Raw genomic sequence first — 57,671 nt, 5'->3', positions numbered from 1 at the left:
TTTTATCTCCCCCTCCCTGGGCATTGAGCAGCGATGGCCCCAGGCGGTTGTGCCCTTTTGTTTTGCGTTGATGACCTTTCGGATTCTTCAGTTCTACTACCGCTGGCTTCGAACCGGTACCTGTGAGCTGACCTGCGACCTGCCCGGTGACGAGCCGGTGCGGTGATCGCGATTCGGGCGGTATGAAAAAAAGACCACGCGCAACCCCCCACGTGCATGATGTTTTAAGGAGTATGAATTATGAACGGACCTTTGTGGATGTCCATCGCCTTTGTGGGCTGCATGCTCATCGGCGTGCCCATTCCATGGGCGGCCGGTGTCGCCACCGTCATCGGCCTGCACATTATCGATATCCCCTTTACCCTGCTGAGCCAGACCGCTTACAACGCCTTTGAATCCTTTCCCCTGATGACCATTCCCCTTTTTGTTCTGGCCGGCAAATTGATGGAAAAAGGGGGGATGTCCGAGCACCTCATCCACATCGCCCGCAAGATGGTCGGTTCCCTTCGGGGCGGGACCTCCCTTGTGACCATCGTGAGCTGCGGGCTCTTTGCCTCCCTGACAGGGTCCGGGCCCGCCACCACGGCGGCCATCGGTTCCATCACCATTCCGGCCATGGTGGACGAGGGCTACCCAAAAAAATTCGCCTCCGGGATCTCCGCCTCTTCCGGGGCCCTGGGGAGCATTATTCCCCCCAGCAACCTCTTGATCATTTACGCCCTCATCGCCGAAGAGTCGGTTCCCAAGCTTTTTCTGGCCGGTCTGGTGCCGGGGTTTATGGTGATCCTTTTCCTGATTCTGACCTCCACCACGGTCTGCAGAGTGAGCGGGTTCGGCGGGAAGGTGGACGATGATTTTTCCTTTCGCCCACTTTTACGGGCCCTCTGGGAGGGGAAGTGGGCCATCGGCGCGCCGCTGATCATTTTAGGCGGGATCTACAGCGGGATCTTTACCCCCACCGAGGCCTCGGCCGTGGCGGTCTTTTACGGCCTCTTCGTGGGCATCGCGGTCTACAAAAAACTCACGGTGGGCAACGTCATCGAGAGCCTGAAGTTCACCACGACCATGGTGGGCACGGTGCTGGTGATCCTGGGCTCCACCAAGGCCTTTGGCCAGCTGGTGGCCTTCTACGATATTCCCCTTGCCGTGCAGGGCTTTTTTACAGGGTTTACGGACAACCCCTTCCTCGTGCTGATGATGATCAGCTTTCTTTACATCCTGGCCGGCATGTGGATGGAATCCATCCCCCAGGTGGTCATTTTCACCGCCGTGCTTCTGCCCGTGGTGAAAAGCATGGGGGTTGACCCCATCTTTTTCGGGGTGTTGACGGTGTTGACGTGTGAGGTGGGGTTTTTGACCCCGCCCATCGGGGTCAACCTCTTTGTCTCCTCGCGTATTGCCGGGATCTCCCTGGAGGAGTCGTCCGTGGGGGTGCTCCCCTTTGTTGTTCCTTATATCGCTACCATCACCATCCTGTGTGCCATGCCCTGGCTGACCACGGGTGTTGTCGAGATGTTTTTCAAGTAGCCGTCCCTCTCCCCCCGGAGGTCGTTTGAGGCCTGCGGGGATACCTGATGATCTAACGGAGTGTACCAAATGATAGACGTACTCATAAAAAACGGCGTGGTGGTTGACGGGGAGGGCGGGGCTTCCTTTAAAGCGGATGTGGCGATCAAGGGCGAGCGTATTTGCAGTGTCGGCCAGACAGGGGGCGAAGAGGCCGCCCTTGTCATAGACGCCGAAGGCCACATGGTCTGCCCGGGATTTATCGATCTGCATACCCACTCGGATTTTACCTTTCTGGTGGACGGCAGGGCCCAGAGCTCCCTTCATCAGGGGGTCACCACCGAGGTCGTGGGGCAGTGCGGCTACAGCTGCGCCCCGTGTACCAATGCGCAGGACTTAAAAGGGATCCTTGGCTATCAGCCCGGTGTGGAGGTGGACTGGCGCAGCGCCGGCGATTACCTGGACCGGCTGAAGCGGGGAGGGGTCGGCGTGAATGTGGCGGCCCTTGCCGGCCATGGCTCACTCAGGCGGTGCGTGATTCCCGAGGGCAGGGGCCAGGCGTCCGATGAGCAGCTCCAGGCCATGTGCGAGCTCCTGGATGCCTGCATGCAGCAGGGGTTTTGCGGCCTCTCCCTGGGGCTTGAGTACGAGCCGGGCATCCATGCCGATACCCGGGAGCTGGTGGCCCTGGCCAGGGTGATTGCCGCTCGCGGCGGGATCCTTTCGGCCCATGTCCGGAACAGGGACGTGCACTACGACATGGCCTTCAGTGAGGTCCTCTCCGTGGCGCGCATCACCGGTGTCCGCCTTCAGATCTCCCACATAAGCCCCAAATTCGGCGCACCGGATGATGCGGTGGCTAACAGCCTGGCCATGATCGACCGGTTGAATTCCACGGGCGGTGATGTGGCCTTTGACCTGATCCCCGACAACTGGGGTCCGACCCTAATGGCCTCGGTGCTTCCCATCTGGGCCCATGTGGGGGGCATTGACGCCACCTTGAAGTATCTGTCCGACCCAACGGCCCGGGCGAAGATGAAGGCCTCTCCCAACCCCATCTGGCAACTGGTCCTGCAGAAGCGCTGGGATCTCATCACCCTGTTTTTTTCACCCGAACACCCCGAGCTGGTGGGCAAGACCATGGCAGAGATCGGGGAGGCCATGGGGTGCGATCCCCATGACGCCGCCTTTGACCTTCTCCTTGCCGCAGGGGAAGAGATGGCCCAGGTGATCTGGGCCGGGTGGAATTTTGATGAGACCATGCAGCAGGAGCTTTTGGCCCACGGGCTGTGCGGGGTTATCTCCGATGCCCAGACCGTGGCCCCGGACGGGCCCCTGGCCGGGAATACCGGCGCGCCCACGGTCTACGGGTGGGTCGGGCAATTTTTCGATCGCTACGTGAAGCAGGTGGGCCTGCTCTCCTGGGAAGAGGCGGTAAGGCGGATCACGAGTCTTCCGGCCCATCGCATGAACATGGCGGATCGCGGGCGCATCCATCCCGGCTTGAAGGCCGACATCACTGTGATGTCCCCTGAAACCATCGCCTGCCGTGCCACCCTCCACGAACCCAACAGGTACCCGGACGGCATCGTCCATGTTCTTGTCAACGGAAAGGTGGTGATACATGACGGCAGGCGGTTGCCCGGGAACCACGGCCAGGTGATTCGCCGTCGCGAGTCGTAAACAGGCCACTGCGCGGTATGATATGGCCCCGGGCGAGCCTGCCGGGGCCATGTAAAACAGAACGCACCGGCAGGGCGTATGGACCGGGCAATCACCGACGGGAGATGGGAGACGCGGCGGCCCGGGAAAGGTAACGGGCGGCCGAAAAAGAGGGACGATTGCCTTGGGGAGGGCAGTCATTCGTTTGACCTCGGCCTGGGAATCGGCTATGACATAGCGATATATTGCAGGCGTTTTCCCATGCAACCTCCTGAAGGATATGGAGAATACCGCACGTGCTGCCGATTTACGGGCCAGCCGGAACCGACCACCCGCCCTGCGGGTGTCTTTGTTGGTGGCTGTCATCAGCGCCTTACCGGGCGCTGATTCTGTTTAACGGCAGAAATGAGGGGGGCAGAAGGCGCACGGGGGAAGACGCCGAAAACCAATGAGATCAGGAGATACTGCTTGAAGATCGTTATCGTAGGGGCCGGTGAGGTGGGGTTTCACATCGCCAGTCGCCTCTCCCTTGAAAACAAAGATGTCATGGTGGTGGACACCAGCGATGAGGCCCTGAAACGGGTCTCTGAAAATCTGGACGTGCAGGTGGTGAAGGGGTCGGGCAGCAGCCCCGAGGTCCTTATTGATGCCGGGGTGAAAAAGGCCGATATCCTTCTGGCCGTCACCGACAGCGATGAGACGAACCTGGTGGCCTGCCTCACCTGTGACATCCTCTCTCCGGCCACAAAAAAACTGGCCCGTATCCGCCTCGGCGATTACGACGCCTACCATGAGCATTTCAGGACCAGTGCTCCCCATATCGACACCATCATCAACCCCGAGATCGAGGTGGTGAAAACCATCTACCGCCTGATGCGGGTGCCCGGGGCCGTGGATGTGGGCGAGTTCGAAGGCGGCCGCGTCAAGATCGTGGGCATGCGCCTGGAGGAGGGGAGTCTTTTAGACGGTCTTCGCCTCTCCGAGTTCTCCTCTCGGCTGGGGGGCGTGCGTCCCCTCATTGCCGCCATCGTGCGTAAGGGACAGCTGATTGTCCCCCACGGCAACGACATTCTCCAGGCCGGGGACCTTGTCTATTTCATCAGCGAGGCCACCAAACTCAATGAAGTCCTGCGATTTTTCAACCGCCGCATGAAGCCCGTGAACCGGGTCCTCATCGTGGGGGGCGGGCTCATCGGGACCCGCCTTGCCGATCTCCTGGAGAGCAAGAACATCCACACCAAGATCGTGGAGAGGAACCCGGAACGCTGCCGGTACCTTGCCGAGCGGATGAACCGCGCCGTGGTCCTCTGCGGGGACGGCTCCGACCAGAGCCTGCTCATGGAGGAGAACATCAAGGACATGGACTTTGTGGTCTCCCTCACCGATGATGAGGAGACCAACATCCTGGTTTCCCTCCTTGCCCGGAGCGTCGGGGCCGACAACACCATTACCAAGATCAGCCGGTTCAGCTACATGCCCCTGATGGCCAGCATCGGTGTGGAGCAGGTGGTGAGCCCGCGGCTTTCGGCCATCAACTCCATTTTGCAGCACATCCGCAAGGGCAAGGTGCTTTCGGCCATGAGCGTCCACGGCGAGCAGGCCGAGGTCATCGAGGCCGTGGCCCTTCAGACCTCGGAGCTGGTGGACACTCCCATCAGCAAGGTCTCCTTTCCCCGGGGTGCCCTCCTTATCTGTATCATCCGCGACGACGAAGTGATCATCCCCTCCGGGGAGAGTGTCATCAAGCCCGATGACCGGGTGATTATTTTTGCCACGCGCGAAGCCGTTCCCCGCATTGAAAAGATGCTCACCGTCAAGCTGGAGTTCTTCTGATGCGTTGGCCTGTTGTGACGTATATTACGGGGTTCCTGCTGTTTGCTCTGGGACTCTCCATGCTGTTGCCCGTGGTCTGTTCGGCCATTTACGGGGGCGGGGACCTTGCCGCCTTGAGTATCTCTGCCGTGTTCACCACGATCTCGGGGGCCATCGCCGTCCTGATCTGCCGGGACACCAGCTTCGATAACATCAGCCAGCGCGAAGGCATGGCCATCGTGGCCGTGGGCTGGACCGTGGTGGGGCTGTACGGGGCTCTTCCCTTTTATATCAGCGGGGCGTTCCCCCATTTTGTGGACGCCTTCTTTGAGTCGGTCTCCGGGTTCACCACCACGGGCTCGTCGGTGCTGACCAATATCGAGGCGGTGCCCAAAGGGCTCCTCTTCTGGCGAAGCCTGATCCAGTGGCTGGGCGGCATGGGGATCATCGTCCTCTCCCTTGCCATTCTCCCGTTTCTGGGGGTAGGGGGCATGCAGCTCTACAAGGCCGAGGTGCCGAGTCCCGTGCCGGATAAATTGAAGCCCCGGCTTTCAGAGACCGCCTCCATCCTCTGGAAGGTGTACGCCCTGATCTCCGTGGTGGAGGTGGTGCTCCTTCTTTTCGGGGGCATGAACCTCTATGACGCCCTCTGCCATACCTTCACCACCATGCCCACAGGGGGTTTTTCCACGAGGAATGCCTCGGTGGCGGGCTTTGACAGCGCCTATCTCGATGGGGTGATCATCGTCTTTATGGTCCTTGCGGGGATCAACTTCTCCCTGCACTACCAGATGATGCGGGGCCGGACCCTGATCTTCTGGCGGGACTCCGAGTGCCGCTGGTTCCTTTTTATTGTGCTGGGTCTTTCGGCTGTGGTGACCTTTGATATTTACGGCACCGTGTACCAGAGCCTGCCCGAGGCCTTGCGCTACGGGTCGTTTCAGGTGGTTTCCATCATCACCACCACGGGCTATGCCACCGCCGATTATGAGCTCTGGCCGGGCCTGAGCCAGGTGCTGATTTTCCTGTGCATGTTCATCGGGGCGTCTGCGGGTTCCACCGGGGGCGGCATGAAGATCGTCAGGGTGATGCTCTGCCTGAAGTACTGCTACCGGGAGCTTTACATGCTGATCCACCCCCGTGCGGTGGCCACCATCAAGCTGGGGGGCAAGGCGGTCTCCGAGGATGTCATGCGTAGCATCATCGGCTTTATTGCCATCTACATCGGCCTGTTTGCCCTGTGTTCCGCGGTTCTGGCGGCTATGGGGGTCGATTTTGTCACCGCCTTCACCGCCGTGGGGTCCTGTATCGGCAACATCGGACCCGGATTCGGCCTGGTGGGGCCTGCGGAGAACTTTGCCCTGATTCCCCAGGGGGGAAAGTGGCTTCTTATCTGGTGCATGCTCCTCGGGCGCCTTGAAATCTACACGGTCATCATTTTTCTTGTGCCGGAGTTCTGGCGGAAATAAGGTGGGTGGCCTGCTTTTTGGTCTGAATGCGACGGTTTAGGGCGGCGCCGTTCACCGTCTTTGCATGAATCGTCATTTTTCTGTGACTTTCGGCTTGACACCGGCGTCACAAGTTGAGTATAAGCTTCGAGTCTTTGAGACGCAGCGGGTCGTTAACTCAGTTGGTAGAGTATCTGCCTTTTAAGCAGAGAGTCACTGGTTCGAGCCCAGTACGACCCACCATGCGTCCCCATCGTCTAGCCTGGTCCAGGACACCGGCCTTTCACGCCGGCGACAGGGGTTCAAATCCCCTTGGGGACGCCACACTGCATTTCAAAGCCTAATTTAAGGCGCAACATGGGTCGTTAACTCAGTTGGTAGAGTATCTGCCTTTTAAGCAGAGAGTCACTGGTTCGAGCCCAGTACGACCCACCCATGTGTCCCCATCGTCTAGCCTGGTCCAGGACACCGGCCTTTCACGCCGGCGACAGGGGTTCAAATCCCCTTGGGGACGCCATTTCGCCTTAAAGCCCGTTCCACACTATGTGGGTCGTTAACTCAGTTGGTAGAGTATCTGCCTTTTAAGCAGAGAGTCACTGGTTCGAGCCCAGTACGACCCACCACGATGTCCCCATCGTCTAGCCTGGTCCAGGACACCGGCCTTTCACGCCGGCGACAGGGGTTCAAATCCCCTTGGGGACGCCACTTGATTTCACGAGGGGCTGACTGAAAATCCAGTCAGCCCCTTTTTTGTGTGGGGAAAACGTAAGGCGAGGCAGTCCTTTTTTGGAAAAGGATGACATGTCCAATGCAACCCTGTATGTTCATGTCAGGCAATCACGCCGGTATCCCCCAGATTAATTCCATACGGACAAGACCCATGAAACCCATCGTCGCCATCATTGGACGCCCCAATGTGGGCAAATCCACCCTGTTCAACCGCATCACACGAAGCCGAACGGCCCTCGTGGATAACATGCCCGGTGTCACCCGGGACCGCCACTACGGCGAAGCCCTCTGGAACGACGCCCCCTTTCTGGTGGTGGACACGGGCGGATACCTTATTGACGACGAAGACGCCTTTGCAGGTGCCATTCGGGATCAGGTGACCCAGGCGGTGGCCGAGGCCGATGCCGTTGTGATGGTCCTGGACGGAAAAGGGGGGATCTCTCCCTACGACCGCGACCTGGTCACGATCCTGCGGGAGTCCCATCCCAAGGTGTTTTATGTGGTCAACAAGATCGACGGGGAGAGGCAGGAGGAGAACCTTTACGACTTCTACTCCCTGGGCATCGAGCATCCCTACCCGGTCTCCGGTGAGCACGGCTACGGAGTGCCTGATTTCCTCGACGACCTGGTGGCATCCTTCCCCGAAGCCGCGGCCTACCCCAAAGAGGATGATGAGATCATCAACGTGGCGGTGGTGGGACGTCCCAACGCGGGGAAGTCTTCCCTCATCAACCGCCTCACCGGGCAGCAGCGCCTGGTGGTGAGCGACGTGGCCGGAACCACCCGGGACGCCGTGGACACCATGATGAAGCGTGACGGCCAGCTTTACCGGTTCATCGACACCGCAGGCATCCGGAGAAAGGGCAAGGTCAAGGACAAGCTTGAAAAATTTTCCGTCCTCAAGGCCATCAAGAGCATGGACCGCTGCGACGTGGCCCTGATCCTCATCGACTCCTCGGAAGGGGTGACCGACCAGGACGTCACTGTGGCCGGCTATGCCCACGATAAAGGGTGCGGGGTGATCTTTGTCTTCAACAAGTGGGACCTGGTTCCCGCAGGTGAGAAGAGCCCCAAACTGTTCAAGGAACGCCTGGACATGGGGGCCAAGTTTCTCTCCTTTGCGCCCTTCACCACCATCTCCGCCCTGACCGGGCAGCGTGTGGAGAAGATCTTCAGTCAGATTCGGGGCGTGTACGACCAGTACAACACCCGCGTCTCCACCGGGGACGTGAACCGCATCATCGAATGGGCCACGGAGCGGACCCCGCCTCCCCTGCACAAGGGCAAGCGCCTGAAGTTTTTCTACAACACCCAGGTGGCCGTCAAGCCCCCTACCTTTGTCTCCTTTGTGAACTACCCGGACGCGGTGCACTTCTCCTATCGCCGGTTCCTCATGAACCAGGTGCGTGAGTTTACGGAGCTGGACCAGACCCCCATCAAGCACATCTTCCGGGAAAAGACCGGTCGCATGGAGTTCGGGCCCAAGCCGGAAGAGAACACCAACACCCGGAACAAGGGGCACAAAGACAAAGAGAGCCGCAACAAGGTCCAGAAGAAAAAAGAGCGGCAAAAGCAGAAAGTCAAAAAGTTGAAGCGTGACGGGCAGCAGTGATAAGCCCGTTGTCCCCTCGGCCCGGTTCGGCTGAGGCGAGGGGCCCGGCGGTGGTACCGCCGGTTTGAAATAAAAAAAGGCAACTGTTCAGTGTATGCTCCCGGCAGCCCTGCCGGAGGGTAACTATTCAAAAACGTTTGATGAACAGGCTTGAAAAAAACAGATTCAGGTTGATCTGAATCAAAGGCGGATGTGATTTTCCCTGAGGAACGAAGGGGAAAGCGCATCCGCAACCTGCTTTCAAGGTGGCACACCTTGCCGCCGGAGGCTGTTTTAAGTTGAATGGCTGCCTGACGTTTTTTAAGGCATTTCCGACAGCGGAAAAGTGATTGGGTGGGTATGGATCTGTTTGAATACAGAAATGCGGAACACGGCAACCTGAACGCGCCCCTGGCCGAGCGCATGCGTCCCCGGACCCTTGCGGAGGTCTTTGGGCAGGAACACCTCACCGGGGCAGGGGGCCTCATCGCAAGCGCCCTTGCCACGGATCACATCTTCCCCATGATCATGTGGGGCCCTCCGGGATGCGGAAAAACCACCCTGGCATCCATCATCGCCTCAGAAACGAAGTGCCGGTTTATCAAGATTTCCGCCGTACTTTCAGGCGTCAAGGACGTCCGGGCCGTCATCGAAGAGGCCAAAAAAGAGCGCAACCTCAAAGGCCGCAAAACCGTTCTCTTCGTGGACGAGATCCATCGCTTCAACAAGGCCCAGCAGGACGCCTTCCTCTACCATGTGGAGAGCGGCCTCATCACCCTTCTGGGCGCCACCACCGAAAACCCTTCCTTTGAAGTGATCCCCGCCCTTTTGTCCCGGGTTCGTGTGGTGACCTTGAAATCCCTCACCCCCGAGACCATTTTCAACGTGCTGAAACGGGCCATGGAGGACAAGGACCGCGGGTTGGCGCGCATGGAGGTGGCCGTGGACGACGAGGCCCTGGATCACCTGGTGCGCATGGCAGACGGTGATGTGCGGACCGCCCTGAACACCCTTGAGATCCTGGTGGAGCAAAAGCGCATGGAGGCCGGCAAAGGCTGTCGGGTCACCCTGGCCGAGGCCGAAGCCCTGTTGGAACGAAAAGCCGTCCGTTACGACAAGGGCGGTGACGAGCACTACAACCTGATCTCCGCCTTTCACAAAAGCCTGCGCGGCAGCGACCCCGATGCGGCCCTCTACTGGATGGTGCGCATGCTCAAAGCCGGGGAAGATCCCTTTTACATTGCCCGCCGCATGGTCGCCGTGGCCACCGAAGACGTGGGCATGGCCGATCCCGCCGCCCTCTCCATGGCCCTTCACGCCATGGAAGCCTACAAGTTTTTAGGGGCCGCCGAAGGGGAACGGGCCCTGGCCCAGGCCGCGGTCTATCTTGCCACCGCACCCAAAAGCAACAGCGTCTACACCGCCCTTGCCGCCGTGCGGGAAGAGGTGGACAAAGGCGGCTCCCTTCCCGTTCCCAAACACATCCGAAATGCACCCACCCAACTCATGAAGAACCTGGGTTACAAAGAGGGCTATCGCTACGCCCACGACTACCCCGGAGGCTTCGTCCCCCAGCAGTACCTCCCCGACGAGATCAGCGACAAGAGCTGGTACACCCCCACCGATCGTGGCTACGAGTCCGTTGTCGGTCCTCGCCTCGCATCCTGGAAAGAGATCATCTCAAGGACAAAGAAGAAGCGTTAAAGGGCATGCCTTCTATAGGCTAAAGTGCCTGGAAAAGCCTGCCTCCGGCGGCAAGGTGGGGGCACCTTGAAACCCTATGGCGAATGCGCGGAGGCCGTCTTTATGCAGGCGTTTTCGGGGCATTCGCGTCAAGGGTGGCGTCTGGCGACTGTTTTTGCAGGAGAGGCCCGTGTCTTTTTTTGTGAAAACACGATGCAGGGTTCTTCCGATTGCCTTGTATACCCCTGTTGATACGTACGTTCCCGCATACGAATAAAACGACACCGCATCCACATTCTTGCAGGGGATTGTGACAATACCCGTATCGTCGCCTGCTTTGGTTGCGGGCGCAGCCCACAGCGAACGCCCTTGCGCGTTGCCCTGAGGCACGAAGGGCAACGCGCAAGGGCAATCAGCTTTCGAGGTGGCTCACCTCGCCGCCGGAGGCATGCTTTTTCATCATACCGAGAACTGAAACCGTCGTTCGCCGTTGATATCGGCTGGCCCGGTGGGGCTGTAGGTGCGTTCGGTGGCGGTTAAGGTGCGGTCGGCGCTCAGGGTGACGAGGCAGCTGGAGCGGGTGCCATAGACCTCGCTGTGGATAAAAAGGGGCCCCAGGATGCGTTCCCACTCTAAGGTCATGCCGGTCTCGGGGAGGAGGGCATCTTCGGGTGTGGTCTGGTCGGCAAGGAGGGAAAAGAGAGACTCTTCGCTGGGGTGCGCCATGGCTTTCAGGGCATCTTTGCCGGTCTCCACTTTGGGCCAGGGGGTGTTGAGAAGGGCGTTGCTCACCCCGTGGACCCCGGGGGCCAGTTCCGTCAAGGTATCTGAGATGTTGCTGTAGTGGAACAGGTGGTCCACGGTACCGAAGAGGAGATTGAAGCCGTTGTAGCTGTTTTTTTTCCGGCTCAGGGCGTCGGCAAAGGTCGGGGCGTCATCGGTGCCTTCAAGGAACCGGGAGACAATCCATCCCCTTGAGGCGGCGTCCGGGTTGATGCGGGACGGGTCCCGGTGGTTGGTGAGGGCTGCGAAACGGCCGGTTTCGGTGACGCCCATCCAGGTGCCGCCCTCTTTTAGGTCGGTGCCGCAGAGAACGGACGGGGCATTTTCGTGCCAGGCCATGGGGGCGGTTTCGCGGGCGTAGAACTCATCGCGATTGGCGGCGATGACGAGGGGAAAGGACGGGTGGCTCTTTAGGGAAACAAGGATCAGGCACATGACGTATGTTGTCTTTTGCTATCGGTTCTGTTACATCTTGGTGCGATAAAACACGCGGTGGCGACGCCGGTTTTCGCACGGGATCATCGAGCCTTTCATCATAGCAGAAAAGTTCGCAGAGTCATGACAAAATATACAAACGGGAGGAATCCATGAAAAATGTTGTGATTGTCAGCGGTTCACGGACCGCCGTCGGTACCTTTGGTGCCGGACTCAAAAGTGTCAGCGTGGCCGACCTCGGGGCCGTGGTGATGAAAGAGACCCTGAAAAAAGCAGGGCTCCGTCCCGACGTGAGCGCCGCGATGCAGGCCGCCTGTCCCGACGCCCTGAAAGACCAGGGAATCACCGAACTGGAAGCCAAGGGGCGGGACTGGGACGATACCGCAACCCCCGTCACCGTGGATGAGGTGATCATGGGCAACGTTCTCCAGGCAGCCCAGGGCCAGAACCCCGCCCGCCAGGCCATGATCCGGGCAGGGTTTCCCAAGGAGACCCCCACCTTTTCCCTGAACAAGGTCTGCGGCTCCGGCCTCAAGGCCATTGCCCTGGGCGCCCAGTCCATCATGTGCGGAGACGCCGAGGTGGTTCTGGCCGGGGGCATGGAGTCCATGAGCAACGCCCCCATGGCCCTTCCCAAGGCGCGATGGGGCCACCGCATGGAGCTCACCGGTGTCGGCGAAGTCACCGACCTCATGGTCTTTGACGGCCTCTACGAGATCTTCTACGGCTACCACATGGGCATCACCGCTGAAAACATCGTGGAAAAATATGGCATCTCCCGCCAGGAGCAGGACGAACTGGCCCTGATGTCCCACAACCGGGCCCTTGGAGCCATCAAGACCGGCGTGTTCAAGCCTGAAATTGCCGATGTGGTGATCAAGAGCCGGAAAGGGGATACCCTCTTTAATGTGGACGAGCGGCCCATGGAGACCTCCATGGAGAAGCTTGCAAAGATGCGGCCTGCCTTTAAACGGGACGGCAGCGTCACGGCCGGCAACGCTTCGGGCATCAACGACGGCGCCGCGTCGGTTCTTATGATGACCGAGGAGAAGGCCAAAGAGCTCGGGCTCACCCCCATCGTCAAGATCAAAGGGTTTGCCTCCGGCGGCCTGGATCCCGCCTACATGGGCCTGGGGCCCATCCCGGCCGTGAGAAAGGTCATGGGGCGCCTGAACATGAGTGTTTCGGACATCGAGATGATCGAGCTCAACGAGGCCTTTGCCTCCCAGGCCATCGGCTGCATGCGGGAACTTAATATTCCCGTGGACAAGCCCAACCAGCTGGGCAGCGGCATCTCCCTGGGCCACCCCATCGGCGCCACGGGCGCCCGCCAGATGGTTACCGGCATGTACCATATGCAACGGGAGAATCTTGCCACCGGCCTCATCTCCATGTGCATCGGCGGCGGCATGGGCATGGCCATGGTGATTGAGCGTTAGGGCTGCAAGAAAAAAAGCACGAAAAGCAGCCTCCGGCGGCAAGGTGAGCCACCTTGAAAGCAGGTTACCGCCGGGCTTTGCCCCTTGTTCCTCGGGTCAAAGCCCGGCGGTATGCTGGCGAATCATTGTGGGATTAACACGTAAGCCGGGTTCTCTCGAATGGTGCCGGTCCTTAGTTTTTATTGGTACCACCCGTGTGCTTTGGCCATGGCTTCCCAGGCAAAAAGCGCACGGGCAGGACACGCAATGAGGTCGGTGCATCCTCATTATCTGATCCGCTTGAAACGCGAAAAGGACCCCTTTCGGTAAGACGTACCCCCACCCATCCCGTTGTCATCTCTTTCGGATCCCCTGTGCGGGGCTTTTTTGCTTTACTTGGGAGGGCGTTGTTGTTACATGTAAATCACTCGATTTAAGGGAAAATCGATTGATTTTGCGTTACGCTGCTTAAACCAAGGAGGCTTTTGATACGATGGACAAGGCACAGAAGGCTGGTATCATGATCTTTTCCGGTGTTCCCGCCATTATGGGCGGTGGCATCGTCTTTGCCCTTTTCGGTCACGCTGTACTACCCGTTGTGATTTATGAAACCCTGCTGTTTGCGGGTGTGTTCTCGATCCTTCGGAAGTAGCCCATTTCAGCCGGGGGGCGGCAAGGCCGGATATGTCGGTCCCGCCCCTTTTCGGCTCATGACGCCCCGATCAGCCCTTTTCCCGGGCCATCCCCGGGGTTGTGGATCTTTGCTCTATGCTGGACAAGACACCCCGCGATCTGATTCTCTGGTTTTTTCTGATCCTTTTTCTTATCTCATTGTTTCTCCTGGGAAAGCTGCTCTGGCCCTTTGTCTCCGTGCTCGTCATGGGGGCCGTGGTGAGCGGTGTCTTTTTTCCCGTGTACAACCTGTTCAAACGCCGGGTGCCCCCGAGGTACGCCTCGTTTTTTACCTGTCTCCTTATTTTCCTGGTGCTGTTTGTCCCCATAGTGTTGTTTGTGGGGGTCCTGGCCAATGAGGTCCACAACTTTTACGTGCGGGCCGTAAGCCCGGAGGTTGTGGATGCGGTGAAGCAGTTCTTCGTCTCCCGGAACATCCTGGGGCGGATCAACAGCATCCTGGCCAACTTCGATTTGAGCCTTACCTTTGACGAGTTGATTCAGCCCATCACGGACATGGGAAAATCCGTGGGGATGACACTGCTCAACCAGGCCAACGCCGTTGCCTCCAACCTCCTGAAGTTTGTGATCCATTTCTTTTTGATGCTCATCATCATTTATTACCTGCTTCTGGACGGCCAGCGCCTGCTTCAGTACATCATCGACCTGTCGCCCCTTCCCGACGATCAGGACGCCAAGCTCTTCACCAAGTTCAGGGACATGGCAGGGGCCGTGCTGGTGGTCAACGGTATCAGCGGCATGATCCAGGGGGTGGCAGGGGGCATTGTTTTTGCATTTCTCGGTTTTCGATCCCCGGTCCTCTGGGGGGTGCTCATGGCCTTTTTTGCCTTTTTGCCCATCGTGGGCATCGGGATTATTTTCCTGCCCGTTGCGGTCTGGCTCATGGTCATAGGGCGCATGGGGGCGGGCATTGCCGTCCTGGTCATTTACGGTGTCCTGTCAGGGGGCGTGGAGTACCTGTTTAAACCGGCGGTGGTGGGCAAGCGCATCAAGATGCATACCCTGCTGGTCTTTCTGGGGATTATCGGCGGGCTCCAGCTTTTCGGGATCCTCGGGATCATCTATGGCCCTCTTGTGGTCACCTTTTTTTTGACCTTATCGGATATATATAATAAGAGTTACAAAAGCCTTGTGGAGCCCGACGGACGAACGCGGATCCACCTTGATGAGGTCTCGGAAGAAAACCTTGACGAGTAGCCATCCCCTTTCGGATGGCTTCTTCCTGTAAAGCCCGTGAAACCGGGCTCTTTGGGCCCCGAGGCGATTAAATTTTAAATGCAAGGGACGTTCGGGAAAAGAACGGATCGGCCAGTCGTGACGCGTGCCGATTCAGCGGGCCGGTGTGCAACCACGGGTCCGGCGATCAACGATCAGCGGGTTCGTCAGAACGGCCGGTGATCCTGCATTGGTCGTTTTTTCCCGTGAAGTCCCCAACGTTTGCGAGGCCGTCACGAATCTCCGATGTTCGGTTTTTTCGGAAACAGGTGCCATTGCGACTTTGGACATGCACGTTAGCAGATGAAGGTAGTGAACCCTATGACTCAACTGGAAAGCTCTCCACATATCAGCCTCGAGACCGAGATGAAAAAATCGTACCTCGAGTATGCCATGAGCGTCATCATCGGCCGGGCCCTGCCCGATGTCCGGGATGGACTCAAACCGGTACACCGCAGGTCTCTTTTTGCCATGCGGGAGTTGAAGAACGACTGGAACAAGCCGTACAAGAAGTCCGCGCGTATTGTCGGTGATGTCATCGGTAAGTATCACCCCCACGGCGATACGGCCGTGTATGACACCATCGTTCGTATGGCGCAGGACTTTTCCCTTCGATACACCCTGGTGGACGGCCAGGGCAACTTCGGCAGCATCGACGGGGACTCCGCTGCCGCCATGCGTTACACGGAAGTGCGCATGCGTCCCATCGCCCATGAGATGCTTGCGGATCTCGACAAAGAGACCGTGGACTGGGCGCCCAACTACGACGAATCTCTCCTTGAGCCGTCGGTACTCCCCGCCAAGTTTCCCAACCTGCTGGTCAACGGCTCCTCCGGCATCGCCGTGGGCATGACCACCAACATCCCGCCCCATAACCTGGGGGAGGTGATCGACGGTGTGTGTGCCCTCATCGAGAACCCGGAGCTCACCAGCGAAGAGCTCATGGAGTACATCCCCGGGCCGGACTTTCCCACCCGCGGTATTATCTACGGTCGCAAGGGGATCCGCGAAGCCTATACAGGCGGCAAGGGGATCATCAAGATCCGCGCCAAGGTGGAGATTGAAAAGGCCAAGAAGGATGACAGCGAGACCATCGTCGTCCATGAGCTTCCCTACCAGGTGAACAAGGCGCGCCTCATCGAGAAGATCGCCGAGCTGGTGAAGGCCAAGGTCATCGAGGGGATCCGCTATGTCCGGGACGAGTCCGACCGGAAGGGCATGCGCATCGCCATGGGCGTGAAGCGGGACCACATGGGCGAGGTGGTGATCAACCAGCTCTTCAAGCACACCCAGATGCAGAGCAGTTTCGGGGTGATCATGCTGGCGGTGGTAAACAACCGGCCCGAGCTTCTCACCCTTCGCGAAATGCTGGATCATTTCCTGCTGCACAGAAAAGAGGTGGTGGTTCGAAGGACGGTGTACGACCTCCGGAAAGCCGAAGCCCGCGCCCATATCCTGGAAGGGCTCAAGATCGCCCTGGACAACCTCGACGAGGTGGTGGCCCTGATTCGCAAGTCCAAGAACCCGGTGGAAGCCAAAGAGGGGCTGAAAAGTCGCTTCGGTCTCTCCGACCTTCAGGCCCAGGCCATCCTGGACATGCGTCTGCAGCGTCTTACCGGCCTGGAGCGCGAAAAGATCCTGGAAGAGTACGAAGGGGTCTTAAAGGACATCGCTTGGTTCAAGGAGATTCTGGGCAGCGAGCGCATCGTGCTCAACATCATCAAAGACGAGCTGACCACCATCCGGGACGAGTTTGCCGACGACCGCCGCACCAAGATCGTGGAGGCCACCGGCGAGATCTCCCTTGAAGACCTCATCGAAGAAGAGGACATGGTGGTGACTGTCTCCACCCGCGGGTACATCAAGCGGACGCCCATCAGCGTCTACGAGAGCCAGCGCCGTGGCGGCAAGGGCCGTGTGGGCATGGCCACCCGGGACGATGATTTTGTTGAGAAGCTCTTTGTGGCTTCCACCCACCACATGTTCCTCTTTTTCACCAACCTCGGCAGGGTTTACTGGAGCAAAGTTTACGAACTGCCCCAGGCAAGCCGGACCAGCAAGGGGCGAGCCATCGTCAACTTCCTCAACTTTGTGGAAGGGGAGAAGCTCACCACGGTGCTGGCCGTTCCCGAGTTCAAGGAAGACCAGTTTGTGGTGGTGGCAACCCGCAACGGCACGGTGAAGAAGACCGATCTCATGGCATACAGTCGCCCCCGTCAGGGTGGCATCATTGCCGTGGGCCTTGCCGACGGCGACGAGCTGGTTTCAGCCCGTCTCTCCGACGGAGCAATGGACGTGCTTATGGCCACCCGTGAGGGCAAGGCCGTTCGTTTCAAGGAAACCGATGTGCGCGCCTCCGGCCGTAGCGCCAAGGGGGTCCGCGGGGTACGGCTCGTGGATGACGACTACTTGGTGAGCATGGAGGTTCTCCACCCCGGGGAGAAGGTGCTGATGGTGACCGAAAACGGCTTCGGAAAGCGGACGCCCGTTGAGGAGTACCCGTTGCGAGGCCGGGGCGGCAAGGGGGTCATCTCCATCAAGACCTCCGCCCGAAACGGCAACGTGGCCTCTTTGCTCCTCGTGGACGACGAAGACGACGTCATGATGATGACCAACAGCGGCAAACTGATTCGTATCCGTGTCCGTGACGTGTCCGTGGTGGGTCGAAACACCCAGGGCGTTAAGCTCTTCCGTCTGGACGACGGGGAGCATGTGGCCGGGGCGGTTCGCCTGCCGTGGCAGGAAGAGGACGAAGACGACGAGGCCGAGGCCCTTGAGGGGGCCGGGGACGACTCCCCCGAGGCCGATTCTTCCGAGGAGGGCTCGCCCCATGAGCCCGATGCCCCGGAAGAGGATTCGGGGGAGGCCGACGAGCCCACCGATGATGAATAGACCATGATAAGGATGGCGGGGCTTGCCCCGCCATTTTTCGTTTAAGGACATTTTTTTTTAACTTTCCTGGGAACTGTTCGTAAATCATCATGGGCACGAAAGCCCTCCGGCCACCACATCACGGCGGGTTTTTTGGATGCTCCGTCCCAGAGACACGGGCGACAACGATGGTTCCACAGGGCGATACATGCAAGACAAAGGGATGTATGGAAAACAAGACAATGAAGATCGGGGTTGTCGGCGGCGGAAGCTGGGGAACGGCCCTGGCGTTTCTGCTGGCTGAAAATGGATTTGAGCTGGATCTCTGGGTGTTTGAAGAGGAGGTGAGGGACCAGATCCTGACGGATCGTGAGAACAAGGTGTTTCTGGCCGGTGCCACGCTTCCCGAGACCATCACCCCCACCTGCGATTTGAAGCAGGCCGTCAGCGGCAAGGACCTGGTCCTGGTGGTGGTACCTTCCCACCACATGCGCAACGTCGCCACCGAGATGGCGGCCTACATGGATGAAAAGACCATTGTGGTGAGCGCCTCCAAAGGCATCGAGAACAAGACCCATCTCACCATGACAGGCGTTTTGGGTGAGTGCCTTCCCCAGATTCCCAAAGGGCAGATCACCGTGCTCTCCGGCCCCAGTTTTGCCAGGGAGGTGGCCGCCAAGGTCCCCACGGTGGTTGCCGTAGCCGGCAAAGACACCGAAGTGGCCCGCATCGTCCAGGGCGTTTTTGCGTCGCCTGTGTTCCGGGTCTACGCCAACAACGACCCCATCGGGGTGGAGATCGGCGGGGCCATGAAAAACATCATCGCCATTGCCGCCGGTATGTGCGACGGCTTGGATGCGGGGCTCAACCCGCGGGCGGCCCTGATCACCCGGGGGCTCACCGAGATGAAGCGCCTGGGCCTGAAGATGGGGGCCGAGCCCCTGACCTTCTCTGGCCTTGCCGGGGTGGGGGACCTGATCCTCACCTGCACGGGGAGCCTCAGCCGAAACCACACCGTGGGCATGAAAATCGCCCAGGGCATGAGCCTTGACCAGATCCTGGACGAGATGCGCATGGTGGCCGAAGGGGTGAAGACCACCCGTTCGGTCTACAACCTCTCCCACAAGCTGGGGGTGGAGCTGCCCATCTGCAACGAGGTGTACCATATCCTCTTTGACGGTCGGAACCCGGCAGAGTCCATCAACCGCCTGATGACCCGGGACCTGAAAAACGAGATGGACCTGTAAGGCGACGATGCAAAAGATGTCTCCGGCGGCAAGGTGAGCCACCTTGAAAGCTGGTTGCAAATGCGCTTTCCCCTTCGTTCCTCAGGGGAAATCACATTCGCCTTTTTTTAAGGCATGGTGATGGCATCGTGTTAAATAGCTGTTTATCAAACTTTTCGAAAGTTTGACCCCCGGCAGGGCCGCCGGAGGCATAAGCTGAATAGTTACGTGAACATTTGACAAACAGGCTGTGCCTGGGGTTGCGGAATCCTTCGCGACTCATCTCACCCCGAGGAACGAGGGGTGAGATGAGTTGCATTCTGGGGTCCAGGGGATCATCCCCTGGCCGCCGGAGGCATTGTTTTTTTAAGCACTTTAACCATGGAAGGCACTCTTTCTACAGGAGGGTTTCAGATGGTGACAGGGGGGGCGGATGACCGGCGGGGGCATCGGCGGAGATTGCGGGAGCGCTTTCTTGCAGGTGGCCTGGAGGGGTTTCACGACTACGAGGTGGTGGAATTGCTCCTGACCCTGGCCACGCCCCAGAGGGATTGCAAGGGGCCCGCCAAGGCGGCCCTGGAGCGGTTCGGGTCCCTTCAGGCGGTGTTTGAGGCCGAGGACAGGGAACTCATGGAGATCTCGGGCATCGGGCCCACCAATCTCTTCGGCCTGCGCCTTATCAAGGAGGTGGCCGGTCGCTACCTGGAAGAGCGGATGGTCAGTCAGCCCCGGATCCTCAACTCCCGGGAGCTCATGGATTTTCTGACCCTGAAGATCGGTCACCGGAGGCGGGAGTGCTTTTTCGCGGTCTACCTCAACGCCAAAAACCGGGTGGTGGCGTCGGAGGTTCTCTTTGAAGGGAGCCTGACTTCCAGCGCGGTCTACCCGCGGGAGGTGGTCAGCTCAGCCCTGGCCCACAAGGCGGCGGCGGTGATCTTTGCCCACAATCACCCCTCCGGGGAGTCGGATCCGTCCGGCGAGGATATCCGGGTGACCAAAAAGCTGGTGAGCGCCCTGCGGGTCATGGGCATTACGGTCCATGAGCACCTGGTGATCGGTGCCGCCGGCCATTACAGTTTTGCCGAACACGGCTACATTGACCGCTTCGTCCGAGAGGCCGAGGCGGTGGCCTCCGGGCCCTAAAGGAGTTGCCTGCTGTGACAGATGAACCTAAAAAACCGGTGTGCTACGGTGTGATTGACGAGGTCTTTCCCATGGGCGGGGACGGCTTGCGCCACTCCCCCGGGCGATGCATGGCCTGTCCCCACAAAACCCCGTGCCTAAGGACTGCCCTTTCCACCGATCCCGAGGCGGATAACGTTCGGGAAGAGCGCGTAGACAGGGCCTATGCCGCGGGAAACCTCTCGTTTCTGGCGCGTTGGTCGAAGAAAAAATCCCTGGCCGGCAAAGGGAAAAAACGAGGCGCGTAAGTTTTTGTTCAATTATTCAGCTTGTTGTTGCAACCGGCGGACCTGCCGGAGGCATTTTTTATCGCACTTTAGTATTCGACGTTTTAGATGTCGCAACAAGGGCCTGCGGGTGGGGGCCGTATCATCCTTTCAGGGCACCCCTGGTTGCGACGCCACGACTCATATTTTTTAAGGAACCGTTAAGATGAAGACAATCAAGGAACTGGACATTACTGGAAAGCGGGTCTTTATCCGTGTGGACTTCAACGTGCCCATGGATGCCGGGCAGAACATCACCGATGACATCCGTGTGCGCACCTCCCTGCCCACCATTGCCTACGCCGTGGAGCAGGGGGCCAAGGTGATCCTTGCCTCCCACCTCGGGCGTCCCAAGGGAAAGCGCGTCCCTGAGATGAGCCTTGCCCCGGTGGCAAAGCACCTGTCCGGCCTCCTGGGCCGGGAGGTCGCCATGGCGCCCGACTGCGTGGGCGACGAGGTGGCGTCCATGGTGGGGGCCATGAAGGGCGGTGAGGTTCTGCTTCTGGAAAACCTTCGCTACTACGATGAAGAGCAGGCCAACGACGCGGCCTTTGCCGCCAAGCTGGCCGGTCTCTGCGATGTGTATGTCAACAACGCCTTCGCCGTCTCCCACAGGGTCCATGCCTCGGTGGCGGCCATCACCGAGCAGGTGGCGGAAAAGGGTGCAGGGCTTCTCCTGGAAAAAGAGATCGCCTTTTACAACAAAGCCATGGAGGCTCCGGTACGCCCCCTGGTGGCGATTATCGGCGGTGCCAAGATTTCCAGCAAGCTGGGAGCCCTTACCAACATGCTCAATGTGGTGGACAAGGTCATCATCGGCGGGGCCATGGCCAACACCTTCCTCAAGGCCCAGGGGCTCTCCGTGGGCAACTCCCTGGTGGAGGACGAGATGCTTGAGAGCGCCCGTGCCGTCATCACCACCTGCCGGGAGAAGGGCATTCCCCTGTACCTGCCGGAGGACGGCCTCGTGGCCAGAGAGTTCAGCGCCGATGCCGATTTTGAGGCGGTTTCGGTCAACGCCATTCCCGAGGGCACCATGATGCTGGATATCGGTCCTGAAACCACGTCCACCTATGCCCAGGTGGTGGCCCAGGCCAAGACCATTGTGTGGAACGGCCCCATGGGTGCCTTTGAGATGGCGCCCTTTAGCAAGGGGACCCTTGGGCTCGTGGCCGCCGTTGCCGAGGCCGATGCCCTGACCGTGGTGGGTGGGGGCGATACCGACGTGGCCCTTCACATGGCGGGGGCTGAAGAGAAAGTTTCCTACGTCTCCACCGGGGGCGGTGCCTTTCTGACCCTGATGGAGGGCAAGCCCCTGCCCGGTGTAACCTACCTCGGGGCCTGATAAGTGGCATTTTGTTCCGCCTGCGTTTCGCTGAAAAACATCAATTTTAAGCGATAATGCTCAAAAATAAACGGTCCCGGAGCTTCCTCATCGGAGCCGGGGCCGTTTTTGTTGGGTGCAACGGTATCTAAAACACGTTGAAATAGCAGCTTATACATTCAATTCTATACGCAATCCAGTTGACCCTCCCCAGGAAACATGGTACAAGATGTTGTGATGTGTCCAGCCATGAACCGCTAAAACTTCGGATCACAGGACTTGCTCCTGCATTTCAAGGAACGAGAGAGCGCATTTGGTACCTGCGGGGGCTTCCCTACACAGAAAGAAATCAGCAGGTTAGGGCACGGAAGAGCTGGTGTGCCGCGTGGGGCCTGTGGCCTTTACGCACCCGCGAAACCTTCTTTTTTCCGGGCTCTTTTTCTGCCGTGTTGACAAGTCGCTGACAACACCACTGCCACCTTTTTTTTGCGTCCGGAGACATGTCCGTTGATGTTTGCCCGGAGACGAGGCGTTCCGGACACCACGCTATCGCGGATCACTACATGAACGATGCCCGCCTTGAGACGAGACAGGGGCGGGCGATATACCTTTGACGGGGGGTCCTTTGGGATACTGGGGCTACAGGGAAGAGCTCAGCCGCGCCCACAAATTGAGGCGCGTCTATTATGAAGTGCTGCGGGACGATCTCGATGAGTTTGTCCTGCAATACGGCTTGGTGGAGTCGTACGATAATTTTAAAAAAAACAACATGGAATACCCCTTTGTCGAGCGGCGTGAGTTGAAACCAAGGGCACGTATCCCCGGCCAGGAGTATGAGGAGCACAACGCCTTTCTCATTATCTTTATAGAGGACACCATTCCCGCGTCCTTTAAAAAGTACATCCGTTTTTTCGACGTCAACAAGACGGTGAAGAGCAACCTCATCGCCTCGGGTGTCCTGGACCTTTCCGCCGAGTTTGACCGCGGGTGGAAGTATCTGGACTCCATTGAGTTCAGCGGGTTCCTGCGCAAAATGCTTCCGGTGGATTATGCCCTTCTTATCCAGAGGGACCCGGTCTCCCGTGCCACGGATCGCTACGCCCTTTCCCATTACCACGTGCGCATCGACTGGCCCATCGCCGAGGCCGCCGAAGAGATGGGCAAAGACCTGCGATATATCATCAAAGACCTGTATGAGCGCGGAGACAAATGCGCCGAGGATATCCAGAAGAAGTTCTTTGAGATGTACGGCCTGCCCATCATGGCCGGAGGCAGGCGCACGGCGGCCAGTGTGGCGGCCCAATATCTCCAGCGCCTCAACTCCATCTCAACGGTCTATGTCTCCAGCAGCGAGTCGCGCTCTGTTCTGCGATTTTCCGAACGGGGTATATCAAGGTACATCCTGGTGCGGTTTACCCTTCAGGAGATGCTTGATGTGTCCGAGGAGAACTCCATGAATCTGGAGACCTTCACCAGCAATTATGTCATCGATTACGAGGAGAAGGACGGGGTCTGCATCCTTCGGGTGGATTACGACCATACCCCGCCGGCAAGGCCTCCGCAGGATGGAAAGATTCGTGCCATCAAGGCGGACAGTGCCTGGACCACCATCACCAACCAGCTGATCATGCCCAAGCCCGGGGTGTGGAAATACCCGCTTCTCAGGGTGAATGTGGTGTATACCTGATTTCTGGTTCTCCGCGCATCCCTTGACCAAACATAAAACGCCCCGCTGACATCCTGTCGGCGGGGCGTTTTTTTTAGGCTGAATGGCTGTTTTCGTTGCTTTATCAGACCAGGTGCCGTCGCATGGCGATTTCATCGCAGTCGGGGAATTTTACGCAGGTGATGCAGTCGCTCCATATTTTCAGCGGGAGTTCCGACCGGTCGATGACGCCAAACCCCATTTTTTCAAAGAACCCGGGCCGGTAGGTGAGGGTGAAAATATCCTTGATGCCAAAGGCCACCGCCTCGTCCAGGGCGCTCTGGGCCAGCATTTTGCCGATGCCCTTTCCGGTGTGGTCGGGGTGCACGGCAAGGGACCGTACCTCGGCAAGGTCTTCCCAGCAGAACTGCAGGGCCCCGCATCCGATGATGCCTCCTTCCGGCTCTTCGTATACGAAAAAATCCCTCACATGATCGTAGAGTTCGCTCAAAGGGCGGGAGAGAAGTTCGCCGCGGTTTCCGTATTCCGAGAGGAGGGCGTGAATCTGTTTGATGTCCTGAATGGTGGCTTTTCGTATCATGGGTGTTGATATCCAAGGATAATAAAGGTGGTGCGCTGGTCCTTTTTTTTCGGGGCGCGAAAATTAAGGCGGTGGGGAAGGGGGCCATGTCATGGGACAACCCCCGGGGTCGGTCCGCTTCAGCGGCGTGGTTTCATGGCCCTGGGGGGCGTCGAAGACGCGGGCCCGGGTCCCATTCGCCCCGGGTCTGACGTTTGCAACAGGTTGAATGTATAACCGAAGGGGGCGCCAAAGGCAATACCCTTGGCGGCTCTGAATCCTCCAAAAGCAAGAGAACGGTGGCGAGGTCCTTTTTTAGAGACTGTAGGAGGGCCACCTCTCTCGTTCTGAGAGAGTCTGATTGGGTGTAACATGTAGTTAATACAACGCTTGTGTGGGTGGTGGCTTCGGTGGCACCATGTTTGCAATATGCCCTCTTTGATGGCTTTTTCCCGGCAGCTTCATGGGCTTATTTTTTCATCCCATGGCTGTGGATGATGCGCGGAGGCCCTGAGCCCCCTTTCTGCGAGGCGACCCACAGACGAAGAGGACGCGTTATGGACACACTGATTCTTTATCTCTCCCTGGCCCTTTTCACCCTGGGATGCATGCACCGGGTCTCGGCCTGGTTCACCCGTGACGTCTGGTACCTCTCCCGGTCGGGCTCCGGCGGGGTGGAGCCCCTTGCGCGCCTGAAGGTGTTTGCCAAAGGGGCCATGGGCCTTGGCAGGGGCCGGGTCCTCGTACAGGTGGCATGGCAGTGCCTTGCGCACGGGGTGATGCAGGTGCAGGTTTTAAAGAGCAATCGTTTTCGCTGGTTCATGCACATGCTTATCTTTGCCGGGTTCATGGGGCTGACCCTCATGCACGCCTTTGAAGAGACCATCAGCGAGCGTTTTTTTCCGGACTACTACGCCACGGTGAACCCCTATTTTTTTCTGCGGGATGCCTTCGGGCTCCTTGTGCTGGCCGGCCTTGCCATGGCGGTGGCACGCCGGGTGATGATGCGTCGCAAGGGGCTCTTTTCAAACGGCATGGACTATGGGGCCATCGGGATACTTGCGGTGATTGTCCTTTCCGGGATGTTTCTTGAGGCGGTGAAGATCTCGTCCCACACCGTGTTTGAAAACATGGTGGATGAGTTCGGCATGATAGAGGATGAAAAGGACGTGGCCGCCCTTGAAGCCTACTGGGGCCATGAGTTTGGTGTGGCGATTCCCGGGGCAGGAAAGGTCCTGGATCCGTCTTTGCTGGAGCAGGGCCAGGCCATTCACGAAGAGAGCTGCATGTCCTGCCATGCCGACTCCAGGTGGGCGGTGGCCGGTTATCCCCTGGCCACGGGCCTGGGCACGGAGACCGCCCTTCGCCTGGACCGGGCCGGTGCGGTGACCTTTTTCTGGTGGGTACACTACGTAAGCTGTTTTCTTTTTCTGGCCTGGCTCCCCTACGGAAAGATGTTCCACATGTTCTCCACCCCCATGGGCCTCATCGTGAACTCGGTGACTGGGAAAAAAGGGGGCAAGGAAGCCCTTGCCATCCGGCGCTCTCTGGCCCTGGATGCCTGCACCCGATGCGGCACCTGCAGCCAGTACTGCTCGGTTCGTCCGGCCTATGAGATCACCGGAAATCCCCTGGTGCTTCCATCGGAGAAATTGTCTTTTTTTAAGAGCCGGGCCGGGCAAAAGGAGCTCTCAGGGGACGATTTTTTCCGGGCACGGCAGGGGGTCACCCTCTGCACCGACTGCGGCAACTGCGCAAGGGTCTGTACCGCAGGGATTGACCTGCGCAACCTCTGGCAGCACATGAAAGGGGACCTTCTGCAGTCGGGCAAGAGCGACCCCATGTTTTTGTCACCCCTTGCCTTCGGAAGTTGCCTGGAGGGGGACGGGGTGGACAGCGACCAGCTTGCACCGGCCATGAAGCGGCTCTCCGGACGGTTCGACGATCTGTCCGATCCTTCCCGGGTGATTCATGTGGGGCAGGAACCGGTCACCCAGCCCTTTGCCTCCTTCGGCATCGACGCCTGTTTTCAGTGCGGGGGCTGTTCCAGTGTCTGCCCCGTGGCCGAGGCCGTGGACGATCCGCAGCAGAGCCTGGGGCTTCTGCCGCACCAGGTGGTGCAGGCCCTGAAGCTCGGTGAGGTGGAGATGGCCGAAGGGGCACCGATGCTCTGGAACTGCCTGACCTGTTATGTGTGCCAGGAGTCGTGTCCCCAGGGTGTCCTTGTGACAGATCTATTTTATGAATTGAAGAACAGGGCCTACCGACGAACCGGAGAGGGCCGCAGACTTGCGTCGGGCCATCGCACGGGCTCAGGGAGATAATACCATGGGATATGTACTTTTTTCGGGATGCACCATTCCCTCGCGGCTTCCGGGCTATCGGGATGCCACCATGGCAGTTCTGGATGCTTTTGGGGTGGATCACGTGGACGGGGACGGGTTTAACTGCTGCGGGTACCCGTTGCGAAATACCGACCGGGAGATTTACCTTTTGTCGTCGGCCAGGAACCTGGCCCTGGCAGAGAAGGCGGGGCGCGATATCCTGGTGATGTGCAAGTGCTGCTACGGCAGCTTCAAGCACGCCCAGAACGCCTTGAACCAGGATCTTCAACTTCGGGACGAGGTCAACGCCATCCTCAGGCGGGAGGGGCTTGTCTACCGGGGCGTGGTGCGCGTGACCCATATCCTTTCGTTTCTGAGGCACGGGGTGGGCCTTGCTGCGATCCGGCAGCGCGCGGTAAGCCCCCATGCCGGGGTACGGGCCGGGGTCCAGTACGGCTGCCACATGCTGAGGCCAAGCAATATAAACGAGATCAATGAAACCGGCGTGCCGGCATTTTTTGACCTGCTCCTGTCCGCAATCGGCATGGAGAGCCTCGACTACAGCCGTAAATTCGACTGCTGCGGGGCACCCCTTAACGGGATCAACTCGGTTCTCTCCAAAAAGATGACCGTTGCCAAGCTCCGGGCAATCCGGGAGGCAGGGGGCTCTCTGGTGGTCACGGGGTGTCCCTATTGTCACCTCCAGTTTGCAGGGGTCGTGGAGGACGGCGACGGGCTTCCCCGCCCGGTTGTCTACCCCCAGCTGCTGGGGCTTGCCATGGGATTGCCCGTGGAAACACTGGGGATCGGACCTGCCGAGGCCGAGGTCCTGGGGCTTACCCGGGTGGTGAACTGCGCTACCATGGGGCTTTCGCAGCCAGTGCATGCCGGGCAGCACCCCGGCAGGTGATGACGGAGGCTGCCCGCAAGGCGGGGGCCCCTTCCGTGGCCTCCGGGGACCACCGGCGTGGTCGATCTTTCTTGAAATAACCCTTCTCATATGCCATACATTTTTAAGTAAGCTTCCTTTTATCAGCGCCCGCGGGGAGGGCGGATCCCATTGGGGTCTGCGTGCCGACCCATCCCCTGTGAACGCGCCTTGCTGCCATATGGTAGAATTGCGGGCGCCTCAGCGATTCTTTTTTTTTAAAGTGGGTTCCTCGTTTGTTCTGTTCGACGGTGTGGCGTTAGTGGGTTGTTTGTGGTGACCAATGTTCATGGATCGGTGCCTTCGCACGCTTTTGTGAAATGGATTATTCTTTTCGGTTCCGGGGCAACCCGGGATTCACCCAACAGTGGCTGCATGAAATTAAATCCCATTACACTCACATTTTCCGGCGAGGACGCCCAGCTTGAAGAGGCGTACCTGGCAAGGGACCACGAGAAGTACATCTGGCAGGTTCGCATCGTTCTGGTCCTTGCCGCCATCTTTTATATCCTCTTCGGATTGATGGACGTGGTGCAGGTTCCCGAGCACCTGGGAACCTTTCTCATGATCCGGTTTGCCTTCTTCCTGCCGGTGGTGGTGCTGGTTCTTTTTGTCTCCTTTACCCGGCTCTTTGCCCGAATCCTTCAACCGATGCTGGTGGTGGTACTTATGACAGGAGGGCTGGGAATCATCATGATGCTCAGCCTGGCGCCGTCACCCGTGGGGTACACCTACTTTCCCGGCCTGATCCTTGTCTTCATGTTCGGTTACGGCTTCGGTCGGGTCAAGTTCCTCTGGGCCAGCCTCTCCGGATGGTCCCTTGTGGGGATTTACACGGTGTCGGCCCTTTTTTTCTCGGATGTTCCTGTAAAGGTCGTGGTGAACAACAACTTTTTTTTTGTCACCGCCAACTTTGTGGGGATGGCCTCCTGCTACATGTTTGAGTATTTCAACCGCAAGAATTTCTGCATCTCCTGCCAGCTTGAAAACGAGCGGTGGAAAGCGCGTCAGGCCAACCTGGAGCTGGAGCATCGGGTCCAGGAGCGAACCGCCCAGCTTGCCACCATCAACAAGAACCTTCGTGCCGAAATCGAAGAACGGAAAAAAGTGGCCCGGGAGCTCCGGGAGATCCACGGTGAGCTGGAACTCCGGGTGGATGCCAGGACCCGTGAGCTGGTTCGCATGAACGACGAATTGTCCCATGCCAAGGAGGCGGCGGATCAGTCGGCCCGGGTCAAGACCGAGTTCCTTGCCAACATGAGCCACGAAATTCGAACCCCCATGAACGCCATCATCGGCATGAGCGACCTGGCCCTGAACGAAGAGATCACCCGGGACCAGCGGCGGGAATACCTGGACATCATCCGCACCTCGGCCCGGTCCCTTCTGGGGATTATCAATGACATCCTGGACCTGTCCAAGATCGAGGCGGGCAAGCTGGACCTTGAAGAGACCCCCTTTGACATCGGCAGCCTTGTTGAGAATATCTCCGCAATGTTTTTCGATCAGATCAACGAAAAGGGCCTTGAGTTTATTATTGATATCGGCGAAGGCATGCCCGAGCGCCTGGTGGGGGACCCCTTGCGGCTTCAGCAGGTCCTGGTGAACCTGACCAGCAATGCGGTGAAGTTCACCGACGAAGGGGAGATTACCCTTCGCATCGCCGTGACCGAGGAGAGCGAGGAGCAGGTGACCCTGGAGTTTGAGGTGGCCGACACGGGCATCGGCCTGGATTCCGAGACCAGCACAGGGCTCTTCGATGCCTTTGCCCAGGCAGACGGCTCTACCACCCGAAAATACGGGGGGACGGGCCTGGGGCTTACCATCTGCAAGCGCATCGTGGACATGATGGGAGGGGGCATCAAGGTTTCCAGTGCCCCGGCTGAAGGGAGCACCTTTACCTTTACGGCCCCCATGGCAAGGGACACCACCGTGCCTGCGGCCGTTGCCTACGACATGCCGACCCACCTGCAGGATGTGCAGGTCCTGGTGGCCGAAGGCAACGTGACCTTAAAAGGGGTGCTGGAGCGGATGCTGGGCTCCTTCGGCTTCGGGGTGACCAGCTGTGAGAACGGGGCGGACACCCTTTCGTTCCTGGCGGGCCCGCACAGCATCGACCTGCTCATCGTGGACATGAACCTGCCGGACATGGACGGGGTGGCGCTGGCAACAAAGCTGGAGGGCCAGAAAGGAAACAGGCGCCCCCGGGTGATTTTGCTGGATGCCTTCAGCGCCGGGGGGAATCTCTACGACACACGAAATTCCGGCATCGACCGGGTGGTGACCAAGCCCCTTCGTCCCTCCACGCTGTTTGATGCCATCATGGAGACCTTCGGGGAGGCCGTGGTGTCCCGCAACATCTCTTTTCCGGATTCATCGGGGCTGGCCGGTCATTACGGGGGCGTGGAAGGGTCCACGGTCCTGCTGGTGGAGGACAACCGCATCAATCAGATGGTGGCCACCGAGATCCTCACCTTTTCGGGGATCCGGGTGGAGATCGCTGAAAACGGCCTTGAGGCCATCGAGCGGGTGAAGGAGAAAACGTACGACGCCGTTCTCATGGACATGCAGATGCCGCAACTCGACGGCATGGAGGCCACGCGGATTATCCGCAACGAGCTCAAGTTCACCCGGGTGCCCATCATCGCCATGACCGCCCACGCCATGGAAGGGGATCGGGAGGCATGCCTGGACGCGGGTATGGATGATTACATTCCCAAGCCCATTGACCGGGAGCGGTTAATGGAGGTTCTCTCCCGGCACATGAACGGCGCCGCGGAAGATGTGGTGCGGGAAATCCCGCAGCCCTACTCCCCCAAAGCCCCCGAGGAGCTGCCGGCCCTGAATGTCAACGAAGGGGTCGAACGCATCGGCGGCAGCCACGAGATCTACCGCTCCATTGTGGAAAAGTTCGTGGATCTTTACACCGATCGCCTGGTGGAGATCCGTGCCATGGTCAACACCGGGGATTTTTCCCGGGCCGCCCACGAAGTGCATGCCATCAAGGGGGCCTCGTCGAATATTTCGGCCACCTGTCTTTTTACCATGGCACGGGAACTTGAGTTCGTGCTGAAAACGGGCCACGAAGCCGAGGCCCTGGAGGGGGTGGACGCCCTGGAAGAGGCGTTTATAGGGGTCCGGGACGCGGTGGCAGGGCTCTGATGGCCCATGAAGCCAACCGGCTGAGGGACATCTGCCTGGGGCAGGTGCAATATACTGAAAAAGATGGAAGAAACTTTTGGTGCTTCTGTGGGGGTATGGTATACTTTCACCCATGGAGGCAGGTGTGCGACAGGACAGAAACCTCCCCATCTCTATGGGTTTGATCCCGCCTGATTGTTCTCGTTACATGTGACGGTTTTCTTTCGACTATGCTTTTCCGGTAGGTTCCCCATGATGATCCCATGACTCTGCGTGTGTGTTTTTCTCATGCGCTCCCTTCATGATGTCGCACCCCATGCGACTTCCCATGCACGTCGAACACGGCGGGGACCCTTACGCCCACTCGGGATAAGGTGACCACGGTGGATGATGCGACGGATGAAAAATCCCTGCATTCGACCCGTTATGCATGGAGCACTGGTGTGATGGACACGATCTGCAGTATAAGCCCGGCCCGCCGAGGTAGCGGGCGAAGATGGTCCCCATTGACGGTGACTTCTCTTGCTGTCCGGTATGCCTGCCTTTTATTTGAGGAGGACGGAGGTGTTGTATGAACGTCTTTATGGATGAACGGCACAACAAACGCATGCACATTCCCGGAACGATTCAGTACTCCAGACCCCCCGCAGGAGACTGCATGGACGCCGATCTGCTGGATTGCACGGACAAGGGGCTCTGCTTTCGGAGCAATTGCCCCTACCTTCCGGAAACCCCCCTTGTGATCCGATCAACCAATCGGAAGGATCCCCAATGGCAGCATGCAAAAGTCGTGTGGAGCAGGCCCATGAGCCAGACCACACGGGAAAATCCCGCATACAGCGTGGGGGTGATTTTCACCAGCTGAGTTGTTCGGCTTTATTGTATCAAGGGGCGGGGAGGCCTTAAAGGGGAGACAGGCCCCATGCCTCCACAGACATTGCGGAAGATCGCGGCGTGTGATTCCGGGTCCATCGGCCTGTCATCCCTTCGGGGGGTGGCAGGCCGATGGCGTTGACCCGGATCGTTCATGGGAAAACGGCCTGGCACAATAAAAGCCGCCGACGGCAAGGTGGGCCACCTTGAAAACGGTTACGAATGCGCTTTGCCCCCTCGTTTCTCGGGTCAAATCACATCCGTCTTTGGGGTGGTGTGCATTTGAATTATGTATTAACGCTTTTCAATCGTTTAGCCCCCGGAAGGGCGCCGGAGGCATAAGCTGACCCGTTACCGGTTTTCTAACCCCCTTTCGAGGGGGCCGGGTGGGTCACTCCACGGTCTGGTGAAATTCCCTGTTCAGGTCCGTGTGGATTTTTTCAGGGGTTTTGGTTTTGTATTTTTTCAGCAGGCGGCTGTATTTTTCCATGTCCGGTTCGCCGCCCCGGTTTCTGCCTTCCAGGATCAAAGGGAAAAAGACGGCACACAAAAGGTGCTGGATGGCGTGGTCGTCCAGTCCTTGTTTTTTCATGGCGTTGGTAAAGGCGATGATCTCGATGGGAGCTTTGCGGGCCACCTGGGCCTCCACCAGGCCGTGGAGGAGGATGTGAAGGTAGGGGTTCACGCCCTGGCCCGGTTGATAATCATGGGTTTCGGGGTGTGCCACCCCGTCCACTTCCTTTGCAAACATCGCGTCGTGGTTTTGGATGATGCCCGCATAAAAACGCTCCATGCCGGAGAGTTCTCCCGTTTTTTGATCCTTGACCTTTTTCCAGAGGGTGGACAGTTCGTCCCGTGTGAGCTGGAATTCGTCGGTACCTGCCTGTGTTGTCTCCATCTGTCACCTCATTGCCGGGGCCGGATTAATGGCTGTTTTAGACCGAATGTAAAAAAACAGGCTACCTTGTTTTTTTAATCGGTGTCAACCGGGTTGTCGCTTCCGGCCGAGGCCTGCTTCCAAAACAGAAACGCCCCTCCGGCAGGAACCGGAAGGGCGTTATCCATGGATGGGCAAGGGGCATGCCACCCCGAGTCGTCGGAGTTATGCGCTCTTGGCGCTGATGCCGTACTTGTCTATTTTTTTGTAGAGAAGGGTGCGGTGGATGCCGAGGCGTCGGGCTGCCTTGGCCTTGTTGAAGCTCTCCTCCTGGAGGGTGGCGGAGATGATGTTTTTTTCCGCATCGTTTAAGGCCTCTTTAAGGGAGGAGTGACGCAGGGTCTCTTTGCGCTCGCTGAACTGCTGCATGCAGAAAGGGAGGTCGTCCTCGGTGAGGGCGCTGCCTGCCATGGAGGCCACGGCTCGTTCCAGGCAGTTGGAGAGTTCGCGCACGTTGCCCGGCCAGGTGTACCCGGAGAGGAGCTCTTCCGCGTCCGGGGAGAGGCTGACCCCGTGGAGCCCTTCCTTGTCGGCGATGAGGCCAAGGAGGTGGCGGCTGAGAAGGGGGATGTCCTCCCGGCGTTTGCGCAAAGCGGGCAGGTGCAGGTGGATGACGTTGATGCGGTAGTAGAGATCGCTTCGGAAGCTCCCTTCGCTCACCATTTGGGCGAGGTTGCGGTTGGTGGCGGCGATGAGGCGAAAGTCCGACCGGATCACCCGGGTCCCCCCGACACGTTCGAACTCTTTTTCTTCCAGCACCCGCAGCAGCTTGGGCTGCATCTCAAGGGGCAACTCGCCGATCTCGTCCAAGAAAATAGTACCCCGGTGGGCCATTTCGAATTTACCGGGCTTTCCGTCGTTGCGGGCGCCGGTAAAGGCCCCCTTCTCATAGCCGAAGAGTTCGGACTCCATGAGTTCCCGGGGAATGGCCGCGCAGTTGATCCGGATAAAGGGGTGGACGCTTCGCCGGCTTTCATGGTGGATGGCCTGGGCAAAGATCTCCTTGCCCGTTCCGCTCTCACCGGTGATAAGCACCGGAAAGCTGTTGGAGGTGGCGGTGAGGGCCTCTTTTTTGATGCGGTGCATGGGCTTGCTCTCCCCCACGATGCTGTCAAAGGAGTAGCGGGTGGAGCGCAGGTGGCGAAGTTCCTGTTCGTAGTGCTTCACCTTGGACTCCAGAAGGGAGTATTTGCGGGCGAGGCTGGCGATCTGGCGGATGTCCTCAAAAATGACCTGCCCCACGGCGGCCACCACCTTGCCCCCTTGTTTAACGGGAATGCGCCGGGCCAGGACCTGCTGGTTGTTGATGGTCTGCACCTGGTTCATCTCGGCTTTGCCGGTCTGGGCGACGATATGCAGGCGGGAGTCCCCCAGGATCTTGGTGCAGTGGGTTCCGATGATGGCACCGTAGGAGACGTCCAGAAAATCCAGGTAGGGTTTGTTGATGTCGATGATGTAGCCGTCCGGATCCACCACCACGGTGGCACCGTATGTGTAGTCGAAAATCAGCTGGTAGTGGTCGATCTCTTCCTGGAGCTCTTCAATGATTCGGTCGTTATCGCGTTGCATAGGCCTTTCAAACCTTATGGGGATCGTTTGCCGATCCCATCTGTATCTGTTTTACGACACTTTTGGGTGTATCATTGATGCTATATGTCGCATTTTTGATACAGTGTAAAGCTCTTTTTCCTGCGCTGGCGTGTCGGCAGGGGGTAACTGTCCGGCATCGCATCCTTTTCGGGGCATATTCCATGGCCCGGTAGGGGTGGGTGTCCCGGATAACATGGGACGGCTTTTTTCGAAGAATCATCGGGTTTTACCACAGGACGGAGCAGGATACCACAGGAATTCGCTGAATTTTCGGGTGGATCGGTATTCCGGTGGGGATCGCCTAAAGGTATCAGGGGGTTGTCATGGTTGCTACGGGCGTGTTGAGGGGGTGATTTTGCGTATTCTATGATAAATCGCGTTAAGTAATTGATAACACAACCGTGGGGTGGCTGGTGGCCTGATGTGGCACAACAATTGCTTTGACCACAGGACTGTAATGCACGTGTGCCGGCCGGGGGGTTACCCCGAAGGTACCCGACGCGGAGGAGCTGCTCCAGGGTCGGTTTTCAGGTCAGGCACACGGGCCGTTCGGGTCGCTTCGGAGCGTCCCGGGCAAATATCCGCCCCCGGCCCGTAAGGGGCCGCGCGGAGATCAGGCATAGAATCATTCGTACACGGTGATGTGCTCTGATGCTTTTGATTTCCGGACTCCCACGTGCCGGCAGAAGCGAAAGGGCGCATGCGTCACATCAGGTGGCACCCCGGTGCGAATCCAGCGATGGGCTCCCAGACGAAGAGGTCGGGAGGCCATGTAAAGGAGTGAGTGAGATTTATGAAAAACGCAGTCATTGTTTGTGGAGCGCGTTCTGCCGTAGGGACCTTCGGTGCCGGACTCAAGAGTGTCAAGGTTGCCGATCTGGGTGCCGCGGTCATGAAAGACCTGTTTAAAAAAGCGGGCCTTCGCCCGGTCGCCAGTGACGAGATGAAAGCCTGCTGCCCCGATGCGCTGAAGGACCAGGGGCTCACCGAGCTGGAGGCCAAAGGGTGTGACTGGGACGAGGGTGCCATCCCCGTACCGGTTGACGAGGTGATCATGGGCAACGTGCTTCAGGCTGCCCAGGGCCAGAACCCCGCACGCCAGGCCATGATTCGCGCCGGATTTCCCAAGGAGATCCCCACCTTTTCCCTGAACAAGGTGTGCGGCTCAGGTCTGAAAGCCATTGCCCTTGCGGCCGAGTCCATCATGTGCGGCAACGCCGATGTGGTCATGGCCGGCGGCATGGAATCCATGAGCAACGCGCCCCTGGCACTTCCCAAGGCACGCTGGGGACACCGCATGGAGCTTACCGGTGTCGGCGAAGTGACCGACCTGATGGTCTTTGACGGTCTGTATGAGATCTTCTACGGCTATCACATGGGCATTACTGCAGAAAATATTGTGGAGAAATACGGCATCACCCGTAAGGAACAGGATGAGCTGGCTCTCCTCTCCCATAACCGTGCACGCAAAGCCATCAAAGACGGCTTGTTCAAAGACGAGATCACCGACATCGTGATCAAGTCCCGCAAGGGCGATACCATCTTCAACGTGGATGAACGACCCATGGAGACGTCCATGGAGATTCTCTCCAAGATGCGTCCCGCCTTTAAAAAAGACGGCACGGTCACCGCAGGCAACGCCTCGGGGATCAACGACGGCGCGGCTGCCGTCCTCGTGATGAGCGAGGAGAAAGCCAAAGAACTGGGGCTCACCCCCATCGTCAAAATCAAGGGTTTTGCCTCAGGCGGCCTCGACCCGGCATACATGGGCTTAGGTCCCATTCCTGCCGTACGAAAGGTCCTGGGCCGTCTGGATATGGGCATTGCCGATATTGACATGATTGAACTCAACGAAGCGTTTGCTTCCCAGGCCATCGCCTGCATGAGAGAGCTGAACATTCCCATTGAAAAGCCCAACCAGGTGGGCAGCGGGATCTCTCTCGGGCACCCCATCGGGTGCACCGGCGCACGCCAGATGGTCACCGGTATGAACATGATGAAAAGAGACGGCCTGTCAACGGGCCTGATCTCCATGTGCATCGGTGGCGGCATGGGCATGGCCATGGTGATTGAATCATAAGTCATACGTTCGTGTTGGATGCCGGGAGTGTTGACGCAGGCACAACCGGTTAACCGGCAGGAGAAGCTTGGCCCCCTGCTCTGTGCGATCAGGTGTGTTTGCCTGATCGTACGGGTGGGGGCCACAGCCCTTCGAACATGTGATCTGACCCGGACAGTTCGCACTGAAACATCGCAGTCGGTGGTTCAATTTCCGGTGACACGTTTATTCAATTTGAATTGGGTGAGATTATGAAAATTATGGTAATAGGCGCCGGCACCATGGGCGCAGAAATTGCTCAGGCGTTTGCACAGAAAAATTTTGACGTGATTTTACGAGACATCAACGAAGAGGCCGTCGCCAAAGGGCTTGCAGGCATGACCAAGCGCCTTGATCGCCTGGTGTCCAAGGGCAAGATCGAAGCCGCCTTCAAAGATGAGGTGCTCTCCCATGTGAAGGGCTCCGTGGACATTGCCGACGCCGCCTCCTGCGGGCTCATCGTGGAAGCCGCCGTGGAGAACATGAAGATCAAAAAGGCGATCTTCCAGGAGCTGGACGGGATCTGCCCCGCAGAGACCATCTTCGCCACCAACACCTCGTCGCTCTCCATCACGGAGGTGGCCTCGGCCACGGGACGGCCCGACAAGGTGATCGGGATGCATTTTTTCAATCCCGCCACCATCATGAAGCTGGTGGAGATCATCCGGGGGATGACCACCTCCGATGAGACCTATGCCACCATCAAAGAGGTGACGGAAAAGATCGGCAAGACCCCTGTGGAAGTGGCGGAAGCCCCGGGTTTTGTTGTGAACCGTATCCTGATCCCCATGATCAACGAGGCCATCGGGATCTATGCCGAGGGCGTGGCGTCCGTTGAAGACATCGACAGCGCCATGAAGCTCGGTGCCAACCACCCCATGGGGCCCCTGGCCCTGGGTGACCTCATCGGCCTGGACGTCTGCCTTGCCATCATGGACGTGCTGACCGAAGAGACCGGCGATCCCAAATACCGTGCCCACACCCTTCTCAAGAAGTATGTGCGCGCGGGCTGGTTGGGTCGCAAAAGCGGGCGCGGCTTTTACGACTACAGCAAGTAGCAGCAGGGCATAGGCAGCTGTCGACGACGGCCTGAGCGATGGGCTGGGTTTCCCTCGCACCAGGCACCATGGACCGTGTTGTGCCGCCTTTGCGTACCGGAGGGCTTTACTCCGTGCGCGGGGCGGCATGATTCCACGGCCTGTGAGGAAAAACAGAGGTGAAAACATAGAAAAGGCTTGAATTCTATGCGTAAACCGTGATAAAAGACCTTCTTTACAAGCAGTAACGCTCACAACGATGTGTGGCGCTATCAAGGCGATGAAGCTTGCTGAAGGGACCTGAAGAATGACGATTCCTTTTGCGGGCTTTTTTTGTCTCGACATACCGGTGGGGACGTACCCCCCACGCTTTGGGAAGGGCGTGGAGAGTTTGGTTTCGACGTCACCGTAGACGACCAAAAAGACCAGAAGAAAAAATGGACCATTCGCACGCGATGCATCGGCGATGCACCGGCAGGTGGAGCTCGTTCTGAAATCAGCGTGAGGCGACGGTTCAGGGAAAAAATGCACGATCAGCACCTCATCCGACGGGAAGCTCCGGGAACGTTTTTCGCGACGATTTTATCGGCGGGAAATTCATTATAGGTTCCGGGGAATGTGTGAGGGGCTGCAGCAGCATGTTGGATGCGGGCTTTCTACGGCCTGCAAGGAAGGGACAATCCGATGTAAGGTGCCGGTGCTGTTCGACCGGCTCCCGGGGGTGACGCCCCGGGGCATGCTTTCTTGGGTTGAGAATCACAGTTCCGGTGTTCCCGGTCGATTATCAATATGGAACATTCGGATATCAATACGGGTACCTTTTGGGGCAGACGCACCCAGGGGGTGCTGCCAGATACTCGGGGGGTCGTGCCTGGCATGATGTTTCGGGAAAAGAGGACAGCAACGATGAACAGTTCAGAACCCATCCGGATAGAGGCCGGCTTCATGAATGAAGTCACCGAAAGAAGTGGACAGATGTTCAGCTCCTGCTTTCAATGCCGCAGCTGCTCGGGTGGATGTCCCATGGCTGAGGAGATGGATTACCTGCCCAACGAAATCATTCGCATGGTCCAGCTCGGGCTGAAACAGGAGGTTCTTGAAAGCCGATCGGTCTGGCTTTGTGTGGGATGCCTTGCCTGTGTGTCCGAATGCCCCAACGGAATCAGTCTTCCGGAGATGATGGATACCCTGCGCCAGATCGCCCTGGAAGAGAAGGCGACGGTCAAGGAGCCGGAAGTCGTTGCGTTTCATCAGGAGTTCCTCGGCCAGGTCAAGCGTTACGGCAGGCTGTACGAGCTGGGTTTCATGGCGCGTTACCGCATGAAGTCCCTGCCGGCCTTAAGGGATATTCCCAACTACATGAAGTTTATGTTTTCCGGACGGTTGAGTCTCTTGCCCGAGCGGATCCACAAGCGCGTGGACATGAAGAAGCTGAACGAGGTGTGTCATGTCTAAGGTGGCTAAGAGAACGATCCCCGTGGGGAAACGACGTATCTGTATCTACCCCGGGTGCTCGCTGACGGCCAGCTCCCGGGACTTTGCCGACGCCCTGTTCCAGATGGCCAAAATGGCCGGGATGTGGGTGGAAGAGCTCAAGGACTGGAACTGCTGCGGCGCCTCTCCGGCCCACAGCGTGAACCCCGAATACGCCACCCTTTTGTCCGGGCGCAACCTGATCCTCGCCCAGAAACAGGGCGTGGAAGACCTCTATGTGGTCTGCCCCAGCTGCTATATCCGCCTGAAAGAGGCGATGCACAAGCTGGCCAATGACGAGTCTCTGCGGGACAAGCTTTTCCAGGCTTACGGCACCCGGTACACCGGCGAGGTGAAGGTGCGGTTTTTCCTCGAAGCCCTGGAGCCCGGCGATGAGGCGATTTTTGAGGGGCAGATGAACCGCTCCCTGGAAGGTCTCAACGCTGTTATCTATTACGGCTGCCTGATGTCCCGCCCCGAGCGTGTCACCGGCTTTGACCTGAAGACTTACGAGTCCAGCATCATCAAGTTCGTGGAAAACACAGGGGCAAAGGTCAAGGACTGGGGCGCTTCCAGCCGCTGCTGCGGGTCTCACCTGGCCGTCTCCCGGCCGGAGCTGGCGGACCGCCTGGTGGATCGCATCCTGGAGCAGGCCAACCAGGCCAAGGCCAACTGCGTGGTGACCTTTTGTCCCCTCTGCCAGGTGAACCTGGAGATGCGCGGCACGGCCAAAAACAGGCTGCCGGTCTTTTTTATCCCCGAGCTGGCCGGATTTGCCTCGGGGGAAGTCAAGGCCGAGAAATGGGCGCGTCGCCACCTGGTGAACCCCATGCCCCTTCTGAAAACCAACCGGATTCTCTGATCCGCATGGTGTGAAACAAACAGGCGAAAGGCCCCGGTGCCCCTTCAAGGATCCCACCCAGCAGGATTTTTAAGGGCCTCTGATGTGACTTTCTCACCCATAATACGTTGCACAGCCTTTTGTCTGTTGTAAAAAAGCCCCCGGTTTTTGCCGGGGGCTTTTTTGCGTTCGGGGCTGTGTTTTTTTATGGGGCCGGGTCGGCAGGTGTCCGTTTTTACTTGTGCGAATCCTTTGTGAAATGCGTGGGAGTTGTGATACCGCCTGGAGAACATGACGGAATTATAGCCAGATATGCATTTCTGCTTTCTACCTTTCGTTTTAAAGTAAGTATTAAGTTTTGGGCCGCGATGTCGATAATTGGGGAAAATGACGTGGTTTGCTGCTGACGGTCTTGCGCGTTTTGTCCTGTGTTTTTTTTGCGGGTGATCGGTGTTGTGCTCCCTGAACACTGATGCCGGTCACGGCATGGGCATCCGGCAGGCCGCGAGAGCGGTGCCGGAGGGATTCTCCGGTGTTGTACCGCCGGGCAGAGCCGCTCACTCTGGGAATGCCGTAAGGGAGGGTCATGGATGTTTGCTACAGTCGGTCTTAAGAAAAAGTTGATGGCGGGGTTTGTTCTGGTCGTCGGGGTGCTGCTGCTGGTGGGGCTCACAGGGTATTACAGCTTGAACCGGGTGATCCACAAAGCACGGGAGGGCAGTCTGACCCTGGAGCTTGATGTGGAGATGAACGGGCTCATGGCCGAGCAGAGCCTCTACGCCAAAGAGGGGACACCTGCGCAGTATGAGGCCCTCAGGCAAAGCGTTGAGCGTGCCGGGAAAAAAGTGACCCGCTTGCAGGAGGTGGTGGGCACCACCGAGGCCGTTAAAAAACTGAGCGCAGGAGGAAAGGCGTACGGCACGCACCTGGTGTCCCTCAAGGAAGCCAAGGAGAAGAAGGCTGTATTGCTCGGAGAGCTTCAGGAAAGCGCGGGGGACGTGAATGCCGTGGTCACCGATGAGACGGCCGCGGCCCAGGAGTCGATTCGAAAAGAGGTGATCAAGAGCAGCACCTTTTACCTGAAGAAGACGGCTTATTCCTCTGTGCGCAACCTCGTGGATGTGGCCCACGGTGCCGTTGAAAACATGCTGATTTCCGGCCGCCCCAAAAAAGAGGCCCTGGCCATGATCCGAAACATGCGGTTTGAAGGGAACAACTATTTTTTTGTGGTGGATTCGGCGTATACCCTCGTGACCCACGGGGGAAACCGGGCCCTTGAGGGGATGGACTATTCCAAAATTACCGACCCGAAGACCGGCAGGGCCTTTGTGGTGGAGTCCGTGGACGAGGCGTTGAAAGAAGGGGGCTCGGTCACCGAATACCATTTTACCAAGCCGGGCATGGGGGAGGCTGTGTTTCCCAAGGTGACGGTGGCAAAGTACTTCAAGCCCTGGGACATCGTGATCTGCGCCGGTGTGTATGTGGATGACATCGAAAAGGCCGGTGAAGAGCTGAGCGGGGTGATCCGGGGCGGCTTTGAAAAACTTCAGCAGATCGACCGGGTGGGAACCCTCCTGGGCGAAGCGCGCCTGGGGGTTCTTTACTACATCATCGGCGGAGGGGCTGCCGACGAGGTCAATGCCAGCCTCACCGAGCTCATGGCGCTTCCGTCGGTCACCGAGCGCATCACCTCCTCGGTGAACACCTACATGAACCGCTGGGATCGGTATGTTCAGGAAGACGTTGAAGAGAAAAGGGTCGGTCTTGAGGCGCGGGAGGTGGTCCGGGACATCTCCTCCATGATGGGGACCATGGCCGACGAGGCCGGTATGGCCTTTGCCGATACGGCTGCCAAGGGCAAAGCCGTCATCGCCCTGTTTCTAGTGCTGGGCGCGGGCCTGGCGGTGGGGGCAGCCATCGTTCTCATTGTGTCCATCACCACCCCCCTTAAGCAGACCAGCGCCATGCTGCGGGATATTGCCGAAGGGGAAGGGGACCTCACCCAGCGCCTGACCGTGGCAAGCAAGGATGAGCTGGGGGACGTGGCGTACTGGTTCAACGCCTTTGTGACCAACCTTCAGCAGATGATCGGCGAGATCGCAGAAAACTCCGAGACCCTGGCCCTCTCGTCGGACAGGTTGACGGCGCTGGCAGGTCAGATGTCCGGCGGGGCCAAGGGCACCTCGGAAAAATCAAACACCGTGGCCGCCGCCTCTGAACAGATGAGCGGCAACATGGGCGATGTCTCCCGGGAGACCGAGCAGTCCGCTTCGGCGGTCAACTCCATGGCGTCGGCAACCGAGGAGATGACCGCAACCATCGGTGAGATCGCCCAGAATTCCGAGTCCGCCCGTACCATCACCGGAGAAGCCGTGACCCAGGCCAGGCGCACCAAAGAGAAGGTCGGGGACCTGGGGGAGGCTGCCCTCCAGATCGGCAAGGTCACCGAAACCATTGCCGAGATATCCGAGCAGATCAACCTGCTGGCCCTGAACGCCACCATTGAGGCGGCTCGGGCAGGGGAGGCGGGCAAGGGCTTTGCCGTGGTGGCCGATGAGATCAAGGAGCTGGCCCGTCAGACGGCCGCCTCCAGCCAGGAGATCAAGGAGCGCATCGGCGGTGTCCAGGCCTCCACCGATGACACGGTGGCGGAGATCGATGCCATCACAGGCGTCATCGACAGCGTCAACCAGATCGTCATCACCATCGCCGCCGCCATCGAAGAGCAGTCCGTCACCACCGCCGAAATCTCCGGCAACGTCAACCAGACCTCTTCCGGCATCCAGGCCATGACAGAGAAGGTGCAGGAGAGCTCCGGCGTGGCCCGGGACATGGCCCGGGAGATCGCCGAGGTGAACCAGACCGCAGGGGAGATGACCGAGGTGAGTGCCAGGGTGAACACCAACGCCGAAGAGCTTAAGGGGCTTGCCGATGAGCTCAAGGGGATGGTGGGGCGGTTCAGGGTGTAAGTCGGGTCATAGGTAAATCGGTAATAGGCAAAAGGCGAAGCTTCGCCTTTTGCCTTTTTTGCTGTAAAAACAGTTGACCCTTGCGGAGGCTGAAAATAAAGTGGCCCCCATGATGGTAGAGGCAGAATGGAACAGTCGGAATGTCATGGCTGTTTTTCGGGTGGATCATGGGACTGGATATGGGTGGTAGCGCTAACGATGGGTTCGATTTTAACACTGTCTGTCATGCCCGAAGGGGGGCTTCTCCTGGAGTGGGCGAATGCAAAACGGTCGGTTTCCAAGGCCCTGGAGACGTTCCAGCGGGACCTGTATGACCGGTTTGACAAAACCCCGGAGAGCTGGCTTTTTGCCCTGGGCTGCCTGGAACTCCCCGGCGGGGTGGACCCCTCCCTTGCCTGGATGGCCGTGGTGGCACGGGACTATGTAAACGCTCTGGCGCGTCTGTCCGATCTGGAGACTCTCCGCGAGACAGCCCGGGTACCCATGGACGACGACCAGGTGGCCTCCCATCTGGCCGGTGTGCCCATGATGGTGGGCGGGGACCGGGTGAACACCGTCATGCTGGCCTCGGTGTGGGAGGCTCTGGGGGAAGGCTACGCAAGCCTTGCGGCTGCTCACAAGGGGAGCGTGGCCGAGCTTTTTGCCGCCCTTAATCCCGGGATTCATCTGGCGGGGCGGGTCTTTTTTCATCTGGTTGAGAACCGGAACTCCGAAGAGCCCTTCGCCTTTATGGCCACCTATTCCCAGGCGGGTCCTTCCGGCGGAAGCGCTCGCCACCTGCCCATGACACGCGCCCTGGAAGAGTTTCAGGATGAAGAGCTGGTCTCCCTTCTCTCCACCGTGTATCGCGCCTCGGATGAAAGCGAGCTGGTGGCAGGCCTTGTGGAGAGCGGAGAACTCTTTTATCCCCTGGCCTGGGGCGCAGACGAGGCCTTTCAATTTTTGAAAGAGGTGCCCCTATACGAATCCTGCGGGGTGATCTGTCGTATTCCCAACTGGTGGAAGCCTGCAGCCTCCGGGGTGGGGGTTCGGGTCTCCCTGGGGGACACCCCTCCGTCCTTTGTGGGAGAGAGCGCCCTGCTCGGTTTTTCCTCTGCCCTGATGATGGGCGATCTTGCCCTCACCGAGGACGAAGCCCGGGAGATTCTGGCTGAAAGCGAAGGCCTTGCCTTCCTTAAAAACCGGTGGGTGGCCGTGGATCACCAAAAACTGGCCCAGGCCCTGGACGCCTGTGAACGGGCCCGGGAACTCGTCCGGGAAGGGCTTACCCCGTCAGAGGCCATGCGCCTTCAGCTTCGGCCCGGGGCGCTTTTGGGCGATGCCCTGGCAGACGTCCCCTGCGAGGTCTCCCGGGGCGAGTGGCTGGGTGCCACCCTGGCCAAGCTGGAAAACCCAGGCCTTGCGCCCACGGCCTCCCCCGGGCGAGGGTTCAAAGCCACCTTGAGGGGATACCAGCAACAGGGACTCAACTGGCTCAGTTTTCTGGACCGCTTGACCTTTGGGGCCTGCCTTGCCGATGACATGGGCCTTGGAAAGACGGTTCAGCTCCTGGCCTTTCTCCACGGTCGCGCCGGGGAGGCGACAAAGGGGCCCTCGCTTCTGGTGCTTCCGGCCTCCCTTGTCACCAACTGGCTTAACGAGATACGCGCCTTTGCCCCGACCCTGCGCGTGTTTACGGCCCACCCCGATTACGTGACGGCTGAAAACGGACGCACCCTTGCCGCTGAAAAAAAGCGGCTGGCCGCCCATGGCCCGGAGGATCCCGACGCCTTTGACCTGGTGATCACCACCTATACCCTGGTGCAGAAGTACCCCTGGCTCATGGACCGCACCTGGGACTGCCTGGTCCTGGACGAAGCCCAGGCCATCAAGAACCCGGCCACCCGACAGACCCGTGCCGTCAAAGAGCTTTCGGCACGTCAGCGCATTGCCATGACCGGCACCCCGGTGGAGAACCGCCTGGGGGATCTCTGGTCCCTCTTTGATTTTCTGAACCCCGGGCTCCTGGGGTCGCGCAGCGAATTTGCCGAATTTTCAAAAAGCCTCAAAGACGACCCGGAGGGGTATGCCCGGCTGCGTCGGCTCATCTCGCCCTTTGTGCTGCGTCGCCTGAAGACCGACACCTCCATCATTTCCGATCTTCCCGACAAGGTGGTGATGAAAAGCTACGCAGGGCTCTCCAAAAAGCAGGTGGTCCTGTACCGCAAGGGGGTGGAGGATCTGGCCCATCGGCTGGAAACCGCCGAAGGCATCGCCAAGCGGGGCCTGGTGCTCTCCTCCCTCATGAAGTTCAAACAGCTCTGCAACCACCCGGATCAGTACGTGGGCGCCGGTGCATTTAAAGAGAGCGAGAGCGGAAAGTTCCAGCGTCTCCGCGAGATCTGCGAGACGGTTCTGGAGAAGCGGGAGCGGGTGCTGGTCTTCACCCAGTTCAAGGAGATGACCGAACCCCTTCGGGCTTTTTTGGAAGGGGTCTTCGGGCATCCGGGGCTGGTGCTCCACGGCGGGGTACCCGTGGGCAGGCGGGCCGAGCTCATCGACACCTTTCAGGCCGATGCCTACTGCCCCTTTATGGTGCTCTCCCTGAAGGCCGGAGGCGTGGGGCTCAACCTCACCCGGGCAAACCACGTGGTCCACTTTGACCGGTGGTGGAACCCGGCGGTGGAGAACCAGGCCACGGACCGGGCCTTTCGCATCGGGCAGACCAAAAAGGTGGTGGTGCACACCTTTGTCACCAAAGGCACCGTTGAGGAGAAGATCGATGCCATGCTTGAGGCCAAGCGCGACCTGGCGGACCAGGTGGTCTCTTCGTCCGGGGAGACCCATGTGACGGAGATGGCCGACGACGAATTGGTTGAGCTGTTTACATTGACACTTTAACCCTTAGATATGGCGGAAGGTTTTCATATGAGTTACTACGGGTTTCCCAAGTACGTCTCGGTGGCCGAGAAACGGGCCAAGGCGGAAAAAAAACTGAAGCAGCTGAAAAAGAAACATCCGGATATCTCTCCTGTGGTCATCACGGGAAAGGCCCTGGCCACGAGCTGGTGGGGCAAGGCATGGAACCGAAACCTGGAAGGATACGCCGATTACGCCAACCGGCTGGAGAGGGGCAGGAGCTATGCCAGGCACGGGGCGGTGCTGGATTTAAAGGTGGAGGCCGGAAACGTTACGGCCCTGGTCATCGGGAGCGAACCCTATCCCTATAAAGTGACCGTTTCCATCAGGGCCATCTCCGTACCGAAATGGCTGGCCCTGAAAGAAGCGGCCGTGGGCACCATGGATTCTGTCCGGGATCTGATGGCAGGGCGCCTGCCTGACGCCATGGTCGACCTTCTGACCGAGAAGGGGAAAGGTCTTTTCCCCGCCCCCAAGGAGATCTCCTTTACCTGCAGCTGCCCGGATTCCGCTTCCATGTGCAAGCACGTGGCCGCCAGCCTCTACGGGGTCGGGGCTCGCCTGGACGACGATCCGTCCCTTCTGTTTCTGCTGCGCAAGGTGGAGGTGCAGGACCTTATCACCGAAAAGGTGAACCGGACCAGGGGGACGCTGCGTCGCAAGGCTGTGAAAAAGAGCGATCGGGCCTTAAAGGAGACCGGAGGGCTCTCGGATCTGTTCGGCATCGACCTGGGTGAAGGGGAAGCCCCGGCACCGGTTCCTTCTGCAAAGGTCAGGAAGAAAGCCGCAGATAAGGTCGGCGCGGGGAAACGAAAAAGCCGCGCCGTGCCCGTGAAAAAGGCCGCGCCCAAGGGGCGGCCACCAGGAAAGGGAAAAACGGCATCAAATCTGCCGGATGCCATGACCCCTTCCATGAAGCGGCTTGCGACCCTCATGCAAAAAAAGCGCAACGGCGTGCCCGTGGCCGAGATGATCGCGGCCTCGAAGATGGACCCCCAGAAGGTGCGAAACACGCTTTATCAGATGAAACAGAAAGGGTGGGTGGCGTCCCCGTCCCGGGGGGTGTATCGGCTGGTGCAGGTGGGATAAGCGGAAAAGCATGCCTCCGGCGGCAAGGGGCTGAGCCCCTTGACCTCAGCATGCATACGGCTCGCTATCGCTCACCGTCTGCGAGAAGATGAGGGGGAAAGGTGCCGTGCTAAAGCCCACGGAGTTTTTTTCTGTAGTCGGCAGGGAGATCACCGCTGGGGCGGTGCGTGAAAACAAAAAAAGGCCCGGAAGATTAATCTTCCGGGCCTTTGTATTTTTTAAGTGGTAGCGGGAAGCGGATTTGAACCACTGACCTTCGGGTTATGAGCCCGACGAGCTACCAGACTGCTCCATCCCGCAACAACGAGGCAGACACTACATGGGGGGCTGTTTGAAGTCAAGGGATTTCGAAATATGATGAAAAAAACGTTCGCCATTCATCAAACCACTCCCCCTGCATGACCGGTTTCCCCGTACCCGATGGGTACGGCAACACGCTTTCAAAGTGGCTCACCTTGCCGCCGGAGGCAGCCAGGTTAAAGACGCCTCCGGCGGCCCTGCCGGGGGGTAAACTTTTGCCTGATCTTAATACGACGGGTTTGATAAACAGGTTTGAAAAAACAGATTCAGTTTAATCTGAACCACAGGCGAATGTGATTTTCCCTGAGGAACGAAGGGGAAAGCGCATTCGCAATCTGCTTTCGAGGTGGCTCACCTCGCCGCCGGAGGCAAGCTTTTGCCACCCACTTTAACCATAGAAGGCATCGTTTACTCCCTGCTGTCGGTGAGGTAGCTGCTGCATCCCAGGCCGTAGGCCACGCTGGTGAAGGCGTTCTGGCTGTCGATTTTCTGGGTGCCGAAGCGCTGCACGAAGAGGTCCCGGATTTTAAGGATATGGGAGGAACCGCCGGTGAGAAAGACGGTGTCGATGTCTTCGGCACCGAGGCCTGCCTGGGCCATGACGGTGTTCACACAGGCGTCGATTTTTTTAACATCCCCATCGATGATCTCATCAAACTCGGTGCGGGCAAGGGGTTCGGAGATGGCCAGCTGGCCCTCCTTGAACCGGACAAGGGCGGTCTCGTCGGTGGAGAGGCGGCATTTTGTCTCTTCAATGGCCCGGAAGAGGAGGTAGCCGTAGTTGTCTTCGATGAGGTTCTGGAGGTTTTCGATGAGCTTGGGCTTGTCGGCTCGGTGGCGGATATCCTTTAGGATCGCCTCGATCTTGGGGTGCCGGAGATGGGGGATCTGGTGCCACTGTTTCAGCTTGCCGAGGATCAGGGAGGAGACGGGCAGGGTGAAGTCGTCGTAGAGGGCTTTTACCCGCACCTCCTTGCCGAAGTAGGGGGCGACCTTGTGCCACATGATGGCAGAGTCAAAGGTGTCGCCGCCGATGTAGACCCCGCCGAGGCCCAGGACATCGTCGCGTCGGTCCCGGTTTTCTCCGTGCTGTCCGCCTCTGGCCTTGATGATGGTAAAATCCGAGGTCCCGCCGCCGAAGTCACCTACGAGTACGGTTTTCTCTTCGCCTGCGGCCAGGGAGTTCTCGTAGGCCAGGGCAGCTGCGATGGGCTCCAGCTGGAAGTGGACATCCTTGAAACCGGCAAGCTCCGCGGCCTTTAATAGCCTGCGGTTGGCCAGGGCTTCGCACTCCGGGTCCTCGGAGAAGACAACGGGTCGGCCCAGCACCAGGCTGTCGGCGGCCTGTCCCACGGCCTTTTCGCCCCTCTCCCGGATGGTCCGCAGGATCATCCCGATGAGCTGTTCCAGGGTGTAGGTCTTGTTGCCCACCTCTGTTTTTTCAAAGCTGGCGTCGGGCAGGAAGGATTTGATGGACTGGATATACCGGCCGAAGGCGTCGTTTTCGATGTACTGGTTCACGGCCTCTTGGCCGGAGAAGAAGAGGCGCTCCTCGTCGTCGTAATAGATCACGGATTTCAGGGTCTTTCCGGTTTCGTTGTACCGGTCGATGTCGATCATCGAGACCTTGCCGTCGATATTGGCCGAAAGGGCCGAGTTGCTGGTTCCAAAGTCCAGTCCGAATACCACAGACGTCATACGAATCACCTCGAAAAATAGGCGCGGGGCTGCCCGGGGCATGTGCCGCCGTCCTTATCACAAAAAACCGGCGCACAAGGGGCTTGGGCACCGGCCTGGGGGCTTCCTCTTTAAATTGAAGATCGGGAATTTACACCAAGCCATGGCAAATGGCAAGGGCGGTGAAAAGAAACAAGGTGGGGGCACCTTGAAACCCCATGGCGAATGTGATTTTCCCTGAGGAACGAAGGGGAAAGCGCATTTGCAACCAGCTTTCGAGGTGGGACACCTCGCCGCCGGAGGCATGCGTTTGTTTTTTTTTGTCTGTGTGCGGCGCATTACAGCCCAAGTGCCCTGAACGTGTTATGGTAAGCCCTAATTTGTGCCTTGTTTCGGACCCTTTGATGACGCCATGGAGCCCCTTATGAGACGTGTCAGCCGCTTTTCTTTTGTGTTGTTTTTTTTGTTTTGCCTTCCGGCCTTCTGCTATTCCGCACCGTCGGGCCCTTTGTCCGGCGAGGAGAAAGCCCGGCTTTTTGTAGAGGTGATGAGCCCTGTGTTTGACCTTCATTTGAGCCAGGATTTTTCCTCCGTTGAGGAGGGAGGGGCTTTTTCCGGCCTTGTCCTGGATGAGGGCAGCGAAGAGGCCCGTTTCGAGGCCCGTGAGTTTTCTGACACCACCGGGCTTAAGCTCTCCTGCGTGGTGGGCCGCGAAGACACCGTCCTCACCCTGCCCGAGAGCTGGGAGGGCGCCGATCGGGACGTGGTCAAGGCGATTCACGACAGGCTGGCGTTTTACTACGGGGAAGAGAAAATTGACGGGGGCGTTCGGGTCCTGTTTCGCCACGCACGCCTGGAGTCCAAGGACGCTTATTATGTGGTGCAGCTTGATATCCGGAGTCGGGACGGGGCCTCTCCATCCTTTACCCTGGGGTGTTACCGGAAAGACAGGAGCCTTGCCACCGCAGTGTTCGGAGTGCCCAATGCGTCCTGGAAGGCCTGGGAAACCGAGGCCGACGAGAACGGCAAAGGGGGCAAGACCCGGGTGGCGGTTGCCATGTACCGGGGAAGGAACGTGGAGGGGGATGTCTTCGGCACCCATCTGCTGGAGGTCTCCTATGTCAGAGGGGTGCCCTGGCTTAACTTTCAGCCCCGGCTTTACCCCATGTGGGAGAAGGCATACCCCGAGGCAGCCAAAAAGGGGTTTATCAGGGAGATGACCGGGGTTTTTGTGGATGGAAACGTCTTTGACGCCTTTACCCGGGCAAAGGTGCGGCGCCCCAAGTTTGTCGGTGACCCCGGTCAGCCCTTTTTTTCTTTGAGCGATAAGGACCTTGCTGTGTTGAAAAAAGGTTCGTTCATCCGGTTTGACCTGGTGACCGTCTTGGGGGAAAAGGTGCAGGTTACCTTTCCCCTTAACGGTTCCCTGGAGGCTCTGTCCAAGGTGGCGGCCCTGCCGGAAAACAAGCCCGAGGCCACCCTCCACGGCCTGATCATTGCCGGGGACCTCAAAGCGGTGGAAGCTGCCATGGCCTCAGGCATCTCGCCCAACACCAGGGCCGCCGACGGGGTCTCGCCCCTTGCCCTTGCCGTGAAGATGGAGGATGCCGAAATGGTGCGGCTCCTGGGCAAGGCCGGGAATCTCAAGACCGAAGAGAAAAACAGCGACGGGGACGGGTTTCTCCATACCGCAGCTCACTATCTGCACGGCAGGGCCATGCTCGACGCCCTGTTGGACATCGGCTGCAACACCGAGATCCGTGACCCAAGCGGCCGTACCCCCTTGAGCCGCACGGTCTGTTACGACGGATTTGGCAAGATCTCCAGCCTCCTTAAGGCCGGGGCCGACATCGATGCCGTGGACGAGGACGGCTACACCCCCCTGCACCACACCGTGCGAAACCGTTTCTCTTCCGAAAACGAGACTGCGTATCTCATCAAGCACGGGGCTGACAAAAACCGGCGAACCAAGGCGGGCAACACCCCCCTCATGGTGGCCATGGAGAACCAGTGCTGGGACCATATCCAAAAGCTTCTGGAGCTGAAGGTCTCCCTTTCCCCCAAGAACAACAAAGGCCAGACCGCCCTTGCCATGGCCGAGGCGTATCGGGACAGCGACGACCTGACGGAGATGATCCCCACCCTGATCCTTGCCGGCGAAGAGGCCGTGAAAAAGACCCGAGAGTCCTATACAACCCTGGCCCAGCTCCTGGAGGTCAAGGCGGTGTATCACATCGGGTTTCACAACACCACCGACGAGACTGTCATGGTGGCCGTGCGCATCAAAGACACCGACGGGGACTGGGTGACCCGGTCCTGGGCCAAGTTTCCCCCCGGAGATAAAGGACTCATGGCCCGCAGCCCCAACAGTATTTTTTATTTTTTCGCAGAATCGAAAAGCTGGGAATGGAAGGGGACCGACAACTACCGTACCATTTCTGGAAAAAGGTACGGCATGCGTGAGGTCAAGCTTAAGGGCAAGGACAAGGGCGAACCGTATTACTACACCTTGAAATAAGACCACGAGCCATTGAAATGCCATGTATTTCGATTGAAAATCCATGGAATTTAATATAGAATTTCATCCACATATCATGGGGATATGACCTGCCCCTGTCACCGCAACGGTGACCTTACATGCATCCGCAAGACGGCGGAATGACCTTGCCTACCTTTCCATGGAGGATAATATGATCGAGAGAAACCAGGTGTTTAAATGCTCTTTGTGCGGTAATATTGTTGAAGTGCTTGTTGGGAGCGGACCGATTCCCGCCTGCTGCGGCCAGGACATGGATCTTCTGACGGAAAACACCGAAGACGCGGCCGTTGAAAAGCATGTCCCCGTCGTCGAAAAAATTGCCGGCGGCTTCCGCGTGACGGTTGGCGAAGTGGCACACCCCATGCTGGATGCCCATTACATCCAGTGGATCGAGGTACTCGCCGACGGAAAGGTCTACCGGCAGTACCTGAACCCCGGGGACGCCCCCGAGGCGACCTTCATGATCGACGCCAACAGCGTCACCGCCCGTGAGTACTGCAACCTGCACGGTCTTTGGAAAAAACAGTCATAGACCGGCCATCGGTGAGGCAAGGGACTCGGATGCCATGCACGGCAGAGGGTGCCCTCTATTTAAGGATGGTTCCGATCCTTGCCCACCCTGAAATCAGGGAGGACGAACCATGGAAAAAAGCTGGAAATGCACAGCCTGTGGCTACAGCCTGAAAGACAAGGAACCTCCTGAGGAGTGTCCAGCGTGCAAGGAAAAGTGCACGTTCGTGGACAACATCGATTACACCCAGAACATCGGAGACAAGCGACCGGACGAGCGGATTTGATGCAGAGGAGTTGGAAGGAGGGGTGATGAGGAAGGTTGGAGGTGCCCTGGCAGCCTTGCTGCTGATGGGCGTATGCGTTGTGTTTGCCGGGCAGGGAACAGAGTCCCTGGTGCTGCCTGTGGAGGGGAAATACGGTGCGGTGGCGTTTCCGCACTGGGATCATCAGGACAGCCTGGGGGATTGCAACGCCTGCCATGGGATGTTTCCTCAGGAGACCGGTTCCATTGATCGCCTGAAAGCCGACAAGGCCCTTAAGAAAAAGCAGGTGATGAACAATTGCCGATCCTGCCACCGTCAGCGCGCCAAGGCCGGAGATCCCAGCGGCCCTGTCAAGTGCTTCGACTGCCACGCCGCCGGATAGGCCACATAACAAGAGAAAAAACCGCAGTGCCGGGCACTGCGGTTTTTTTGTGCGATGAGATGAGCAATGGGGGGAGACACCATGGTTTTTGAGAGCCTTCACGCCGGAGGCGTTGCATTGCCGGTACCAGCCTGGATCGTCAAAGGGCTTCATCTTGTAACCCTCACCACCCATGTGGCGGTGATGACCCTTCTTCTGGGGGCCGCCCTGATCCATGCCGCCGGTTTTTTTCTCCTGGACGGCAGGGGGCCGGAGACGCCGAAGTTACCCGTCTGGATGGCCTTCACCATCAACACGGGGGTCGCACCCCTGCTGTTCTGCCAGGCCCTTTTCGCCCACTTTATCTACACCAGCTCCATTCTCATGGCCGGGTGGTGGCTGGGGGCCGTGGGGGTCTTAATGACCGCCTACTACCTTTCGTACCTTGCCGTTTCATCCGACGCACCCCGGCAGACCCGCAGATGGGCAGCCGTTTCCACCGCCTTTCTGCTGCTGCTTGTCTCCTTTGTCTTTGTCTGCAATATCGACCTTATGGAAAAGCCGGGACAGTGGGCCCGGTATGGGGATTCCCCCCACGGCTGGATCCTCTTTTCAGGTGGGGCCGATACCCTGTTCCGGTGGTTCCATGTGGTGCTGGCGGCCCTGTTCCATGCCCTTCTTTTCAGCCGACTGCTGGGCAGGGCCGGGCAGCTCAACGGGCGCGGGGGCATCTGGCTGGGGGGAGGGCTCCTGGTCCTTCTGGCAGCATCGGGGCTGATCCATGCCGCCTTTCTTCCCGAAGCCGTCAGGCAGGGGGCCGGACGCGGTGTGCTCAACCTCTATCTTCTGGCCGCCTCGGCCGGTTTCCTCGGGGTGCTGCTGGTGGGCGGGCGGCTTAAGACCTGCGCCATCTGGGCCCTTGTGAACCTCACCCTGATGATCTGTTTCCGGGAAGAGATCCGCACCGGTTTTTTGTCCCCCGTCACCACCACCGGGCCCACCGATTACGGCTCCTTTGTGATGTTTGCCGCAGCCCTTGCCCTGGGAGGCGCTGCTTTTGTTTACATGCTGGGCCTTCTTCGCAAAGGGGGTGAGGCATGATGTACCCTGTTCTGGATTTTTTTAAAGGGGGCGGCGGGCTTTTGATCGCCGTCATCGCCGTGGTTCATGTCTATGTGGCCCATTTTGCCGTGGGGGGCGGGCTCTTTCTCGTGCTTACGGAAGCCCGGGCACGCAAGCGAAAAAGTCCGGCCCTGCTGGCTTATGTGAAGGGACACACCCGGTTTTTCCTGCTGCTCACCATGGTCTTCGGCGGGCTCTCCGGGGTGGCCATCTGGTTTACCATCGGCATCCTGAGCCCGGATGCCACGGGTAAACTCATCGAGATCTTTCTTTTTGCCTGGGCCGCGGAGTGGGTCTTTTTCTCCGTTGAGATCACGGCCCTTCTTGTCTACTGGTACAGGTTCGACACCCTGTCCCCGACAGACCACCTTCGGGTGGGGTGGCTCTATTTTGCGGCGGCCTGGCTCTCCCTTTTCATCATCAACGGGGTCATCAGCTTTATGCTCACCCCCGGTGACTGGGCGGTTACCGGCCGGTTCACGGACGCCTTCTTCAACCCCAGCTTCTGGCCCTCCACCCTGTTTCGGACTTTTTTGGCTGTGTGGGCCGCAGGGCTCTTCGGGTTTGTTACCGCTTCCTTTTCAAAGGACAGGGAGGTGCGGGACGCGGTGCTCGGTTTTTACACCCTCTGGGTGGTGGGCATCGGCGTGGCCGTGCTCGGGGCAGGCCGCCTTTACCTCTCCTCGGTGCCCTCCTTTCACCTTGAGGGGCGTTACGAGTTCGCCGCCACCATTCCCGGCCTGATTTCGGGGTTCACGGGTTTGACCCTTGTCATCATGGCCCTTGCCGCCTGCATGTGGCTTTTGAAACACCGGGGCCTTCGAAAGCCCCTGGCCCTTGGTGTTCTGGCCCTGGGCCTGCTCCACATGGGTCTGTTTGAAATGGTGCGGGAGCATGCGCGCAAACCCTGGATCATTCCCGGGGTGCTCTATGCCAACAACATCGCGCCCCGGGACGCGGAGATGCTCAATCAGAAAGGGCTTCGAAGCCGTTCCCCCTGGCTGGCAGGGGATGAGCTCACCGGCCGAAACCTGTTCAAGGTCCAGTGCCTCTCCTGCCACAGCGCGGGAGGCCCCATCAACGATATCCGGCCCCTCACCGCACGGTACACCCCCGAGGGCCTGGACCAGGCATTGGCAGGGCAGGGGGCGCTTCACAGCTACATGCCCCCCTTTTTCGGTGATGCCCTGGAGCGGCAGCTTCTGTCCCGCTGGCTCACCGAGGGCCTGCACGGAACAAAAAGTCCCGGGGTGCCACAGGCCGATCCTGCCCCTGAGATCGCGCCGGAAACTGAGAAAACCCCCGTGCTCCTTGCCTGGCGTGATACCCAGGGCAACGGGCGGCTCCGCAGCCCTCTATTTACCTCGGAAGACCCGGTGCCCCAGCGTGTTCAGGCATCCATGGTGGTGCCGGGAGAGTATCCGGAAGTGGTCATGGAGGATCTGGAGATGGCTGTGGAATCAGGCGAAACAACCCGCCCCATGGCCTTTGACGATGACCTCGGTACCTGGGTTCTGGAAGGCGAACCGGGCAGCCTCAACGGCCCCTGTCTTGTGACGGCAACGGCAGACGGAGAGGAGCTGAACCGGGTCCTCTTGCCTTCAGAACCCGATGCCACCCGGGGGTGTTTCCATTGCCACGGCGGAGCGCCCAGTCCATCGGGCATCGCCGCGAACACCGCAGAACAGATCCTTGCGGCCCACGACAAAAACAGCGGCACCTCCCTTTCCAGCAAGGCAGCAAAGGGAACGCCCATCACCTGCGCCCGGTGCCACCGGGGAAACCGCCCCTCGCCTTCGGCAGCCCTCCACGGCTGGCACAATGTGTACATGGCCGACAAAGGCGAGGCCTCCTGTCGCTTCTGCCACAGCAGCAGTCCCGAACGCCCCCCGGCCTTTTTTTCCGGTCGGCACAGAAAGCCCATGGACTGCACTCGCTGCCACGGCACCCTGACCGTCCATGCGGCAAGGCTGCTCAAGCCCTTGTCCGTGCCTGAAGTGGTGCCCTTAAAGGAGTCAATGAAAACAACACTGGAGGCGGTATCGCCCCGGGATGCCTATGTGCACCTTCCCGACTGCCTCTCCTGCCACGAGGGCTTTGAGCCGCCGTCAGCAGATTCTTTAGCCTCCATGACAACATCGCAGGAAGAGCAGTTCAGCGCCATGAAAGACGAGATGGAGGCCCTCTCCTGCGCCGCCTGCCACAACAGGGCCCATGAACTGGCCCCTGCAGCGCGGCCGGGCACCAACCGCCAGGCCGTCGCTTACATGGGTGAGCCCGGGGTTATGGGGCGCATTACCTGCACCGTCTGCCATGCAGAAGAGCCGGAAGATGAAGGTCATCATCCGGGGATGTTGAAAAACAGATGATTTTTTTGGTAGAAAAAGTGTAACCGATTTTGAAAAATTGGCTCCCAAAGGGAGTCCACAAGGATATCTTACTTATAATAAAATACATACCAGGAGATACAGATGCAGAAAATCGTGATTGTTGGAGGTGTTGCAGGGGGTGCCACGGCTGCGGCCAGGGCACGCCGCCTGGAAGAAGACGCGAAGATTGTTATTTTTGAACGGGGTGAGTACATCTCCTTTGCCAACTGCGGGCTGCCTTATTATATCGGCGGGGTGATCACCGAACGGGATGCCCTTCTGGTGACCACCGAAGAATCCTTTTCCAGCCGGTACAACGTGGACATCCGCAGCATGACCGAGGTGACGGGCATCGATCGGGAGAAAAAAGAGGTAACAGTCCGGGACGTCAGGACCGGCATGACCTCTGTGGAGAGCTACGACCGCCTGATCCTCTCCCCCGGTGCCGAGCCCTTCCGCCCGGAGATCAAGGGGCTTGACCTGCCCGGTGTTTTTACCTTGCGAAACATCCCGGATACCGACCGCATCAAGCGTTACGTGGATGCAAAAACGCCGAAAACCGCATTGGTGGCTGGGGCCGGGTTCATCGGCCTGGAGATGGCTGAAAACCTCGTTGAGCGCGGGGTGGAAACCACCGTCGTGGAACTCACCGATCAGATCATGCCCCCCTTGGACGTGGAGATGGCCGCCGCCATTGAAACCCACGTGAAGAGCAAGGGTACCACGGTCCTGACCTCCACCACGGTCCAGGGCATCGAAGCCGCCGACGGGGCCTACGATGTGGTACTGCAAAACGGTTCAGAGCCCGAAACCAGGCGGTTCGACCTGGTGCTCCTGGCCACGGGCGTGCGCCCGGAGACAAGCCTTGCCCTTTCCGCAGACCTTGCCATGTCAGAAAAAGGCGGGGTGCGCGTGGATGCCTCCATGATGACCTCGGATCCCGCCATTCTGGCCACCGGCGATGCCGTGACCACCCTGGATTACGTCTCCGGGGCCGAGGTGGTAATCCCCCTTGCAGGCCCCGCCAACCGCCAGGGCCGCATCGCAGCCGACAACGCATCAGGCCGAAGATCCGTCTACAAAGGCACCCTGGGCACCTCCATCGCCAAGATCTTCGACATGAACGCCGCCTCCACCGGCATGAGCGAAAAACGCCTGAAAGCCGACAACATTCCCTACAAAGCCAGCTGGACCCACTCCGGCTCCCACGCAGGCTACTACCCCGGCGCCGAGATGATGGCCATCAAACTTCTCTTCGCCCCCAACGACGGCAAGGTCCTGGGCGCTCAGATCGTGGGCGGCAAAGGCGTGGACAAGCGCATCGACGTCATCGCAACCGCCATCAAGGCAGGCATGACCGTCTTTGATCTCCAGGAACTCGAACTGGCCTACGCTCCCCCCTTCTCCTCTGCCAAAGACCCCGTGAACATCGCGGGCTACGTGGCCGGCAACATCCTCATGGGCGACGTGGAGATGATCGACTACACGGAGACCCTCGCCGCAGACTCCGAAAAAGACCTCATCCTTGATGTGCGTACCGACGAAGAGATCGAAGAAAACGGCACCCTGGACCACGTCCTCCACATCCCCGTGGACCAGATCCGCAACCGCTGCGACGAAATCGACAAGTCCAAGCGTATCCTGGTCCTCTGCGCCATCGGCCTGCGCGGCTACCTCGGATACCGCATCCTCAAACACCGAGGCTACGACGTCAAAGCCGTGGCTGGCGGATACGCCACCTTGCGGCACATGAGATAAGGTGTCAGGAAATAAATAAAAGCAATGCCTCCGGCGGCGAGGTGAGCCACCTCGAAAGCAGGTTACCGCTGGGCTTTGCCCCTCGTTCCTCGGGTCAAAGCCCAGCGGTATTCTGGCGAACTACTGTATGATTATTTATTTCCACGAAATCTAAAACGGCAATGGGCACCTCGATCGGGGTGCCTTTTTGTGTTGAAAAGGCTTATAGTTCGAGATAAAGTACTCCAATGGAAGGCAATCGGTCGGGATTTGTCTGATGCCCCCCTGGAGCGCCGCACTCCCGTGCGGCTTTTTCCCGTGAGCCCCCACAACTTCACTACCCCCCACGTAGACCGCACACCGGCACTCCTTAGGAGCGCCGCACTCCCGTGCGGCTTTTTCCCGTGAGCCCCCACAACTTCACTACCCCCACGTAGACCGCACACCGACACTCCTTAGGAGCGCCGCACTCCCGTGCGGCTTTTTTCCGTGAGCCCCCACAGCGTCACTGCCCCCACGTAGA

Annotated in this window: 39 protein-coding genes and 7 tRNA genes (1 of these 46 cut by a window edge); 40 read left to right on the top strand and 6 right to left on the bottom strand. The window is 58.9% G+C overall.

Annotated elements, in window-relative coordinates:
• The 13 genes from BLQ12_RS10995 to BLQ12_RS10935 all read left to right on the top strand — a co-directional run.
• Nucleotides 1-166 carry the end of a TRAP transporter small permease gene (locus BLQ12_RS10995; RefSeq protein ID WP_217640291.1) on the top strand. 359 nt of this gene lie to the left of the window's left edge, so the window shows 166 of its 525 coding nt (coding positions 360-525); its start codon lies beyond the left edge, outside the window; the stop codon is at nucleotides 164-166.
• Nucleotides 167-240: 74 nt separating this feature from the next.
• On the top strand, nucleotides 241-1,527 hold the full coding sequence (locus tag BLQ12_RS10990) for a TRAP transporter large permease (protein ID WP_092210699.1): 1,287 nt from the start codon (nucleotides 241-243) through the stop codon (nucleotides 1,525-1,527).
• A gap of 69 nt (nucleotides 1,528-1,596) precedes the next feature.
• Nucleotides 1,597-3,189, top strand: coding sequence for an N-acyl-D-amino-acid deacylase family protein (locus BLQ12_RS10985; RefSeq protein ID WP_092210698.1), 1,593 nt, complete (start codon nucleotides 1,597-1,599; stop codon nucleotides 3,187-3,189).
• Nucleotides 3,190-3,636: 447 nt separating this feature from the next.
• Complete coding sequence (gene trkA, locus BLQ12_RS10980; protein WP_092210697.1) at nucleotides 3,637-5,001, top strand: Trk system potassium transporter TrkA; 1,365 nt, start codon at nucleotides 3,637-3,639, stop codon at nucleotides 4,999-5,001.
• Entirely contained in the window at nucleotides 5,001-6,449 is a 1,449-nt protein-coding gene (locus BLQ12_RS10975) for a TrkH family potassium uptake protein (RefSeq protein WP_092210696.1), read from the top strand. The genes trkA and BLQ12_RS10975 overlap by 1 nt, the downstream gene beginning before the upstream one ends.
• Before the next feature lie 146 nt (nucleotides 6,450-6,595).
• A tRNA-Lys gene (locus tag BLQ12_RS10970) sits at nucleotides 6,596-6,671 on the top strand.
• Nucleotides 6,672-6,674: 3 nt separating this feature from the next.
• Nucleotides 6,675-6,752, top strand: a tRNA-Glu gene (locus BLQ12_RS10965).
• A gap of 35 nt (nucleotides 6,753-6,787) precedes the next feature.
• A tRNA-Lys gene (locus tag BLQ12_RS10960) sits at nucleotides 6,788-6,860 on the top strand.
• 7 nt (nucleotides 6,861-6,867) lie between these two features.
• Nucleotides 6,868-6,945 (top strand) — tRNA-Glu (locus BLQ12_RS10955).
• 30 nt (nucleotides 6,946-6,975) lie between these two features.
• Nucleotides 6,976-7,051: transfer RNA gene (locus BLQ12_RS10950), tRNA-Lys, on the top strand.
• A 4-nt stretch (nucleotides 7,052-7,055) separates the two neighbouring features.
• A tRNA-Glu gene (locus BLQ12_RS10945) sits at nucleotides 7,056-7,133 on the top strand.
• A 175-nt stretch (nucleotides 7,134-7,308) separates the two neighbouring features.
• Nucleotides 7,309-8,769, top strand: a complete 1,461-nt coding sequence (der, locus tag BLQ12_RS10940; protein ID WP_092210695.1) for a ribosome biogenesis GTPase Der — start codon at nucleotides 7,309-7,311, stop codon at nucleotides 8,767-8,769.
• 339 nt (nucleotides 8,770-9,108) lie between these two features.
• A complete protein-coding gene (locus BLQ12_RS10935) occupies nucleotides 9,109-10,452 on the top strand; it encodes a replication-associated recombination protein A (RefSeq protein WP_092210694.1) in 1,344 nt (447 codons plus the stop codon).
• Nucleotides 10,453-10,890: 438 nt separating this feature from the next.
• On the opposite strand, the gene BLQ12_RS10930 is transcribed toward BLQ12_RS10935, so the two are convergent.
• Nucleotides 10,891-11,649: an NRDE family protein gene (locus tag BLQ12_RS10930; protein ID WP_092210693.1), complete on the bottom strand. Its 759-nt coding sequence runs from the start codon at nucleotides 11,647-11,649 to the stop codon at nucleotides 10,891-10,893.
• A gap of 152 nt (nucleotides 11,650-11,801) precedes the next feature.
• Here BLQ12_RS10930 and BLQ12_RS10925 point away from each other — a divergent pair, with 152 nt between their 5' ends.
• From BLQ12_RS10925 to BLQ12_RS10890, 9 genes are all read left to right on the top strand, one after another.
• Complete coding sequence (locus tag BLQ12_RS10925) at nucleotides 11,802-13,088, top strand: thiolase family protein (RefSeq protein ID WP_092210692.1); 1,287 nt, start codon at nucleotides 11,802-11,804, stop codon at nucleotides 13,086-13,088.
• Between the two features lie 472 nt (nucleotides 13,089-13,560).
• Complete coding sequence (locus BLQ12_RS27415) at nucleotides 13,561-13,719, top strand: hypothetical protein (protein WP_175469656.1); 159 nt, start codon at nucleotides 13,561-13,563, stop codon at nucleotides 13,717-13,719.
• Between the two features lie 116 nt (nucleotides 13,720-13,835).
• A complete protein-coding gene (locus tag BLQ12_RS10920; RefSeq protein WP_092210691.1) occupies nucleotides 13,836-14,957 on the top strand; it encodes an AI-2E family transporter in 1,122 nt (373 codons plus the stop codon).
• A 339-nt stretch (nucleotides 14,958-15,296) separates the two neighbouring features.
• Nucleotides 15,297-17,867: a DNA gyrase subunit A gene (gyrA, locus tag BLQ12_RS10915; RefSeq protein ID WP_092210690.1), complete on the top strand. Its 2,571-nt coding sequence runs from the start codon at nucleotides 15,297-15,299 to the stop codon at nucleotides 17,865-17,867.
• Nucleotides 17,868-18,073: 206 nt separating this feature from the next.
• Entirely contained in the window at nucleotides 18,074-19,093 is a 1,020-nt protein-coding gene (locus tag BLQ12_RS10910) for an NAD(P)H-dependent glycerol-3-phosphate dehydrogenase (RefSeq protein ID WP_092210689.1), read from the top strand.
• Nucleotides 19,094-19,486: 393 nt separating this feature from the next.
• Nucleotides 19,487-20,215, top strand: coding sequence for a RadC family protein (radC, locus tag BLQ12_RS10905; RefSeq protein ID WP_092210688.1), 729 nt, complete (start codon nucleotides 19,487-19,489; stop codon nucleotides 20,213-20,215).
• Nucleotides 20,216-20,229: 14 nt separating this feature from the next.
• A complete protein-coding gene (locus tag BLQ12_RS10900; protein WP_175469655.1) occupies nucleotides 20,230-20,502 on the top strand; it encodes a hypothetical protein in 273 nt (90 codons plus the stop codon).
• A gap of 184 nt (nucleotides 20,503-20,686) precedes the next feature.
• Entirely contained in the window at nucleotides 20,687-21,865 is a 1,179-nt protein-coding gene (locus BLQ12_RS10895; RefSeq protein WP_092210687.1) for a phosphoglycerate kinase, read from the top strand.
• Between the two features lie 604 nt (nucleotides 21,866-22,469).
• Nucleotides 22,470-23,531 carry a hypothetical protein gene (locus BLQ12_RS10890; protein WP_092210686.1) on the top strand — a complete coding sequence of 354 codons (1,062 nt, stop codon included), beginning with the start codon at nucleotides 22,470-22,472 and terminating at the stop codon, nucleotides 23,529-23,531.
• Between the two features lie 103 nt (nucleotides 23,532-23,634).
• Here the strand turns inward: BLQ12_RS10890 and BLQ12_RS10885 are convergent, their stop codons facing one another.
• Entirely contained in the window at nucleotides 23,635-24,090 is a 456-nt protein-coding gene (locus BLQ12_RS10885; RefSeq protein WP_092210685.1) for an N-acetyltransferase, read from the bottom strand.
• Between the two features lie 536 nt (nucleotides 24,091-24,626).
• On the opposite strand from BLQ12_RS10885, the gene BLQ12_RS10880 reads away from it, so the two are divergent.
• The 4 genes from BLQ12_RS10880 (at nucleotide 24,627) to BLQ12_RS10865 (ending at nucleotide 31,327) form a co-directional block, all read left to right on the top strand.
• Entirely contained in the window at nucleotides 24,627-26,393 is a 1,767-nt protein-coding gene (locus BLQ12_RS10880) for a 4Fe-4S dicluster domain-containing protein (protein WP_175469654.1), read from the top strand.
• 4 nt (nucleotides 26,394-26,397) lie between these two features.
• On the top strand, nucleotides 26,398-27,303 hold the full coding sequence (locus BLQ12_RS10875) for a CoB--CoM heterodisulfide reductase iron-sulfur subunit B family protein (RefSeq protein ID WP_092210683.1): 906 nt from the start codon (nucleotides 26,398-26,400) through the stop codon (nucleotides 27,301-27,303).
• A gap of 393 nt (nucleotides 27,304-27,696) precedes the next feature.
• Nucleotides 27,697-30,483 carry a hybrid sensor histidine kinase/response regulator gene (locus BLQ12_RS10870; RefSeq protein ID WP_092210682.1) on the top strand — a complete coding sequence of 929 codons (2,787 nt, stop codon included), beginning with the start codon at nucleotides 27,697-27,699 and terminating at the stop codon, nucleotides 30,481-30,483.
• Nucleotides 30,484-31,033: 550 nt separating this feature from the next.
• Nucleotides 31,034-31,327, top strand: a complete 294-nt coding sequence (locus tag BLQ12_RS10865) for a hypothetical protein (protein ID WP_092210681.1) — start codon at nucleotides 31,034-31,036, stop codon at nucleotides 31,325-31,327.
• Between the two features lie 399 nt (nucleotides 31,328-31,726).
• Here the strand turns inward: BLQ12_RS10865 and BLQ12_RS10860 are convergent, their stop codons facing one another.
• Nucleotides 31,727-32,233 carry a DUF1841 family protein gene (locus BLQ12_RS10860; protein ID WP_092210680.1) on the bottom strand — a complete coding sequence of 169 codons (507 nt, stop codon included), beginning with the start codon at nucleotides 32,231-32,233 and terminating at the stop codon, nucleotides 31,727-31,729.
• 204 nt (nucleotides 32,234-32,437) lie between these two features.
• Nucleotides 32,438-33,841: a sigma-54 interaction domain-containing protein gene (locus tag BLQ12_RS10855; protein WP_092210679.1), complete on the bottom strand. Its 1,404-nt coding sequence runs from the start codon at nucleotides 33,839-33,841 to the stop codon at nucleotides 32,438-32,440.
• Between the two features lie 814 nt (nucleotides 33,842-34,655).
• Between BLQ12_RS10855 and BLQ12_RS10850 the strand changes: the two genes are divergently transcribed.
• The 7 genes from BLQ12_RS10850 to BLQ12_RS10815 all read left to right on the top strand — a co-directional run bounded on the left by BLQ12_RS10850 (nucleotide 34,656) and on the right by BLQ12_RS10815 (nucleotide 46,267).
• Complete coding sequence (locus tag BLQ12_RS10850; RefSeq protein WP_092210678.1) at nucleotides 34,656-35,942, top strand: thiolase family protein; 1,287 nt, start codon at nucleotides 34,656-34,658, stop codon at nucleotides 35,940-35,942.
• Nucleotides 35,943-36,172: 230 nt separating this feature from the next.
• Nucleotides 36,173-37,018 (top strand): 3-hydroxybutyryl-CoA dehydrogenase, encoded by an 846-nt coding sequence (locus BLQ12_RS10845; RefSeq protein ID WP_217640290.1) that lies wholly within the window; start codon nucleotides 36,173-36,175, stop codon nucleotides 37,016-37,018.
• A gap of 885 nt (nucleotides 37,019-37,903) precedes the next feature.
• Complete coding sequence (locus tag BLQ12_RS10840; protein WP_175469653.1) at nucleotides 37,904-38,452, top strand: 4Fe-4S dicluster domain-containing protein; 549 nt, start codon at nucleotides 37,904-37,906, stop codon at nucleotides 38,450-38,452.
• Nucleotides 38,445-39,332: a CoB--CoM heterodisulfide reductase iron-sulfur subunit B family protein gene (locus BLQ12_RS10835; RefSeq protein ID WP_092210676.1), complete on the top strand. Its 888-nt coding sequence runs from the start codon at nucleotides 38,445-38,447 to the stop codon at nucleotides 39,330-39,332. The genes BLQ12_RS10840 and BLQ12_RS10835 overlap by 8 nt, the downstream gene beginning before the upstream one ends.
• 569 nt (nucleotides 39,333-39,901) lie before the next feature.
• Nucleotides 39,902-42,280 (top strand): methyl-accepting chemotaxis protein, encoded by a 2,379-nt coding sequence (locus tag BLQ12_RS10825; protein ID WP_092210674.1) that lies wholly within the window; start codon nucleotides 39,902-39,904, stop codon nucleotides 42,278-42,280.
• A 198-nt stretch (nucleotides 42,281-42,478) separates the two neighbouring features.
• Nucleotides 42,479-45,160, top strand: a complete 2,682-nt coding sequence (locus BLQ12_RS10820; RefSeq protein WP_092210673.1) for a DEAD/DEAH box helicase — start codon at nucleotides 42,479-42,481, stop codon at nucleotides 45,158-45,160.
• 27 nt (nucleotides 45,161-45,187) lie between these two features.
• Complete coding sequence (locus BLQ12_RS10815) at nucleotides 45,188-46,267, top strand: hypothetical protein (protein ID WP_092210672.1); 1,080 nt, start codon at nucleotides 45,188-45,190, stop codon at nucleotides 46,265-46,267.
• Nucleotides 46,268-46,490: 223 nt separating this feature from the next.
• On the opposite strand, the gene BLQ12_RS10810 is transcribed toward BLQ12_RS10815, so the two are convergent.
• Nucleotides 46,491-46,567 (bottom strand) — tRNA-Met (locus tag BLQ12_RS10810).
• A 408-nt stretch (nucleotides 46,568-46,975) separates the two neighbouring features.
• Nucleotides 46,976-48,265, bottom strand: coding sequence for an Hsp70 family protein (locus BLQ12_RS10805; protein ID WP_092210862.1), 1,290 nt, complete (start codon nucleotides 48,263-48,265; stop codon nucleotides 46,976-46,978).
• Between the two features lie 403 nt (nucleotides 48,266-48,668).
• Between BLQ12_RS10805 and BLQ12_RS10800 the strand changes: the two genes are divergently transcribed.
• The 7 genes from BLQ12_RS10800 (at nucleotide 48,669) to BLQ12_RS10775 (ending at nucleotide 57,169) form a co-directional block, all read left to right on the top strand.
• The gene (locus BLQ12_RS10800; protein ID WP_092210671.1) at nucleotides 48,669-50,762 is read left to right on the top strand and encodes an ankyrin repeat domain-containing protein; all 2,094 of its coding nucleotides are present in this window, start codon (nucleotides 48,669-48,671) and stop codon (nucleotides 50,760-50,762) included.
• Nucleotides 50,763-50,934: 172 nt separating this feature from the next.
• Complete coding sequence (locus tag BLQ12_RS10795; protein ID WP_092210670.1) at nucleotides 50,935-51,315, top strand: desulfoferrodoxin; 381 nt, start codon at nucleotides 50,935-50,937, stop codon at nucleotides 51,313-51,315.
• 109 nt (nucleotides 51,316-51,424) lie between these two features.
• Entirely contained in the window at nucleotides 51,425-51,580 is a 156-nt protein-coding gene (locus BLQ12_RS27410; RefSeq protein WP_175469652.1) for a rubredoxin-like domain-containing protein, read from the top strand.
• A gap of 25 nt (nucleotides 51,581-51,605) precedes the next feature.
• Nucleotides 51,606-51,941 carry a cytochrome c3 family protein gene (locus BLQ12_RS10790; protein WP_092210669.1) on the top strand — a complete coding sequence of 112 codons (336 nt, stop codon included), beginning with the start codon at nucleotides 51,606-51,608 and terminating at the stop codon, nucleotides 51,939-51,941.
• Between the two features lie 81 nt (nucleotides 51,942-52,022).
• A complete protein-coding gene (locus BLQ12_RS10785; RefSeq protein WP_139163942.1) occupies nucleotides 52,023-53,021 on the top strand; it encodes a hypothetical protein in 999 nt (332 codons plus the stop codon).
• A complete protein-coding gene (locus tag BLQ12_RS10780; protein ID WP_092210667.1) occupies nucleotides 53,018-55,411 on the top strand; it encodes a cytochrome ubiquinol oxidase subunit I in 2,394 nt (797 codons plus the stop codon). The genes BLQ12_RS10785 and BLQ12_RS10780 overlap by 4 nt, the downstream gene beginning before the upstream one ends.
• Nucleotides 55,412-55,513: 102 nt before the next feature.
• Nucleotides 55,514-57,169, top strand: a complete 1,656-nt coding sequence (locus tag BLQ12_RS10775) for an FAD-dependent oxidoreductase (protein WP_092210666.1) — start codon at nucleotides 55,514-55,516, stop codon at nucleotides 57,167-57,169.
• Nucleotides 57,170-57,671 lie beyond the last annotated feature (502 nt).

Origin of the sequence: Desulfoluna spongiiphila (assembly GCF_900101345.1) — a bacterium.
GTDB lineage: Bacteria > Desulfobacterota > Desulfobacteria > Desulfobacterales > Desulfolunaceae > Desulfoluna > Desulfoluna spongiiphila.
This window is presented reverse-complemented; position numbering and strand designations above follow the sequence as displayed.

Excerpts from the sequence above, each read along its gene's own strand:
- BLQ12_RS10815 (WP_092210672.1), top strand. The coding sequence starts at position 45,188 with ATGAGTTACTACGGGTTTCCCAAGTACGTCTCGGTGGCCGAGAAACGG.
- BLQ12_RS10795 (WP_092210670.1), top strand. The coding sequence starts at position 50,935 with ATGATCGAGAGAAACCAGGTGTTTAAATGCTCTTTGTGCGGTAATATT.
- BLQ12_RS10860 (WP_092210680.1), bottom strand. The coding sequence starts at position 32,233 with ATGGAGACAACACAGGCAGGTACCGACGAATTCCAGCTCACACGGGAC.
- BLQ12_RS27410 (WP_175469652.1), top strand. The coding sequence starts at position 51,425 with ATGGAAAAAAGCTGGAAATGCACAGCCTGTGGCTACAGCCTGAAAGAC.
- BLQ12_RS10920 (WP_092210691.1), top strand. The coding sequence starts at position 13,836 with ATGCTGGACAAGACACCCCGCGATCTGATTCTCTGGTTTTTTCTGATC.
- BLQ12_RS10935 (WP_092210694.1), top strand. The coding sequence starts at position 9,109 with ATGGATCTGTTTGAATACAGAAATGCGGAACACGGCAACCTGAACGCG.
- BLQ12_RS10820 (WP_092210673.1), top strand. The coding sequence starts at position 42,479 with ATGGGTTCGATTTTAACACTGTCTGTCATGCCCGAAGGGGGGCTTCTC.
- BLQ12_RS10800 (WP_092210671.1), top strand. The coding sequence starts at position 48,669 with ATGAGACGTGTCAGCCGCTTTTCTTTTGTGTTGTTTTTTTTGTTTTGC.
- BLQ12_RS10780 (WP_092210667.1), top strand. The coding sequence starts at position 53,018 with ATGATGTACCCTGTTCTGGATTTTTTTAAAGGGGGCGGCGGGCTTTTG.
- BLQ12_RS10885 (WP_092210685.1), bottom strand. The coding sequence starts at position 24,090 with ATGATACGAAAAGCCACCATTCAGGACATCAAACAGATTCACGCCCTC.
- gyrA (WP_092210690.1), top strand. The coding sequence starts at position 15,297 with ATGACTCAACTGGAAAGCTCTCCACATATCAGCCTCGAGACCGAGATG.
- BLQ12_RS10880 (WP_175469654.1), top strand. The coding sequence starts at position 24,627 with ATGGACACACTGATTCTTTATCTCTCCCTGGCCCTTTTCACCCTGGGA.
- BLQ12_RS10895 (WP_092210687.1), top strand. The coding sequence starts at position 20,687 with ATGAAGACAATCAAGGAACTGGACATTACTGGAAAGCGGGTCTTTATC.
- BLQ12_RS10875 (WP_092210683.1), top strand. The coding sequence starts at position 26,398 with ATGGGATATGTACTTTTTTCGGGATGCACCATTCCCTCGCGGCTTCCG.
- BLQ12_RS10910 (WP_092210689.1), top strand. The coding sequence starts at position 18,074 with ATGGAAAACAAGACAATGAAGATCGGGGTTGTCGGCGGCGGAAGCTGG.
- BLQ12_RS10990 (WP_092210699.1), top strand. The coding sequence starts at position 241 with ATGAACGGACCTTTGTGGATGTCCATCGCCTTTGTGGGCTGCATGCTC.
- BLQ12_RS10930 (WP_092210693.1), bottom strand. The coding sequence starts at position 11,649 with ATGTGCCTGATCCTTGTTTCCCTAAAGAGCCACCCGTCCTTTCCCCTC.
- BLQ12_RS10865 (WP_092210681.1), top strand. The coding sequence starts at position 31,034 with ATGAACGTCTTTATGGATGAACGGCACAACAAACGCATGCACATTCCC.
- BLQ12_RS10850 (WP_092210678.1), top strand. The coding sequence starts at position 34,656 with ATGAAAAACGCAGTCATTGTTTGTGGAGCGCGTTCTGCCGTAGGGACC.
- BLQ12_RS10785 (WP_139163942.1), top strand. The coding sequence starts at position 52,023 with ATGGTTTTTGAGAGCCTTCACGCCGGAGGCGTTGCATTGCCGGTACCA.
- BLQ12_RS10825 (WP_092210674.1), top strand. The coding sequence starts at position 39,902 with ATGTTTGCTACAGTCGGTCTTAAGAAAAAGTTGATGGCGGGGTTTGTT.
- BLQ12_RS10840 (WP_175469653.1), top strand. The coding sequence starts at position 37,904 with ATGAACAGTTCAGAACCCATCCGGATAGAGGCCGGCTTCATGAATGAA.
- BLQ12_RS10870 (WP_092210682.1), top strand. The coding sequence starts at position 27,697 with ATGAAATTAAATCCCATTACACTCACATTTTCCGGCGAGGACGCCCAG.
- BLQ12_RS10855 (WP_092210679.1), bottom strand. The coding sequence starts at position 33,841 with ATGCAACGCGATAACGACCGAATCATTGAAGAGCTCCAGGAAGAGATC.
- radC (WP_092210688.1), top strand. The coding sequence starts at position 19,487 with ATGGTGACAGGGGGGGCGGATGACCGGCGGGGGCATCGGCGGAGATTG.
- BLQ12_RS27415 (WP_175469656.1), top strand. The coding sequence starts at position 13,561 with ATGGACAAGGCACAGAAGGCTGGTATCATGATCTTTTCCGGTGTTCCC.
- BLQ12_RS10985 (WP_092210698.1), top strand. The coding sequence starts at position 1,597 with ATGATAGACGTACTCATAAAAAACGGCGTGGTGGTTGACGGGGAGGGC.
- BLQ12_RS10975 (WP_092210696.1), top strand. The coding sequence starts at position 5,001 with ATGCGTTGGCCTGTTGTGACGTATATTACGGGGTTCCTGCTGTTTGCT.
- BLQ12_RS10835 (WP_092210676.1), top strand. The coding sequence starts at position 38,445 with ATGTCTAAGGTGGCTAAGAGAACGATCCCCGTGGGGAAACGACGTATC.
- BLQ12_RS10805 (WP_092210862.1), bottom strand. The coding sequence starts at position 48,265 with ATGACGTCTGTGGTATTCGGACTGGACTTTGGAACCAGCAACTCGGCC.
- der (WP_092210695.1), top strand. The coding sequence starts at position 7,309 with ATGAAACCCATCGTCGCCATCATTGGACGCCCCAATGTGGGCAAATCC.
- BLQ12_RS10775 (WP_092210666.1), top strand. The coding sequence starts at position 55,514 with ATGCAGAAAATCGTGATTGTTGGAGGTGTTGCAGGGGGTGCCACGGCT.
- BLQ12_RS10925 (WP_092210692.1), top strand. The coding sequence starts at position 11,802 with ATGAAAAATGTTGTGATTGTCAGCGGTTCACGGACCGCCGTCGGTACC.
- BLQ12_RS10790 (WP_092210669.1), top strand. The coding sequence starts at position 51,606 with ATGAGGAAGGTTGGAGGTGCCCTGGCAGCCTTGCTGCTGATGGGCGTA.
- BLQ12_RS10845 (WP_217640290.1), top strand. The coding sequence starts at position 36,173 with ATGAAAATTATGGTAATAGGCGCCGGCACCATGGGCGCAGAAATTGCT.